Raw genomic sequence first — 57,075 nt, forward strand, 5'->3', positions numbered from 1 at the left:
GGAGCAGGCCCTTGGAGGGGATGCCGTTGATCGCGTTGATGTCCCACAGGTTGATCGCCTGGGGGTTACCGGTCGACTCACGCATGATGTTGCGGTGGATGCCCTCGTAGGTGCCGGGGATGCCCTTCGCCGCCATGATGTCGAGCGCCTCACGGATCCAGCCGTCGAGGTTGTTCTCGTAGGCGCGGGGGGCCGGTGCGGGCTCTGGCATCGGGGCCGGAGCGGCCTCGGGGGCCGGTGCCGGTGCGGGGGCGGCTTCCGGCGCGGGCGCCGGGGCAGGGATGGCCTGGATGGCGGGTGCGGCGGCAGCGGGGATGTTCTCCGCCTGCTCGACGACCATGGCGGCACGCTCGGGAACGCTGTCGTCGGCGAACGAGACGGCGGAGGACGCGGCTACGGCGACCAGACCGACCGCGGCGACTGCCACGGTGAACGCCTCACGGCGCGAGCGACGGCCGATAACGGTGCTGAGCTTGTCTTTGTTGAGCATTGCTTTTCTGTTCCTTCATCTCTGTCTGGCGACGCAGGCCCTGAAGTAGGGCGCGATGGATCGCGCAGCGCGCACGGGAGTACACGCCGGTCAGGCGATGCGTTGTTTCTGTCTGTATGGGAAGGTGCGACACTGTCGGGGGACGAACGCTCGATGGCAGTTCATCGCTGGCGCCGCACGGTGCTCCACAGCTGGCTGCGGGGAGACCACGCGCTGTTCGGTGCTATCGGAGGTTGGATACTCCCGGGCTAACCAAACCGCAGGTCCGTTTGTGACCTGATGACAGAATGGTCACGACGGGTTAACGCAAGGTAAACGAAACCTGAACGGCAAACGTTGCCGATCTTGGTTCATTGCCGGGCAGTTGCAGAATCGTTATGTATGCAGGAGGTTTGCGACCCTGATCTGCGTGGCGGCCGTCACAGAAAAAGTTTGCCCGAATCAGGTTTCGCGGGGGTTTGCGCAGCTCGGGGGAGTTCGAATCGGGGCCTGAGCGCACTAGCACGGGTTCATCGATGGCGGTTCGATAACGAGACCGTGACCGTTGTCCGGCAGGCAGTTGGAGGGGAAGATCGGCCTGAGCACGCTCCGTACGCATGCGTATGGTTGCTGGGAAGTCGAATCATGATCGAGAACATCCACGAGCGAACGATCAGCCTGCCCGCCGCGCAGGAGCTGCTGCACAACGCGGAGACGACAAACGAGGCCCTTGACCGTATTACCTGGTCAAGGGCCTCGTTGTGGTGCGCCATCAGGGACTTGAACCCCGAACCCGCTGATTAAGAGTCAGCTGCTCTGCCAATTGAGCTAATGGCGCATGTCTTTGTTCTTTGCCCCGTCTCCGGTGCGGAACAAACATTAGCAGGCCGTGGGGCGGAAAGTGAAATCGGGCGCTGACCAGCAACAATGCCGCATACTGAGCGTTGTTAACGCCGACGGCCTCCGCACGTATCTAACGATTGTGACTTGGTCGTGTCGCGGGGGCTTTCCCGTTGGAACCGGCCGGACTAGCTGGCAGAATGGGCGAGACGTCGAGTTCGTAACGCCCCCCGCTTACACGGATGGCTCTAGCGATTCGGTCGGTGGGATCTGCGGCGCACTGTAATCGCGTCGGTACGGAAACGGGGTTGACATGGGTAAGAAGCGGGGGCGACCTCGGTCGCTACGGACGATCGTTCCGGTGGTGCTGTTGGCGGTGTTCGCGCTCGGCGCGTCGGCGTGCTCGGCCGCGGAGGGCACCGGGGTGGAGGTGGCGATCGATCGCAACCCCCTCGCCGAGCTCATCAAGCCGAAGCTGGTCTCGACCATCAAGGACGGGCAGGTCGGCGTCTCGCCCGGTATGCCGATGGCCTTCCAGGTCGAGGACGGCAAGTTCACCGACGTCAAACTCACCAATCAGCAGGGCACCGCGGTCGCGGGTCAGCTGGCAGCGGACGGGCGTTCCTGGTCGACCGCCGAGGTGCTCGGCTACGGCAAGACCTACAAGCTCACCGCCGCGGCCATCGGGCTCGGTGGCGCGAACTCCTCGACGTTGAGCTTCACCACCAGCTCGCCGAAGAGTCAGACCAAGCCGTACCTGCTGCCCGGTGAGGGTGAGGTGGTCGGTATCGGTCAGCCGGTGGCGATCCAGTTCGACGAGAACATCCCCGACCGTCGTGCCGCGCAAGAGGCCATCAAGATCACCACCGAGCCCGCTGTCGAGGGCGCCTTCTACTGGGTGAACAATCGCGAAGTGCGGTGGCGCCCAGAGCATTACTGGACACCGGGTACCAAGGTGACCATCGATGTGAACGTCTACGGCAAAGATCTGGGCAAGGGCCTGTACGGCCAGGACAACATCCATTCGTTCTTCACCATCGGTGACGCGGTGGTCTTCACCGCCGACGACAACACCAAGCAGGTGGTGGTGGAGAAGAACGGTCAGGTGATCATGACCATGCCCACCTCGATGGGTAAGGACAGCACGCCTACCGACAACGGCGTCTACATCGTCAGCGACCGGCACGAGAAGATCATCATGGACTCCTCGACCTACGGTGTGGCGGTGAACTCGTCCGACGGGTATCGCACGCCGGTCGACTACGCGACGCGAATCTCCTACAGCGGCATCTTCTTCCACTCGGCACCGTGGTCGGTGGGGCAGCAGGGCTACTCCAACTCCAGCCACGGCTGCCTGAATCTGAGCCCGGCGAACGCGCGCTGGGTGTACGAGAACGCCAAGCGTGGTGACATCACGGTGATCAAGAACACGGTCGGCGGCACCCTGTCCGGTGTCGACGGGCTGGGTGACTGGAACATCGCGTGGCCGGAATGGAAGGCGGGCAACGCCGACGCTCCGTAGTCGCGCAACGCACGAAAAACGAAGGGGCACCGGAAGTTTCCGGTGCCCCTTCGTTGTGTCCGTGACTGTTTCAGTGCGGGGTGGGGAGCTGGCTGCAGTCCATCATCGCCTCGCCCGCGACGGCGAGCGCGCTGCCGAGGGCGCCGCACAGGATGCGTCCGCCGAACAGCATTCGGTCGAGGTTGGGTAGGCCGGCCGAGCCGGTGCCGGAAGACCCGGTGGTCTCGAGGCCGGTGGTGGAGCCGCTCTGTGCCGAACCGGATTCGGGCTGATCACTCGGCAGGCCGAAGTCGCCGATGGGGGTCTCCGCCGCGAAGTCGGTGAGGGGCAGGCCGGGCGATGCCGTTGCGGTACCCGCGACGGGGCCGAGCACGGTGGCGGCGAGGATGGCGACGACGGTGGAACGCTTCATCAAGGGGTCTTTCCGGTCGAGCGCTGACGCGATGGCGAGATCTGCCCCACATCTGGGCAGCGGTCCAAAGTGTAGCGGTCAAACGTGACCTTCGTCATGGTGGTGTGAGTTATCCGGCCTCGGCGAGGTCGGGTTCGTCGCGATGGATCTCCGACGCGACGCTCAGGTGGTCGACGACCACCCGGCGGGCGCCGCAGCGGCAGCGCTGATAGGCCACGAGGCCCTCGCTGGTCCGGTGGCGCGACTCGATCTGCCAGGTGTGTGCGGGGTGGCTGCTCATGGTTCGAGTCTGATGTAATGGCATTGTGCATTACAACCATTACGGACGGGAGCCGGTGCTGCTCGGCGTCGACCTGCTCAACGATCCGTGTTCGAGCGCCGCGGAGTTGGCGCGGCGCTGTGTGGGCGCCGGTTTGGTGCTGAGTGCGCCGGTGTCCGAGGGTGATCTCGTGGCGGTGACGGCCTTTCTGGGGCGTTGGCGCGGGGTGGTGGAGTGCGCGGACCGCGCCGAGCGAGCTGCGCTGCTCAATGTGTTGCTGGCCGAGTACGCGTCTCCACCCCGCCTGACCGACCATGTGGGCGACGGTTGGCATCTGCACTTCCGTGACCCCGGGGTGGCGACGGATCGTCAGATCGCCGCGTTGATCACCGTCGGTACCGCTTTGCACCTGACCGGCCTCGGGATGGACCGCCTCGGTGCCTGCGCGGCGGACGGGTGCTCGCAGGTGTACGCCGACACCTCGCGCAACGGCAGGCAACGGTTCTGCAGCCCGGCCTGTGCGAACCGGTCGGCCGTCCGACGGCACCGGGCGAGCCGCACAGGCGCCGGATAGCAAAGAAGGCCCGGTCCTGGGGACCGGGCCTTCTCTTCGGGGTGACCGACGGGACTCGAACCCGCGACATCCAGGATCACAACCTGGTGCTCTACCAACTGAACTACGGTCACCATCACCGGTGAATCACCGGCGCCGTCGATATTAGCGTGTGTGTAGTGTCAACCCCTAATCCGCTGGTAGATGGCTCGAACCGGTGACATCCACGGCATCGGTGGCGGCCTGTGCGGCGGCGGCGATCTCGGTGGTGGTCGGTCCGGGCAGCGGCACGAACGCGGTACGACGGTAGTACTCGAGCTCGCGGATGGATTCCTTGATGTCGGCCAGCGCGCGGTGGGCCAGGCCCTTCTCCGGCTGACCGAAGTAGATGCGCGGGTACCAGCGCCTGCACAGTTCCTTGATCGAGCTCACGTCGACCATCCGATAGTGCAGGTGCGCGTCGAGTTCCGGCATGTCGCGAGCGATGAAGCCGCGATCGGTGCCGATGGAGTTGCCGCACAGCGGCACCGTGCGCGCGGTGGGCGCGTACTCGCGGATGTAGTCGAGTACCTGCTGCTGGGCCTGCTCGAGGGTGACGGTGGAACGCCGAACCTCTTCGGTCAGACCGGATTTCGCGTGCATGGTGGCGACGACCGGTGGCATGCAGGCCAGGGCGGCGTCGTCGGCGTGGATGACGATGTCGACACCGTCACCGAGAATGTTGAGGTCGCTGTCGGTTACGAGCGCGGCGATCTCGATCAGCTTGTCGCTGTCGAGACGGAGCCCCGTCATTTCGCAATCCATCCAGACCAGGAGTTTGTCTGACACGGGAGTCACCCTAATGGTGGGTCCGTGAACCAGGTCGGCAGGTGTGTCGCGTTGGCGAGGCGGACGAGGTTTGCCGACGACATCAACGGATGTTCGCCACCCTGGTGACCGGCCCGGATACAGTTTGCCTGGAATTGACCGCAGACGTTTCGAGCATTTCTTGCGTACGTGCCAGTGAGCAGACGGAGGACGCGCGAATGACCACCCCACAGGAGAAGGCGGCAGCGGCACGCAAGGCGGCCGAAGACGCGGCACGGGTCGCCGCCGAGGCGATGGCAGCAGCGGAGGCCGCCGAGCGGGAAGCCGCGGCGGCGAGCACGGAATCCGCCTCGAAGCCACCGTCATCCGGCGAGCCGAGCGCATCCGGCGCGGCCGCGGCGATCGCCGCGGGCTACGCCTTCAGCGGACCTGCGTTGGAACTCGGCACGGTGATGGTCGACGACGTCGCCGATCCTGGTGCGCGCGTGCGTATTCCGCTGCGGATGATGAACCGGCACGGCCTCGTCGCGGGTGCGACCGGCACCGGCAAGACCAAGACCCTGCAGGGCATCGCCGAACATCTGTCCCGCGCGGGCGTTCCCGTGGTGATGGCCGACGTCAAGGGCGATCTGTCGGGCCTGAGTGAGCCCGGCGCCGACACCGAGAAGATCCGGGCGCGCGCGGCGGAGACCGGCGCGACCGACTGGGCACCTAGTACGTTCCCCACCGAGTTCGTCTCGCTCGGGACCGGGGGCATCGGGGTGCCGATACGGGCGACGATCACCTCCTTCGGCCCGATCCTGCTCAGCAAAGTGCTCGGCCTCAACGACACTCAGGAATCCACGCTGGGCCTGATCTTCCACTGGGCCGATCAGCGCGGCCTCGCCCTGCTGGATCTGAAGGACCTGCGCGCGGTCATCACCCACCTGACCAGCCCCGAAGGCAAGGAAGACCTCAAGGGCATCGGTGGTGTGTCCTCGCAGACGGCCGGGGTGATCCTGCGGTCGCTGGTGAATCTGGAAGCAGAAGGAGGCGATACCTTCTTCGGCGAACCCGAACTCGACCCGGCCGATCTGCTGCGCACCGCGGGCGGGCTCGGCGTGATCACGCTGTTCGAGCTCGGTCAGCAGGCGGCGCGACCCGCGCTGTTCTCCACGTTCTTGATGTGGGTGCTGGCCGATCTGTTCCAGACGCTGCCCGAGGTGGGTGACGTCGACAAGCCGAAGCTCGTGTTCATCTTCGACGAGGCGCATCTGCTGTTCGCCGAGGCGTCCAAGGCGTTCCTGCAACAGGTCGAGCAGACGGTGAAGCTGATCCGCTCCAAGGGCGTCGGCGTGTTCTTCTGCACCCAGTTGCCCACCGACATCCCCAACCCCGTGCTCTCCCAGCTCGGCGCCCGTGTCCAGCACGCCTTGCGCGCCTTCACCCCCGACGATCAGAAGGCGCTGTCCAAGACGGTGCGCACCTACCCGAAGTCGTCGGTGTACGACCTGGAAGAGGCGCTGACCTCGCTCGGCACGGGCGAGGCGATCGTCACCGTGCTCTCCGAAACCGGTGCGCCCACACCCGTCGCCTGGACCAAGATCGCGCCGCCGCTCTCGCTGATGGACACCGTCGGCGACGAGGTGATCAAGTCCAAGGCGCTGTCGAGCGCGCTGCAGGGCAAGTACGGGCAGAGCGTCGACCGGGAATCGGCCTACGAGATGCTGCTGGCCAGCGTGGCGGCCGCGCCGTCCGCACCCGAATCCGCGCCCGCACCGGGGCGTTCGGCGTCCCAGCAGGAAGAGGACTCGGCCGCCGAGCGGATCATGGCCAACCCGGCGGTCAAGAGCTTCCTGCGTTCGGCGGCGAGTGCGGCCGGGCGTGAGATCAGCCGCAGTATTTTCGGCACCCGTCGCAGGTGACAGCGGGCTCGGCGGTAAGTCAGTCCACGAGCTCGCGCATCAGCAGGTCGGCGGTCGTCTCGCGGCGTAGCAACTGTCTGGTGCGGCCGTCGGCGACGGCGACGAGCGGTGGCCTGCCCACGGTGCTGTAGGTCGTCGCCAGACCGTGGTGGTAAGCGCCGGTGCACGGTAGCGCGAGAACTTCGCCGGGGCGCAGATCGGCCGGTAGCCGCACCTCGGTGGCGATGAGCGCCCCGGACTCGCTGTGTTTGCCCGCGATGGACGCGGTCAGCTGCGGGCCGGTCGGGTGTCGGTTGACCACCAGCGCGCCGCCGGGTCCGCGGCCCTGTCCGCCGCAGCCGCCGCCGTCGACGATCACGCGGGTGCCGCCGTCGGCGGTCTCGTCGACGGCGAGCACCCGATACAGGGTGACGCCCGCCCTCGCGACGATCGCGCGCCCGGGTTCCATCGCGAGCACGGGACGCGGGAAGCGGTGGCGTGCGCACCCGGCGTCCAGCGCATCGTCGAGGATGTCGGCGAGTTCGCGCAGGTTCAGTTCCGCGTCGCCGCTCCGCAGTGCCACCGCGTGGCCGCCGCCGATGTCGAGGTGCGAGAGCAGGAGACCGTATTCGCGTTCGATCCAGGACATCTCGCCGATCATCCGGCGGATCGCCTCGCCGTAGTGGTCGGGGTTGTGGATCTGCGGGCCGAGGTGGCAGTGCAGGCCGACGAGCTGCAGGTTGCACCGGCCCGCGATGCGGGCGACCGCGGTCTCGAACGACCGACTGCCGAGTGGGAAGCCGAACTGGTCGGCACCGGGAACGTCGATGCCGGTGGCGACGCGGAGCAGCACCTGCTGCGGGTGGGTCGCCACGGCGGTGAGGAGCGTGATCTCGGTGAGCGAGCCGACCACGATCCGGCCGACGCCGCAGCGCACGGCGGTCTTCAGTTCGTCGAGGGTCTTGCCGTTGCCGTGCAACACGATCCGGCGCGGATCGATGCCGGCGGCGAGCGCGATCGACAACTCACCGCTCGACCCGACCTGCACCGACAGACCCTCGTCGGCGACCCAGTGCGCCACCGCGCCGACCATCAACGCGGTGCCCGCGTAGACGATCTCGGCCTCGGGGAAATACTTGCGGTAGGCGCGGCAGCGCTCGCGCACCTCGGCTTCGTCCACCACCTGGACCGGAGTGCCGAACTGGTCGGCGACATCGGCGAGCGCCACCGCGCCGAGGGCGATCCGGCCGTCGTGGTCGTAGTGGGTATTGGTCGGCCAGACCGCGGGATCGAGCCGCGGCACGGTGGTCGCGCGCAACGACGGGAAGATCTCGAGCAACGTCACTGTGGTCTCCTGAGGACGCCCCCGCATTCGGACCGGCGGGGCATACTCCAGGATTACGCCCCGCGCGGGCCGCTGAGCTCGGTGTTTACGGGTCCTTGACCACCTGCGAGCCCATCCTGACGGGTTGCTGACACCAGCGAGCTGTCAGGCCGTGCTCAGCTACCCAGCTTCTTGTAGAACGCGCCCGCGATCGGCGCGGTGAACGAGCGCGGGCCGTAGTTGCCCGCGACGCTCATGCCCTTGCTGATCAGGCCGGGGACGACGCGCATCTTGTTGCGGGCCAGCGCGTCGATGGAGACCTTGGCGGTGTATTCGGAGGAGACCCAGAGGAAATCGGGGACCATCTTGTCGACGATCGACTGGTCCTCGGGGGCAGGGGTCTCGGTGCGGACCGGGCCGGGGGCCAGCAGGGTGACGTGCACGCCGGTGCCCTTGAGCTCGCCGCGCAGCGACTCCGAGAAGGTGTTCGCGAACGCCTTGGACGCCGCGTAGGTCGCGTTGTTCGGGATCGGCATATTGCCCGCGGCCGAACCGCTGATCAGGATCCCACCCGCCTTGCGCTCGATCATGCCGGGCAGCACGGCCAGGGACAGGTCGTGCACGGCGGTGGCGTTGAGCTCCATCTGCATGCGCTCGTAGGCGAAGTCGAGCTCGGCGACCGGGCCGAAGGTCGCGATGCCCGCGTTGTTGCAGAGGACGGCGATATCGCGGGCCGCGAGCTCGCTGACGAGGCCGGCCCGCTGGGTGCGATCGGCCAGGTCGACGGCGCGGACCTCGGCGGTGATGCCGTGGGCCAGGGTCAGCCGCTGGGCCAGCTCGGTGAGGATCTCACCGCGGCGCGCGACCAGGATCAGCGAATAGCCGCGCCCGGCCAGTTCGGCGGCCAGCGCGGTGCCGATGCCGGAGGACGCGCCGGTGACGACGGCACGATTGTCTGCAGTGGGGGAGGGCAAGCTCACGAGGGGGAGCTTAAGGGATCGGGTCAGGCCGCGCGGTGCCCGCGGTGGCAGCGCGGCACGGGGGGTTCGACGACGACGTGCCCGGCGCCGTCGATACTGGGCCGATGGCTGACGCGCAGGTGTTCGGGATGGGCGATGACCCGCTGGCCGAGCCGACGTGGCCCGCGCTCACCGACGACGAGATCGCTCGCGCGGTCGCCACGACCTGGGGTGGACCGGCGCTCGCGGCGATCGAATGGCGTGGTGCGCGGCCACTGTCGTCGACGGTGGGGGTGCGGTTGGACAGTGGGGAGCGGCTCGTGGTGAAGCGGATGCCGCTGCGACTGCGCGATGAGGTGGCGTTGAGCGAGGAACACCGCTTCATGGCGCATCTGCGGGATCGGGGTGTGCCGGTGCCCGAAGTGCTTGCCGCCGTGGGTGATCGGGCGACGACCCCGCCAGACCACGACCACGACGAGCGAGACCACGACCGCGCCGTCGGTCGTGGCGCCGGAGCGACCGGCGAGTTCCGTCGTGACGGTGATGGTGCGAAGGCCGCTGTCGGCGAGTTCGTCTACGAGGTGCATCGGAAGGGGATGGGTGAGGATCGGTATCGCGCGGACTTCTCCTGGTCGCCGTATCGCGACAGCGACGATGCGGCGAGCGCGGGGGCGATGCTAGGTCGATTACATTCGGCCGCAGCAGATTTCGATGCACCCGCTCGACCTGCTCGACCGTTGCTGGCGAGCATGCACGGTGACGTGGTGAGCGCGTTCGAGTGGCATATCGCCCGCCGACCGGCCGTCGCTCGGCTTCTAGGGGAAAAGGACTGGCGCGCTGAGGTTCCCCAGTTCCGGGCCGAGCTCGCCGATGTCGAACCGCTGTGGACGCATGGGGATTGGCACGGAACCAACTTGCTGTGGGACGACCATGATGTGACCTCGGTGATCGATTTCGGGCTGGCGGATCGGACGACGGCCGTCTTCGACCTCGCCACCGCCATCGAACGCAGCGCGGTCGACTGGGTTTCGCTGCGCGAGGGCGGACCCGCGCACGTCCGCGCGGACCAGATCGCCGCGCTGATCCAGGGATATCGATCGGTACGGCCCTTGACCGCCGCCGAACAGAACCTGCTTCCGGACCTGCTCCCGCTGGTTCACATCGGCTACGAACTCTCCGAAATCGACTACTTCCTCACCGTTGCCCACGACCCGCGCAACGCCGAAATCGCCTATCACGACTGGCTTCTCGGACATCTTCGCTGGTACGAAGCAGGCGAAGGCCGCGAACTACGCGATGCGATACGCGACCTCTCCCTGCGCTGACCGCACTCCCGGCCCCGCACGACCCGACCTCGAGGAGGGTCCGCCGCGCAGCGGCGTAGCGGCCCGGCCGCGAGTTAGCCGCCGTTGCGTCCGCGGCGCAGCCGCCAGCAACGGTGGCTAACTCGCGGCCTTCAGGGGCCGCGCTCGAGCGCGCCAGCGCTCCAAATTTACAAGCGCGCGGCCAGGCGGGTGCCTTGGTCGATCGCGCGCTTGGCGTCGAGCTCGGCGGCCAGGTCGGCGCCGCCGATGAGGTGCAGGTCGACGCCCGCTGCCCGCAGGGGCTCTTCGAGTTCGCGGACGGATTCCTGTCCGGCACAGACGATCACATTGTCGACCTCGATCACGCGGGGGTTCTCGTGCTTCTCGCCGAAGCTGATGTGCAGGCCCGCGTCGTCGATGCGGTCGTAGTTCACGCCGCCGACCTGCTCGACGCCTTTCGCCTTGAGAGCCGCGCGGTGTACCCACCCGGAGGTCTTGCCGAGGTCCTTGCCGAACGGGGTCGACTTACGTTGCAGCAGAACCACATCGCGCGCCGCGGGGGAGGGATTGGGCTTGCGGAGCTGTCCGGGAACCTGCTCGTTCTCGGAATCGACGCCCCATTCCTCTTTCCACTCGTCGAGCTTGAGCGTGGGATGCCCTTCGACCGTGAGGTATTCGCTCACGTCGTAGCCGATACCGCCCGCGCCGATCACCGCGACCTTCTTGCCGACCGGCTTCTCCTCCTTCACCAGTTCGGCGTAGGACAGCACCATCGGGTGGTCGATACCGGGGATGTTGGGGATGCGCGGGCGCACGCCAGTGGCCAGGATCACCGAGTCGTACTTGCCCGCGATCAATTCCTCGGCGCTGACCCGCTTTTCGAGATGCAGGGTGACGCCGGTGAGGTCGATCTTGCGGCGGAAGTAGCGGATCGACTCGTCGAACTCCTCCTTGCCGGGGATGCGGCGGGCGATGTCGAACTGGCCGCCGATCTTGTCGTCGGACTCGAACAGGTCGACGTGGTGGCCACGCTCGGCCAGACTCACCGCCGCCGACAGACCGGCCGGGCCCGCGCCGACGACAGCGACCCGCTTGGCCCGGCGAGTCGGCAGCAGGTTGAGGGTGGTCTCGCTACCCGCACGCGGGTTGACCAGGCACGACACCTTCTTGTTGCCGAAGGCGTGGTCGAGGCAGGCCTGGTTGCAGGCGATGCAGGTGTTGATCTCGTCGGCCCGATCCTGCTCGGCCTTGTTGGCCCATTCGGCGTCGGCCAGCAGCGGGCGGGCCATGGAGATCAGCGCCGCGTCGCCGCGGGTGAGGATCTCCTCGGCGATCTCGGGCATGTTGATCCGGTTCGAGGCGCAGACCGGGATGTTCACCTTGCGCGCGATCTTCGCGGTGAACTCCACGAAGGCCGCGCGCGGCACCGAGGTGACGATGGTGGGCACCCGCGCCTCGTGCCAGCCGATGTCGGTGTTGAGGATATCGACGCCGACGGCCTCCAATTCCTGTGCCAGAGCGACGATTTCGTCGAACGTCTGCCCCTTCTCGACGAGTTCGGCCATCGACAGCCGGAACACGATGATGAAATCGGGACCCACCTCGGCCCGGATGCGCCGGGCGATCTCGACGGGCAGCCGACGCCGGTTCTCCGGTGAGCCGCCCCACTTGTCGGTGCGCTTGTTCACCCGCGGCGCCAGGAACTGGTTGAGGAAATAGCCTTCACCGCCCATGATCTCGCAGCCGTCGTACCCGGCGAATTTGGCCAGGCCCGCGCAACGCGCGTAGTCGTCGATGGTGCGTTCGACACCCTTCGACGACAGCGCTCGGGGCTTGAACGGGTTGATCGCGGACTTGATCGCCGACGCCGAAACGCTGGTCGGCATGTAGGAGTAACGCCCCGCGTGCAGGATCTGGATGGCGATCTTGCCGCCCTCGGCGTGCACCGCCTTGGTGATCGTGCGATGCCGGTACGCCTCGGTCTTGCTGGTGAGTTTGCCGCCGAGCGGCAGCAGCCACCCGGTGCGGTTGGGGGCGTAGCCGCCGGTGATGATCAGGCCGACGCCGCCGCGGGCGCGTTCGGCGAAGTAGGCGGCGAGCTTGTTGGTGTCCCAGGCGCGGTCTTCCAGACCGGTGTGCATGGAGCCCATGACCACGCGGTTGCGCAGCGTGGTGTGGCCGAGATCGAGTGGCTCGAACAGATGGGGATAGGCAGTCATGGGCGGTCGTCACCTTTTCGCGGTCGCAGGGCCTGCAGTACTTCGTCGCACCATTCGAGGTAGCCGGACTCCGCGCGGATGCCCGCGCGAAGCACCAGATACTGGTGCAGAGCGGTGCCGGAGAGCTGGTCCGGCACCGGGAAGAATTTCTTTTCGCTGAGGCGGTACTCGTCGAGGCGCTGGGCGTGCTGGCCGCGATGGCGCTCCACCTCGGCGCAGATGGCATCGATGTCGCCGTATGCGGCCGCGCGGATCTTCACGCCCAGTTCGTCGCGAGCGGGGGTGGCGTCGGTGGGCTCGGCGAGCCAGCGGGCTATCTCGGCCTGACCGGCCGGAGCCACCGAGTACACCTTCTTGTCGGGTTTTCCCTGCTGGTTCACCGATTCGACGGTGACCCAGCCGGAGGACTCCATCCGCTTGAGAACCCGGTAGATCTGCTGGTGGGTGGCACTCCAGAAGTAGCCGATCGACTTGTCGAACCGGCGTGCGAGCTCATACCCCGAGCCGGCCCGCTCGGTGAGCGAAACCAGTAGCGCGTGCTCCAGTGCCATGGGACGAGAGTATCCGGAACGCTGGGTACTATGCAACCAGGTTCATATGAGTTGACGGCGCCGATGCGGTAGACGGCGTGGGGCGGTGACCGCATCGGCGGAAACACGGGTGCACGCGTTATAGGCGGCGTGGATGTTCGTTCGCCGATAGTCTTCGGCCTATGACCGAGGTGAACGCGGCCGAGACCGTCGGCGAGGCGGCCGGACGCGGGCAGGTACTGGCGTGGGGGTTGTGGGACTGGGGGTCGTCGGCGTTCCAGGCCGTGACGCTGACCTTCGTGTTCTCGGTGTATCTCACCGACAAGGTGGGCAAGGATCTGCCGGGCACGACACCGGCGAGTGCGTGGCTGGGCTGGGCGCTGGCGGGGGCCGGGTTGGTCGTCGCGCTGACGGCACCGGTCTGCGGGCAGTACTTCGACGCGGTCGGCTCGCGTAAACGGGCCTTGGCGACCTTGACGGCGCTGACGGTCGGCGCGATGTCGCTGATGTTCTTCGTCCGCGACGACTACAACGATCTCTGGCTCGGTCTGGCGCTGCTCGCGTTCGCCTCGGCCACCTTCGAGCTCGCCGGCGTGCCCTACAACGCGATGATGCGGCAGGTGTCGACACCGGCCACGGTCGGCCGGGTCTCCGGATTGGGTTGGGCGATGGGCTATTTCGGCGGCATCGTGCTGCTGCTGATCTGCTATGTGGGATTCCTCGCCGGTGACGGTGACACCCGCGGACTGCTCGCGATGCCCACCGATCAGGGACTCAATGTCCGCCTCGTCATCGTGCTCGCGGCCGTGTGGTTCACCGTGTTCGCGCTGCCGGTGCTGTTCGCGGTACCCGAGATGCCACGCACCGGCGCCGACCCGGGGGCGGCGAAGGTCGGCTTCCTCGGTTCCTACCGGGTGTTGTGGCGTGACGTGCGGGAACTGTGGGCCCAGGATCGGCACACGGTGTACTTCCTGCTGGCCAGTGCGGTGTTCCGGGACGGTCTGGCGGGCGTGTTCACCTTCGGCGGGGTGCTCGCGGTGACGGTGTACGGGTTCGCCGATGCCGATGTGCTGCTGTTCGGGATCGCCGCGAATGTCGTGGCCGGGCTGGCCGCGGTGGTGGCCGGACGGTTCGACGACCGGATCGGGCCCAAGCGGGTGATCGTGTCGTCGCTGGTCGGGATGCTCGTCTGCGGCGTCGCGCTGCTGCTGGTGTCGGGCTCGACGATGTTCTGGATCTTCGGGCTCGCGCTCACCGTGTTCGTCGGTCCCGCGCAGTCCTCGGCTCGGTCGTTCCTGGCGCGCCTGGCGCCGCCGGGACGGGAGGGTCAGTTGTTCGGCCTGTACACCACGACCGGTCGGGCCGTGTCGTTCCTGGCGCCCGCCCTGTTCGGCGTTTTCGTCTCCGTCTTCCACAGCGACCGCGCCGGAATCGCCGGACTTCTGGTCGTGCTGGCGGTGGGTCTGCTGGTCCTGCTCCCGGTACACGCGCCGTCGCGCACGGTATCCGCCGATATGTGACGTATCACCGGCGGGGTGCCGCCGCGTTGTGTGAACGCCCGTGCTCTGAGTTCAGTCCGCGTTTTTGGGTACCCAGCCCGCGATGCCCAACGCGATCAGGCGCATCTGCATGACGGTGCGCTCCACGATCGCCGATTCCTCACGGGAGGTGGACGCGACGAAAGCGGCAATACCGTCGGTAACAGTGGTAACGAGCAGATCTGCGGCGATCTCCAGCTCGGTGGTGCTCCACGAATCCAGCGCGCGCAGGCGAGAGAGATCGGCGACGATCTCGCGCACGATCAGCTGCATCTCCATCGCGATCGCCTGACGCAGTGGGGCAGGCCCACCGTGACGCTCGCGAATGAGGAAACCGAACAGTGCGCGTTTGACGCGGACCTGCTCGAAGACGAAGCGGACCGTATCGGCCAGATGGGCGTCGGGCTTACGCCTGACCTCTCGCAATGCCAAACGCAATGCGGTGACACCCTCATCGACGATCGTCGCGCCCAGGTCGTCGAGCGAGGCGAAGTGGCGGTAGAAGGCCGTCGGCACGATGCCGGCCGAACGGGCGATCTCACGCAGGCTCAATGCCGCGAATCCGCGCTCCGAGGCCAAGGCCAAGGTGCCGTCGAGGAGGGCTGCCCGGGTATGCGCTTTGCGCTCGTTGCGGGTTCCTGCCTGCTCAGTCACATCGGTGAGCATACATCCGTTCACCATAGCGGCCTTTGTCATTATGTTGTCCGCCTCACATTATTGCCGGTTGACAGTGGCCCGGGGTCATCGGGCACACTGGTGAGTGTACAGACGTGCACTGAAATTTGGAGCCGCACGTCGAAGGACTTCTCGAAGGGGCAACGCGACATGGTGGGACTGATCGACCTGGTGCAGACGTTGACGACGCCGCACCCGCTGGACCGGTACCTGGAACTCGTCAACCCCGGGCTCACCGCCCGGGAGCTGCGCGCCGAAGTCACCCATGTCTCGCACGCGGTGCCGGGCTCGGTGACCCTCACCCTGCGCGCCTCGCGGCAGTGGCGCGGCCATGCCGCCGGTCAGTACGTGCAGATCGGCGTCTCGATCAACGGCGTGCGCCACACCCGCTGCTACTCGCCGATCGACCCCGAGAGCCGGGGCGAGCGCTACCTGCAGCTCACCGTCAAGGCGCACCCGGGCGGGCTGGTGTCGAACTACCTGCACGCCAATGCCAAGCCCGGCATGGTCGTCGATCTGGCGCCCGCATCCGGTGTGTTCCACCTACCGCAGCAGCGGCCCGACAGGGTGCTGCTGGTCAGCGGCGGCAGCGGCATCACGCCGGTACTGTCGATGTTGCGGACCCTCGACGCCGAGGGCTACACCGGGCAGGTCACCTTCCTGCACTACGCCCGTCAGCCCGAGATGGTGCCGCACCGGGCGGAGTTGTCCTCCATCGCGCAGCGTCGCGCCAACTTTCGTATCGAGTACCGCTACCCGGTCGAGCCGGGCACGGTGATCGACGGTGAAACCTCCACCGGCAGTGGTTTCTTCGACTACGAGGAGCTCGAGCGGGTCGCACCCTGGTACGCCGACGCGCAGACCTTCGTGTGCGGGCCGCCGCCGCTGATGCGGGCGGTCAAGACGATCTTCGAAGCCGAGGGTCTCGAAGACCGGGTGCTCAGTGAGGAATTCACGCTCACCACGGTCCCGACCGATCCGTCCGAGGCCACCGGCACCGTCACCTTCTCCGGCAGCGACGTCGCCGCCGACAACACCGGAGCAACGCTGCTCGAGCAGGCCGAAGCATCCGGCCTGACCCCGGAATACGGCTGCCGCATGGGGATCTGCTTCTCCTGCACCGCGACCAAGGTCTCCGGCTGCACCCGCAACGTCCGTACCGGCGAGCTCGACGCCGACCCCGACAAGCCCATCCAGATCTGCATCAACGCCCCTGTCGGCGACGTCGACATCGCGCTCTAGACAACCGATACCCAGAACCAACAAGGGGAGATACAGCCATGACGATCCTCACCGAAGGCAAAGACGGTCCGGTCATCCTGAGCCCGGATCAGGTCGAAGAGCTCGGCGCCGCGCTCGACGCGCTGCGCGCCCGCGTCGTCGACGACCTCGGCGAACGCGACCGTGACTACATCTACAACATCATCAAGACCCAGCGTGGCTTCGAGATCGCCGGCCGCGGTCTGATGTACCTGGGCTTCCTGCCGCCGTTCTGGCTGGCCGGCGTCGCCGCGCTCGGTGTGTCGAAGATCCTCGACAACATGGAGATCGGCCACAACGTCATGCACGGTCAGTACGACTGGATGCGTGAGCGCGGCATCAACTCCCGCGAATTCGACTGGGACACGGTCTGCCCGGCCGACCAGTGGAAGCACTCGCACAACTACATGCACCACACCTACACCAACATCGTCGATATGGACCGCGACATCGGTTACGGCGTCCTGCGCATCGACGAGGCGCAGAAGTGGAACCCCTACTACCTGGGCAACCCGCTCTACGCCTTCCTGCTGATGACGTTCTTCGAGTGGGGCGTGATGCTGCACGATCTCGAGGCCGACAACATCATCAAGGGCAAGCGCAAGTGGTCCGACATCAAGCCGCTGCTCAAGGGGCAGGGTAAGAAGGCCGGCAAGCAGGTCCTCAAGGACTACGTGATGTTCCCGGCGCTGACCGGCCCGCTGTTCGTCTCCACCCTGGCGGGCAACGTGGCGGCCAACCTGGTGCGCAACGTGTGGACCTACTCGATCATCTTCTGCGGTCACTTCCCCTCGGGCGTACAGACGTTCTCCAAGGAGGAGACCGAGGTCGAGACCCGCGGTGAGTGGTACGTGCGCCAGATGCTCGGTTCGGCCAACATCACCGGCTCGCGGCTGTTCCACATCATGTCGGGCAATCTCTCGCACCAGATCGAGCATCACCTGTTCCCCGATATCCCGGCCAACCGGTACCCGGAAATCGCGCCCGAGGTGAAGGCGCTGGCCGAGAAGTACGGGCTGCCTTACAACACCGGTCGTTTCTCCAAGCAGATCGGCTCGGTCTGGGGCAAGATCTTCAAGCTCGCGCTGCCCGATCGTTTCACGAAGAGTGACCCCAAGCCCGGTGTTATCGTTATGCGAAATCAGCCGGAAACCTCCACTGTGAGCGGGTAAATGGTCGGGAAATTCGAAAGCAACAAGGATCTGGTCCAGGACTTGACGGCTTCCGGTGCGCAGCGGGTCGGCAAAATCGCCTCGCTCATCACCGGGACCGTCGCCGAGGTCGCTCGTGAGATCGGTGAGTTCGTCACCGATGTGATCGAGATGCGCGAAGCCGCGGCGGCCGCTCGTCGAGATGCCGAGCGGGATGCGGCTTTCGTCGAAACCGAGACCGAGTTCGTCGACCTCGACGCTCCGGTAGCGGACGACTTCGGCGCGCGGGCCTCGTTCGCGGAGTCGGTCGTGGACGACAAAGCCCCGGCTGACGACGACAAAGCCCCGGCTACAGGCGACAAGGCCCCGGTTACGGGCGAGCAGGCCTGATCCTCACCACACGGGCAACCGCCTGCGGTGCTCGGTGACATCGGTGATCAGATCCCGATAGCCGTCGGTCAGTTCGGCAAGACGACACCATTGCAGATGGGTGCGAGCCTCCCGCTGCCGTGGTGTCGTCTTCGTTGGTGCCGGTCCGGCCATGGCCTGCTGGGCGGCTACCCATTTCGCGGCCATCCGGTCGATCACCGCGCCGAGGGTCTCGGTGTGCAGCGAGGCGCCGACGCGGTGTTCCACATGGGTGGCGACCCACTCGTCGATGTGGGCGATCAGCGCGACGCGGTCGTTGTCGATGTCGTCGACGAGGCGTCCGCACGCCGCGCCGGTGCTGCTCGACGCGGCGGGGTCGCGTGCCTGCTCCAGGGCTCGGCGGCGGCGATCGTGGCAGCTCGCGAGGTCTCGGGCGGCGTCGAGAACGCGGTGTCGCGTCGGGTCGGGGTGGTCGGTTCCGAGGAAAGCCCGCAACAGTGCCGAGGGTGTCGGTAACTGTGCGGCGTCCAGACGGTGGCCGTGATCGATCGGCATGGTGGCCCCTGACAACGCTGTGTACATGGATACGCCAGGGCCGAGGAGGAGGTGTTGGGGTGCGCTCCCCGGCACCGGCGTAGCCCCGCCCGGACGTCGACAAATGTCCGCGACGCTGCGGGTGGAGAAGACGGCCCGGGGAAAATCGGGACCCTCCCAGGAAAGCGCGATCCGGCGGCGACGCGCAATAGTGCGGTGGACAAACCCGGGTGTCGGCAGAAATTGTTATCCACCATTACGGCCGGGTCTCCCCGCGAGTACTCCCCGATAACCCCGGGGCACATTTCCGGCAATCATTTCGGCGCCGAATGCACTAACCTCGATAATTGTGCCCGCCTACGTGTCCTCGCCTGAGCTGACCTTCGGGTTCCTGTTCGCCCTGGAATCCCCGGAGCGCATCGCCGATGTCGTGCGCGGCCTGATGGAACGTCGTGCGGTGTCGGTGTTCCGGCTCGCTCGCCTGTCCGACGACGACGGCCCACCCGAGCGCTACGTCGTGAACTGGGCGGCGATCCCGCAGATTTCGATCACCACCGGAGCCCCCGCCGACGAGGAACTGCGCGCGCAGCGAATCATGCTGGTCAACGCTTTCCTGGGGGAGGGCGGCGAGGTGAGCATGTACGCGGGAAACCCGGACGGGCCGAGCTGAGTTCAGCGGGTCGACTCGTAGATCCGGCGGACAACGTCCTCTATATCGGGTTCCTCGATCGACAGATCGCGCACCTGCGCCCGGTCCGACACCGCCGCCAGTAAATCCGCCGCGGTGGTCTTCTCGGCGTCGAAGGCCAGGCGCTGGCGCATGCCGCCCGCCTCGCTGGACAGCAACTGTGCCCCGCACGGCAGATCGTCGAGATCCGGTGTGGGAGCTGCCAGGTCGACCACCAGTACCCGGCGGGCGCCGACGGTGGCGCCGAGCCCGGTCAGTGAACCGTCGTACACCAACCTGCCGTAATCCACGACGAGCACCCGATCGCAGAGTCGTTCGATATCGCCCATATCGTGGGTGGTGAGCAGCAGCGTGGTGCCGCGCTCGATCCGTTCGGCGCGCAGGAACTCACGTAATCGCTGTTTGGACAGCACATCGAGGCCGATCGTCGGCTCATCCAGGATCACCAACTCGGGCGAATGCAACAGTGCGGCCGCCACTTCCGCGCGCATGCGCTGACCGAGCGAGAGCTGGCGGACCGGGGTGTCGAGGGTGTCGGCCATTTCCAGCTGCTCCACCAGTTCGTGGGTCCGCTTGTCTGCGATATCGGGGTCGAGGCGGTGGATCGCCGCCAGGATCGAAAACGACTCGTGCAGTGGCAGATCCCACCACAGTTGCGAACGCTGCCCGAACACGACCCCGATGCGTGAGGCGAGTTCCTTTCGCTGACGTACCGGCTCGAGGCCGCAGGTGCGCACGGTTCCGGTGGTCGGCACGAGGATGCCGGTGAGCATCTTGATGGTCGTCGACTTGCCCGCGCCGTTGGCGCCGATATAGCCGACCGCGGAGCCGCGTTCGATCCGGAAACTCATGCGGTCGACGGCGGTGATGGTGTCGCGATGTCTGCGCCAGCGTCGGCCGTTCTTGCGGTAGACGGTGAATTGCCGGGTGAGGTCATCGATGTCGATGATCGGTTCCTGGTTCTCGTGCTCGTCCATCATCTATCCCCCTCCTCCCTGATAGTGCCTCGTACCGATCCGCCATGCCGCCGATGCGAGGAGCCACACCCACGCTGCGGCGAGTGGCGTGAGCCACGCCGACCACGCGGGCAGCAGCGGCGGCCCCGGCAGTCCGAGTAGGGCGATGGTCGGCACGTACGCCGTGAACGCGACGGGAATCGCGAACCCGAACAACAGTTTCAGCGGTGTCGGGAACACAGAGGCCGGCTGCATCGCGGCGAACGACCCGCCGTAGGTGAAGCTGTTGGTGAGCTCGGCACCGTCTATCAAGAAGAACTGTAGTCCGGCTGCGCATACGAAAAGGCCACAGAACAGCGCAATTCCACTGAGCAGGGTGATCACGATCAAGGTAACCGGGGCGATGCCCCAGTCGATATCGTTGCGCCACAGCCCGATCCCGAGCACGATCACCGCGACCGCGGCCCGCGCGAGTCTGCGTAACGAGATGTCACTGGTCACCAGCTGCAACAGCAGTGGTTGCGGGCGAAGGTGATACGCGTCGAGGGTGCCCATCCGAATCATCGACGGGAGCGAGTCCAGGTGTCCGACCGCGACCTGGGCCAGCGCGAACGAGGTGTTGGACAACCCGAACAGCAGCAGCGCCGCGTCGACATCGAGGCCGCCGAGGGTGCCGACGTTGTGGAAGATCACCCACACCTCACCGAACTCCACCAGCCCGATCAGGAAGGCACTGAACACCTCGGTGGCGAACGAGAGTCGGTACACCTGCTGGGCTTTCACACGCGAACGCAATACTGCGAGATAGGGAGTCAACCAGGTCCCGGCAACAACGCGCGCGGAATCCGGTTCAGCCACCCTGTACCTCCAGCCTGCGTTGTCCCGCCCGCAGCAACACCCTGCCGAGCAGTCCGATCGCCAGCACCCAGAAGCCTTGTATCGCAACGATGATCAAGGCCTCCGACCCAGCGGCCCGCCCTGACAGCGTATCGATCGGGGCCTGCAGGATGGAGGGAAACGGCGTAGCCATGGCCACGACACGCAGCCAGTCGGGGAACATGTGCACCGGGACGAAAAGCCCGGCCAGGAACGTTCCGACGATCTGGTACAGCACCCGGATGCCGCGGATCTCGACCACCCAGAATCCGATCAGCGCCACCGCGAACAGGCACAGGAACGACAACGCCACCGCCAGCAGCACACTGATCAGGCCGAGTACATAGGCCACCGGCGTGCTCGGCATCGACAGGCCGAAGGTGGCAGCGCCGATGACGATGCTCGGCACCCCACGCGGCAGGATCGTGCAGGCGGCGCGGCCCATATCGGTGGCCAGGTAGCCGAGTTGGACGTCGATCGGGCGCAGGAAATCGATCGCCACGTCACCGGACTTGATCCGGTCGACCAGATCGATCTGCGGCCCCATGAACTGGGTGGCGCCCAACAACGCCTGCGACAACCACACATAGGCGCCGATGGTTCCCTCGTCGTACCCGCCGAAATCACCGGCGGCACGCACCGCCGCGACCATCACGGCCGCACGAACGAACCCGAACACACAGTTGGTGAACAGCCCGGCGAACATCGCCAGCTTGTATTGCGCCTGCCGCTTGAACCCCGCCCGCGCCAACGTCCAATACACCCGGAAAGCCCCAGGCTTGCGACGACGCCGCACTGCGAAAGCAAGCCCACCATCCCCCACCACATTGCCCCGCACAATCAGTCAACTCTATGCCGATCGCCCCGAATCAGGACGGAAACGGCACGTATCGCAGGTGCTCGCCGCGCGCGGGGCTATCGGGACATGCTCAGTCCTTGGGGAAGCCCGTCGCGAACAAGATCGCGATGGCGACCGAGCTGACCACGGAGATGGCAAGGATGATCCACATGGGGCGAAAGATTACCCGGCCCCGGACCCTGTCCCGGCATCGCATCACCGTGGTCAGTATCGGTGCAGGTCACGACGAGATATGCGGGTGGTGGCGACGACCGGTTATTTGTCGACCACCGTGATCGTGGCCTCGTTGGCGTCGACCTCCGGGTCGGAGGGATTCGCGTCGGACTTCACCGTGATGCGCGACTTGTCGACGCCGGCGCCCTCGAGCGCGGCCGCGATGTTGTCACCGCGGGCCTCGGCCAGGGTTTTGGCCTCGGCGACATTCGAATCCTGGGCGTAGGTCGTGATCTGGATCTCGGTGTCGTTGCCCTTCAACGGGAGCGCTACCGCTTGGAGGGTCGCTGCGGCGACGGCGCCGAGGTCGGAACTGCCTTCGTCGAAGGTGATCGGCGCGGCGGACAAGACCGTGTTGATCGCGTCTTGAACCGCTTGTTGCGCGGTGGCGCGCACGGAGCTGACGACCGAGGACGCCGTCGAGGCGACGCTGCTGCGCATGGGGTCGGTGTCGGTCGTCGTCGAGGTGACGGTCGAGGTGACCGCCGGGGCGGATGCGTCATCGTCGGAGCTGCACGCCGCGGTCATCAGCACGACCACCGCGATCGATGCGATCCCACAGATGCTGTTTCTGACGTTCATCGGAGTCTCCTGGTCTGTTGAATGGCGGACAGTGGGCCTTGCGTGCGTGGTGCTTCGATCACTCGCCCGTAGCAGGCGGCTTCGAACTCGTTGGAGCGGATCCGACCTGCGGGTGCCGGGGGATCCGCCCGGTGCCGAACAGTGCCGCGATGGCGAGAAGGGCGGTCAGGGAGAACGCGACTCGCAGTGCATCCAGGCGGGCCTCCTCGTTGACCTCGAGGATTTTGGTGGCCTGCGGCTCGGGGACTGCGTTGTCGCGCAACGCCTCCCGCAGTTGGGTATCGGACAGGAAGGGGACGCCTGCGGCCAATTCGGTGGTGGCTTGTTGTTTCACCGAGGGCGGCACATCGGGGTCGTCGTTGATCCCGGCGACGACCGAGGTACTCAGCGTCGCGATGAGTACCGATCCGACCAACGCCGTTCCCAGGGACGCACCGAGATTGGACGCCGTGTTCTGCAGCCCGCCCACCTCGGCGCTCTGCTCGTTCGGCACGGCCGACACGGTGACCGCGCCGAGCTGGGATGCCAAGGCCCCCAATCCCACTCCCATCAACAACATGGGGATGGCGACCACACCCGCGTCGGCGCCTGGATCCATGCCCGCCACGAGGAAGAGGATGCCGACGATCATGGCGGCCATTCCGGCCCGGACGACGCGGCGAGGGTTGGCGCGCGGCCAGATCTTCGGTATTCCGACGGCGGACAGCAGCAACGCCACCGACAGCGGAACCAGGCGCAGCCCGGTCTGCAGAGCGCTGAGTTCCAGGACAACGGTCAAGAACAGCGGGACGGTGAAGAACACCCCGGCTTGCACTGTGAACTGGCCGAGGAACATCGTGAGCCCGCCGGTGAGCTGCCGATTGCGGAACAGCGCGGGGTCGACCAACGGCTCGCCGCCGGTATCGGCGAGGTGGTTCTGCCAGCGCGCGAAGGCATAGAGCAGCAGCATTCCGCTCAGCAGCAGCCACACGACCGGCGAGAGCCCGACGATAGCGGCGCCGCCGGGTTTGGGTTGGACCCAACCCCACTCACTCGACCGCAGCACGCCGTAGACGATCATGCCGAGACTGAGTACGGAGAGCACGGAACCGATCAGGTCGATCCGGACCTTCGACGGCGCGACGTCGTTGATCCGGCGTAGTGCAAGAAGGATGATCACCACCAGGACCGACTCGCCGGCGAACACATACCGCCACGACGCGAATGTGGTCACCGCGCCACCGATCAGTGGCCCCGCGGCGACTGCCATCGCACCGGCCGCCGCGACCATGCCGTAGGCGGCGCTGCGGCGCTCGGGCGGAAAGTTGGCTGCGACCAGGGCGACGATCGCGGGCATGATCAAGGCGGCGCCGATGCCTTCCAGCAGTGACCAGCCCAGCAGCAACACGGGCAGGCTCGGTGCCAACGAGGTGGTCAGCGAACCCGCCCCGTAGATGACGAGACCGATCGCGAACGCTCGACGTCGGCCGATGATGGTGCCCACCTTGCCACCGGTGATCATCAAGGTCGCCATGACGAGCGTGTACAAGGTCATGGCCGTCTGAATGCCGGTGATGGTGGTGTCGAGGTCCTCGGCGACCTGCGCCATCGACACGTTCATCACCGAGGTGTCCAGCGTCATCAGGAACTGACCGGACGCCAGCACCAGCAGCACCACCCCCGATCCGGCGGCCACCGCTCGCGACGGGCCGCTCGAACTCATGAGCCAGGGCTCTCGGGCATCGGGGCCTCACTTCTGTGACCAGAGGGACGATGCTCAGATTCACACACCGACACCGTGCGCGGCTCACCCGAAAAGGGTGAGTCGGCAGAACCCGACGTCAACGCGTCGCTAATTCACGGCTATTCCGCGGCGGTCCGGCCGGAGGTAGATTCGATGTGCGGCGGAGGCCGAATTTCGAGTGTGTGGTCGGAGCCGCGACGGCATCGAACAGCCGTCACGTGAACGCGTCCGAACCACACTGCGAGGTGCAATGTCCGATGACACCGGATCAACTCATGGAAGAGGCCTGCAGACTGGCCAAAGAGTCTGTCGACAACGATTGGGGCGGACCGTTCGGCGCCGTCATCGCGAAGGATGGAGAGATCGTCGCGCGAGGGCAGAATCGAGTGCTGCTCACTGGTGACGCCACCGCGCATGCCGAGATAGAAACCATCCGAAAGGCTGCCCTGGTACTCAACGGCGAGGCCCCGACCATCGCCAAGGAGCACCAGAACGAGGCGACGCTCGAATTGGTCCCGCGACCCGAGGGATCGGCCGACAAGGTCCCGGAACGCGCGAAAATGTTGATGGGGATGGAGATATTCATCAGCGGCGCCCCCTGTCCCATGTGTATGAGCGCCATCTATTGGGCGCGACTCGATGCCGTGCATTTCGCGAGCGATCTGGCCGACACCAGCGAAATCGGCTTCGACGACGCGTATCAATACGAGGACTTCACGAGGCCGCTGCCCGAACGGTCCGTGAAAATCGAGCAGTTCCGCAGGGATCTGGGCGCCGAAGCGTACAAGACCTGGGCCGAAAAACCCGATAAGCACCCGTACTGACATGGCGGCGTCGACAGCACCGTCGCCGAGGCCAGCCTCGGCGACGGTGGTCATCACGCAGCAGCCTCGAGTCGGCCGCGAGGTCGAGTTCCGACGGTGGCAGGCCGAGGTCAACGACGCTGCGGCGGCTTTCCCGGGATTCCTCGGCGCCGAGGTGACGCCACCGGGTGACGCCCAGTCCGACTGGTCGGTCGTGTATCGGTTCGACAGCATCATCAACCTCGAGCGATGGCTCGCCAGTGATACGCGCGACGAACTCATCGCGAGAGGAACGGCGCTGTTCGAGCAACCGTCGACGCAGCATGTACTGATCGACGAGTCGGACGAAGAAGTCGTGACCGTCGTCGTCTCGCATCCCGTTGCGCCCGAACGTGAGACGGAATTCATCGCCTGGCAGGACCGCGTGACCGAGGTCGAGCGAACCTTTCGAGGCTTTCGCGGATCCGGGCTGCATCGGCCGATTCCCGGTGTCCAGAGTGACTGGACGATCATCTATTCCTTCGCCTCGGCCGAGCACCTCGACCATTGGCTCGAATCGCCCCAGCGCAAGGCGCTGCTCGAAGAAGCGCCGGACTTCAGCGAGTTCGAGGTTCACCGCATCGCCAACCCCTACGGATCGTGGTTTCCGCCGAGCCAGACCGGCGAGGAAGGCGGTCCTGCGGCGTGGAAGACGGCACTGTCGGTCCTGGTAGGGCTGTATCCGACGGTCGTGATCCTGACCGTGGTCATCGCCGAGATCTGGCCGGGCGCGCAGCTGTGGATCAGCCTGTTGGTCGGGAACATCCTGTCGGTCAGCCTGCTGACCTGGGTGGTGATGCCGATCGTCACCCGCGCGCTGGGATTCTGGATGCGATCGGGCCCACGCCCCGACCCCCGCACCGACCTGGTCGGACTCGCCTGTTCGGTGGGTTTCCTGACCTTCGCCGCGCTCTTCTTCTACCTGGTGACAAGGGTGTTCTGGACGCTTCCGTGATGTGTACCCGCTGGTACGAAAGTCCCTGGCTGGTAGAGCGTCGCGCTGGGAACCTGCGGCGGCCCTGACCCATGTTCATGCAGGTCAGGGCCGCTTTGCGCCCCCGGCAGGAATCGAACCTGCGACCTAGGGATTAGAAGGCCCTTGCTCTATCCAACTGAGCTACGGAGGCAGTCGCATCCACCTTGGCCGAAGTCGGCCGTGCTGTCCAGCTCGAAAAGTATAGCGACTGACCGGATCGTCGAGCGGGGGCTCGGGTGTGACGCCCCATGAGGGCGTGGCCGGGCACGCCGAACTACCCTCGTTGTCATGTCGTTATCGCAGGACTCCACCGCGGGACCCGCCGTCGACGGCGGACCACCGGCGGAATCGGGTCCGGCGGCGTCGTTCGGTGTGCTCAGCGTCGTGGCCGGTTGTATCGCCGCGTTGGTCGCGGCCATCGTGGTCGGGTTGTCGGCGGCGCACGCGCTCAGTTTGCTCGGTATACCCGATCCGGGGGCGTTGACAACATATGGATTGCCCGCGTTGCGCGCGGTGGCCGATCTGGCCGCCGCGGTGACCGTCGGGTCCCTGTTGTTCGCGGCGTTTCTGCTGCCCCCTCGGGACGGGGGTCTGCTCGACGTCGGTGGATATCGGGCGGTTCGGCGGGCCTCGGACGCCGCGCTGGTGTGGGCCGCGAGTGCTGCGCTGCTGGTGCCGTTGACGGTGTCGGACACGACCGGTCAGCCGGTGAGCGCCCTCTGGCGACCCGAAGTGTTGTGGCCGGTGATCACGCAGGTCGAGGTGGCTGGGGCCTGGCGGACAACGGTGTTGTTCGCGCTGATCGTGGCGATCGGCTGCCGCTGCGCGCTGCGGTGGGGCTGGACGCCGGTGCTGCTGGCCGGCGCGTTCGTGACCATGATGCCGCTGGCGCTGACCGGGCATTCGTCCTCCGGCGGGTCCCACGATGTGGCGACCAATTCGCTGATCCTGCACATGGTGTCGGCCTCGGTCTGGGTGGGCGGCCTGATCGCGGTCCTGGCGCACGCGATGCGCGGCGGCGCGAATACCGATATCGCCGCCCAGCGATTCTCGGTGGCCGCGACCATCTCGATCGTGGTGATCGGCATCAGCGGCGTGGTCAACGCCTGGGTGCGAGTGCCGGTATCGGACCTCTTCACCACCACCTACGGCAGACTCGTCCTCGCGAAAGCGGCCGCGCTGTTGGTGCTCGGCGCCATCGGCTACCTGCAGCGCCGGGCCTCGCTGCCCGCGCTGGTCGCCGACCCGCGCGACCGCGGCGCGCTCATCCGTTTCGCGGGCGTGGAGATGCTGATCTTCGCCGCGACCATCGGGCTGGCCGTCGGCCTCGGCCGTACTCCGCCGCCGCCACCGACCACGGTGCCGACGCCGGTCGAAGTGGAACTCGGCTACAACCTCGCGGGCCCGCCCACGGTGAGCCGCCTGCTGTTCGACTGGCGCTTCGACCTGATCTTCGGAACCTTGGCGATCGTGCTCGCCGCGCTCTACCTGCTCGGTGTCCATCGACTGCGTAAGCGCGGGGACGCCTGGCCGGTCGGCCGCACCATCGCCTGGTGTAGCGGCTGCCTGGTGCTGTTGCTGGCCACGTCGTCGGGGGTCGGGCGCTACTCACCGGCGATGTTCAGCGTGCACATGGGCGCACATATGGCGCTGTCGATGCTCGGGCCGATCCTGCTCGCCCTCGGTGGCGCGGTGACCTTGGCCTTGCGCGCGCTCCCACCCGCCGGGCGCGGCGGTGTGCCCGGCCCGCGCGAGTGGATTCTGGCGGCCGTGCACAACCCGGTCTCACGCTTCCTCACCCAGCCCGTGGTGGCGTCGGTGATCTTCGTCGCCGGGTTCTACGCGCTGTACCTGGGCGGCATCTTCGACACCTACGTCGACTCGCACGCCGCCCATCTGATGATGAACACACACTTCCTGCTCAGCGGCTACCTGTTCTACTGGGTGGTGATCGGCATCGACCCCAAGCCGCGCGAGGTGGCGCCGCTGACCAAGCTCGCGATGGTGTTCGGCACGCTGCCGTTCCACGCGTTCTTCGGTATCGCGCTGATGAGCATGACGACTGTGCTCGGCGACTGGTTCTATCGCACCCTCGACCTGGGCTGGAACATCGACCTGCTCGCCGATCAGCGCAACGGCGGCAGTTTCGCCTGGGCCAGCGGTGAGGTTCCGCTGGTCGTGGTGATGCTCGCGCTGCTGATCCAGTGGTCACGCAGCGACAGCAAGCTGGCCAAACGCACCGACCGGGCCGCCGACCGCGACAACGACGCCGACCTGACCGCATACAACGCGATGTACGCCGAACTGGCGCGTCGCGACGGCGAGGTCCGCCGGTGAGCCGATCCGGTGTGTCGGCGAGTGAATCGACCGAGCGAGCCGAGCCGGAGCGGGTGCTGCGCACCGATGTGCGAGCGGCGCGACGGCGGCTGGCCGGGCGGGTGCGAAAGACGCCGGTGTTCCACACGAGTGTGGAGGGGCCGAACGGGCCGGTGCCGGTCTCACTGAAAATGGAATTCCTGCAGCACGGCGGCACATTCACGGTGCGTGGCGCGCTCAATGCCCTGCTGACCACCGAGAGCGGCGCCGACCATGTGGTTGTCGCCTCGGCGGGCAATGCGGGCATAGCGGTCGCGTTGGCCGCCGCGCAGCTGGGCAAGGAATGCACGATCGTCGTGCCGGAGTCCGCGCCGCACACCAAGGTGGCCGCGATGTGGGCGCACGGCGCCGAAGTGCTGTGGCACGGAACGAGCTATGCCGAGGCGCAACGTCGGGCCCTCACCCTGGCCACCGAACGCGGGGCCGACCATCTGCACGCCTACGACATGCCTGCTGTGGTGGCCGGCGCCGGTGTCATCGGGCTGGAGCTGGAAGAACAGGTACGCGGCAGGCCACCGGTGCTGGCCGCGGTCGGTGGGGGAGGGCTGATCGCGGGCCTCGGCGCCGCGTTGGGCAAGCGCAGGGAGATCGTCGGCATCGAATCCGAGCACATCCCGGTGCTGTCGGCGGCCCTCGCGGCAGGAAGACCGGTCGATATCGACGTACCGCCGCGGGCTACCGAGCTGCTGTGCGCGACCCGGGTCGGCGATATCGCCTTCGATATCGCCCGGCGACACCAGATGCCCGCTCTCGCGGTCGCCGACGACGCGGTCGGCGCCGCTCGCGAATACCTGTGGCGTGAATTCCGCGTGGTGGTCGAGCTCGAAGGCGCCGCCGCGCTGGCCGCTGTGCAGAGCGGCGTGTACCTGCCGGAGCCCGGCGTACGCCCGATTGTGGTCCTGTGCGGGGCGAATACCGAGCTTCCCGTCCTCTGACACGGTCGATATCCACACACGCCCGATTCATCCACAGATTCACTCGGCGCCTCCCACACCCCCGTTCGCCACGTCATTGTTGGGTGGTCAGAGCAACAACGGTGGATTCGAGCGGGGGCGGACACGATGTACGAGGCACACGCGACGGTGGTCGGGACCGTCATCACCCATCCGATGCGGCGCGATCTCCGGAACGGCGAGCAGATGCTGACGTTCCGGATGGCGAGCAATTCGCGCCGCCTCGACGCCGAAACGGGGGAATGGACAGACAGCGGCACGCTTTATCTCACGGTCTCGTGCTGGCGCAGGCTGGTGGCAGGGGTGGATCGATCGCTGCACCGTGGCGACCCGGTCATCGCCTACGGGCAACTCCGCTCGCACGAGTACCGCGGCAAGGACGGCACCGAGCGGCGGGATCTGGAGATGCGCGCGATCGCGGTCGGGCCGGATCTGGCGCGATGCCACGCGAGTGTTGTTCGCCGGGCCGAAGGCATGCGGTCGCTGCCGCACGCGGCGGTGCGGAATATTTCCGACGCCCGCGGCGCTGCCCTATCGGAGGCCGACGACGCTGCCACCGGGTATGCGTCGACCGAAGCCGTTGCCGTAGCCTGTACGACCGTGGCGGATGCTGTCCCCGCGCGATCGCCGGACGTGGTGTCCAGCACCAACGGTGCCGAGCAGGTCGACGCATGAGGGTCGTTTCCGCGGCACTCGACCCTTCCGTATCCCGTCCCCGTTTCTCCCACCGATAGGCTTCCGCGTATGGCTGAGTTCATTTATCAGATGATCAAGGTTCGCAAAGCACACGGCGACAAAGTCATCCTCGACGACGTGTACTTGAACTTCCTTCCCGGCGCCAAGATCGGTGTGGTGGGGCCCAACGGCGCGGGTAAATCCAGCGTGCTGAAGATCATGGCGGGAATCGACCGGCCGAACAACGGTGAGGCGTTCCTCGGCGCGGGCGCGACGGTCGGCATCCTCATGCAGGAACCGGACCTGAACGAGGAGAAGACCGTCCGCGGCAACGTGGAGGAGGGCCTCGGCGAGGTCAAGGTCAAGCTGGATCGGTTCAACGAGATCGCTGAACTGATGGCCACCGACTACTCCGACGAGCTCATGGACGAGATGGGCAAGCTCCAGGAGTTCCTCGACCACGCCGACGCCTGGGATGTCGACTCCCAGCTCGAGCAGGCCATGGACGCGCTGCGCTGCCCGCCGCCGGACGAGCCGGTCACCAACCTCTCCGGTGGCGAGCGTCGCCGTGTCGCGCTGTGCAAGTTGCTGCTGAGCAAGCCCGATCTGCTGCTGCTCGACGAACCGACCAACCACCTCGACGCCGAGAGTGTGCTCTGGCTCGAGAAGCACCTCGCCGATTACCCGGGCGCCGTGCTGGCCGTCACCCACGACCGGTACTTCCTCGACAATGTCGCCGAGTGGATCCTGGAGCTGGACCGCGGTCGCGCGATCGGCTACGAGGGCAACTACTCCACCTACCTGGAGAAGAAGGCGCAGCGCCTCGAGGTCCAGGGCAAGAAGGACCAGAAGCTGCAGAAGCGCCTCAAGGACGAACTGGCCTGGGTCCGCTCCGGCGCCAAGGCCCGTCAGGCCAAGAACAAGGCTCGACTGGGTCGGTACGAGGAGATGGCGGCCGAGGCCGAGCAGCACCGCAAGTTGGACTTCGAGGAGATCCAGATCCCCGCGGGTCCGCGACTGGGTGACATCGTGGTCAATGTCTCGCACCTGGACAAGGGCTACGGCGATCGTCAGCTCATCAAGGATCTGTCGTTCACGCTGCCGCGCAACGGCATCGTCGGCGTCATCGGACCCAACGGTGTCGGTAAGACGACGTTGTTCAAGACCATCGTCGGTCTCGAATCGCCCGACAGCGGTGAGGTGAAGGTCGGCGAGACGGTCAAGCTGAGCTATGTCGACCAGAACCGCGGAGGCATCGACCCGAAGAAGAACGTCTGGCAGGTCGTCTCCGACGGCCTGGACTTCATCCAGGTCGGCAACCAGGAGATGCCCTCGCGCGCCTACGTCAGCGCGTTCGGCTTCAAGGGGCCGGATCAGCAGAAGCCGGCCGGTGTGCTCTCCGGTGGTGAGCGCAACCGCCTGAACTTGGCGCTGACTCTCAAGGAGGGCGGCAACCTGATCCTGCTCGACGAACCGACCAACGACCTCGACGTCGAAACCCTTGGTTCGCTCGAGAACGCGCTCGACCAGTTCCCCGGCTGCGCCGTCGTGATCTCCCACGACCGGTGGTTCCTCGATCGCACCTGCACCCACATCCTGGCGTGGGAAGGCGACAACGACAACGACGCCAAGTGGTACTGGTTCGAGGGCAACTTCGAAGCGTACGAGGCGAACAAGATCGAGCGTATGGGCGCCGAAGCCGCTCGCCCACACCGTGTTACGCACCGCAAGCTGACGCGCGACTGATTCGCGCGGTCCGCATGACGGCCCGGTGGAACGATCTGTGAACGGTCGCTCCGCCGGGCCGTCGGCGTTGTGCCGATCGGAGCCCTCGGCGTTCACCCAGCATTCCGCAAGTTACCGGCGCGGCAAGCCCGAATTCCCTGAGCAGGTTCGAGTAGCCGGAGCTAGTCTCGAAAATGCGTCACCTGAGTTGCGAAATCGAAGCGAACCACAATCCATGGGAGTGGGCTAAACGATGACGGTCTCGTCGGAAATCTCCAGCGCGGCGTGGGCTGCGGGGATGCCGCAGAGTTTGCGCGGCGATCTCGGCACTCTCGAGGAGGCGTATTTCCGACACGTCGACGCCGGTGACGTGGACTTCCCGATCCCCGGAATCACCCAGATCTTTCGGCACCACATGGAATTGGCCGCCGTTCGTCGTCCCGGCAAGGCCACGGTGCGAGTGCACCACCCCGACGACGGGACCGGGATGGGCGCGGCGGTACAGGTCGTCACCGACGACATGCCCCTGCTGGTGGAGTCGATCACCGCGGCGCTGGGCCGGATGCAGGTGAGTGTCTCCGAGGTGATCCACCCGATCTTCGAGGTCACCCGCGACGAGAACGGCCATCTCACCGGCGCCGCGGCGCACGAGGTGGACGGCCACGGCGCGACCGGGCTGACCGAATCGTGGATGCACCTGCAGCTGCACCCGTCGACGAGCAGGGCCCAGCTCGATCACATCGAACGCACCATGCCCGAGGTGATCGACGATGTCCGCCAGGTGATCGACGACACCGAAGCCATGGCCGCGGTGCAGAGCTCGCTCGCCGACGAGCTCGACCGTGCCGCCGCCGCGGGCTCCACGCCGTTCCCCGGCGTCGATGTGGCCGATTGCGCTCAGCTGCTGCGCTGGCTGGCCGCGGGCAACTTCACCCTGCTCGGTTATGCGCGCTATCAGCGCGGCGTCGAGGCAGGCCACACGGTGTCCACCTCGGTGCCCGGTGCGAGTCTCGGCGTCCTTCGCCCCGATGTCGGTACCGATTTCCAGGTGCCCATCAATGGTGAAGACCGCCCGCTGCTGCTGCTCACCCAGGGCCTGGTGCGCGCGACCGTGCACCGCTCGGTGTACCCGTACTTCGTCGGTGTCGCCGATATCGACGCCGCGGGCGTCGAGGTGGGTGTGCACCTGTTCATCGGGGTGTTCACCGTGAGCGCGGTGCACGAGAACGTACTCGACATCCCAGTGATCAACCGCCGGGTGCGCACGGCGATCGAGGGGGCGGGGTTCGACAAGGATTCGTACTCCGGGCAGGCGATGCTCGAGGTGATCGAGTCCTTCCCGCGCACCGAACTGTTCTCCGCAGACACCGAGACCATGCGCCGCACCGCCGTCGCGGTGCTCGGCGTCGGATTGCGCAGGCAGGTCCGGCTTTTCCTGCGCAGCGACGCCTATGGCCGCTTCGTGGCCTGCATGGTGTACCTGCCGCGTGATCGCTACACCACCGCGGTGCGTCTGGAGATGCAGGAGATCCTGGTCGCCGAGCTCGGCGGTGTCGATATCGACTACTCGGCGCGGGTGAGCGAAAGCGAGCTCGCCAGTGTGTATTTCACGGTGATGCTGCCCGGCGAAGCCACCGGCGAGGCCGCCCCCGACACCTCCGAGGACAACCGGCTGCGCCTGCAGAACCTGCTCAACGCGGCCAGCCACACCTGGGACGACCGAATCGGTGACGCGGTCGCATCCTCCACCGTGCTCGATCCCGCTGTGGTGAAACGGTATTCGGACGCACTGCCCGAAAGCTACAAGGAGGACTTCGAGCCCGCTCGCGCGCTGGCCGACATCGGTCGCCTCGAACAGCTCACCGACGGCGGCATCGACCAGTACCTGTACCGCAGGCCCGAAGCGGAGCCCGGTTCATGGCGGTTCAGCCTCTACATCGCCGGCTCCGGCGTATCGCTGAGCCAGGTGCTCCCGGTGCTGCAGAGCCTGGGCGTCGAGGTGGTCGACGAACGGCCCTACCAGCTCGAATGCGAGGGCGGCACCGAGCGCTGGATCTACGATTTCGGCCTACAAGCCCGTCCCGAACTGGTGCGCAACGCACTCGGCGGCGACCTCGACGCCGCACTGCTCGAAGCGCCGAGTCAGGTCGACGCCTTGCGCACCCGGTTCACCGATGCCTTCGAAGCGGTCTGGTACGACCGGGCCGAAGCCGACGGTCTCAACGAACTCGTGCTGCGTGCGGGCATGCCGTGGCGGTCGGTCGCGATCCTGCGTGCGTACGCGAAGTACCTGCAGCAGGCCGGGTTCCCGTACTCGCAGGTCAATATCGCGCGGGTGCTGCTGGCTCATCCCGAGGTCGCGCGCGATTTCGTCGACCTGTTCGCCGCCCGATTCGACCCGGAAACGGTTTCCGCCGACGCCGCCGTCGAGCTCGAGACACGGGTACGGGCCGGGATCGACGAAGTGGTCAGCATGGACGCCGACCGCATCCTGCGCGCCATGCTCGGGCTGATCAAGGCCACGCTGCGAACCAACAACTACGTCCTCGACGCCGAAGGTCGCCCGCGTGAATACCTGGCGCTGAAGGTCGAGCCGCGCGAGATCGTCGAATTGCCCAAGCCGCGACCGCAATTCGAGATCTTCGTGTACTCGCCCCGCGTCGAGGGCGTGCACCTGCGCTTCGGCTCGGTGGCGCGTGGCGGTCTGCGCTGGTCGGACCGGCTCGAAGACTTCCGCACCGAGATTCTCGGGCTGGTCAAGGCGCAGGCGGTGAAGAACGCGGTGATCGTGCCGGTCGGCGCCAAGGGTGGTTTCGTCGTGAAGCGTCCGCCCGCTCCGGTCGGTGACCCGGCCGTCGACCGCCAGGCGAGCATCGCCGAGGGCGTGGCCTGCTACCGCACCTTCATCTCCGGGCTGCTCGATGTCACCGACAATGTCGACCTGGCCACCGGCGCGGTGCTGCCGCCCGATCGGGTGGTGCGCCGCGACGGCGACGACACCTACCTGGTGGTCGCCGCCGACAAGGGCACCGCCAGCTTCTCCGACATCGCCAACGATGTGGCCATGCGCTACGGCTTCTGGCTCGGCGACGCCTTCGCCTCCGGCGGCTCCGCGGGCTACGACCACAAGGCGATGGGCATCACCGCCAAGGGCGCGTGGGAAGCGGTCAAACGCCACTTCCGTGAGATGGACATCGACACCCAGAGCCAGGAATTCACCGTTGTCGGCGTCGGCGACATGAGCGGTGACGTATTCGGCAACGGCATGCTGCTCTCTCCGCACATCCGGCTGGTCGCCGCGTTCGACCACCGGCACATCTTCCTCGACCCGACCCCCGACGCCGCGAGTTCCTTCGCCGAACGTGAGCGGCTGTTCGCGCTGCCGCGATCCTCGTGGGCCGAGTACGACCGGAGCCTGATCAGCGAGGGCGGCGGCGTCTTCGAGCGGACCGTGAAGTCGGTGCCGATCTCGCCGCAGGCGCGCACCGCGCTCGGCCTGCCCGACTCGGTGCAGACGCTCTCGCCGCCGGAGCTGGTGCGCGCGATTCTGCTCGCGCCGGTGCAGCTGCTGTGGAACGGCGGCATCGGCACCTATGTGAAGGCGAGCACCGAATCCAATGCCGAGGTGGGCGACAAGTCCAACGACGCGGTGCGGGTCAACGGAAACCAGTTGCGGGTCAAGGTGATCGGTGAGGGCGGCAACCTGGGCGCCACCGCGCTCGGCCGAATCGAGTTCTGCCGCAGCGGCGGCAAGATGAACACCGATGCCCTGGACAACTCGGCGGGCGTCGACTGCTCCGACCACGAGGTCAATATCAAGGTCCTGCTCGACGGCGTGGTCAGCGCCGGTGACCTCGCCGCCGCCGACCGCAATCCGCTGCTGGCCTCGATGACCGACGAGGTCGCCCGAATGGTGTTGCAGGACAACGTCGATCAGAACGTGCTGATCGGCATCGCACGCACCGACGCGCCCGGGATGCTCAATGTGCACGGCCGGGTGATCGCCGACCTCGAACAGCGACGCGGCCTGGATCGGGAGCTCGAAGCGTTGCCGTCGAAGGCCGAACTGGCTCGCCGCGTCGAGGAGGGGGCCGGGCTCGCCTCACCCGAACTGGCCAACCTGCTCGCGCACGTGAAGCTCGGACTCAAGGCCGACCTGCTCGATACCGACATGCCCGACAGCACCTATTTCGCGAGCAAGCTGCCGCTGTACTTCCCGACACCGCTGCGTGAACAGTTCGGTGCGGCGATCAAGAAGCACCGGCTGCGTCGCGAGATCATCACCACGATGATCGTCAACGAGGTCGTCGACTACGGCGGCATCACCTACGCCCATCGGCTCAACGAAGAGGTCGGCGCCACCACCTCCGACACGGTGCGCGCGTTCGCCGCGGCCTCCGAGATCTTCCAGCTGCACGACGTGTGGTCGCGCATCCGCAGCGCCGACGCTCCGGCCGGGGTCTGTGACCTGCTGGAACTGGAATCCAAGCGGACGTTGGATCGGGCATCGCGCTGGCTGCTGAGCAACCGGCCACAGCCGATCGCGGTCGGCGCCGAGATCAACCGGTACCACCGCCGGGTGCAGAAGCTGGCGCCGCAGGTACCGGGGTGGTTGCGCGGGCACCACGTCACCTCGCTCACCCAGGGCTCCGCCGAGTTGATCGCCGATGGCGCACCGACCGACCTGGCCACCGAGGTGTTCGGGCTGCTCGGAATGTTCCCATTGCTCGACATCGTCGATATCGCCGATATCACCGATCGCGACGGTGCCGAGGTGGGCGCCCTGTATTACGCGCTCAACGACCATCTCAAGATCGACTGGCTGCTCGAGGCGGTGAGCCACCTCGAACGCGGCGACCGCTGGCATGCGCTGGCCCGGCTCGCTCTGCGCGACGACATGTACGGTTCGTTGCGCTCGCTCACCCTCGATGTGCTGTCCGCGGGTGACCCGGAGGAAACGCCGGACGAGAAAATTGCATACTGGGAGTCGAAGAACCAGTCCCGGCTGGGCCGTGCGCGCGCGGCACTGTCGGAATTGTTCGAGTCCGGGACCCACGACCTCGCCACACTGTCGGTTGCCGCGCGACAGGTGCGGAGCATGGTGAGCGGGGTGGGCGCCCAATCGGAGGTACCACGGTGACGAGTTCGCCGAACGGCAACATCGCCACGTCTGCACCGGATCTGGTGTTGCCGCAGCGTTTTCACGCGAAGGTCGAGATCCGCTGGTCGGATATGGATGTGTTCCAGCACGTCAACCACGCTCGGATGGTGACCCTGCTGGAAGAGGCGCGGATTCCGTGGCTGTTCGGTGACGACAAGCCGACGGCGTCGATGGGGCGGCAGGGCTGTGTGCTGGTCGACCTGCATGTGAAGTACCGCGGGCAGTTGCGTCACGAGGACACCCCGCTCGACATCGCCATGTGGGTCAAGCAATTGCGCGCGGTCGATTTCACCGTCGGCTACGAGGTGCGTGCCAACGGCGCGGCCCCCGATTCGCCGCCCGCGGTCCTCGCGACCACCCAGCTCGCCGCGTTCGACATCGACACCCAGCGGCTGCGTAGGCTCAGCGAGTCCGAACGCGACTACCTGTCACTGTGGCGGGCCTGATTTCGTGAGCTCCGAGCAGCGGGTGCTACACACGCCCGACCCGGCCGAACGCGAGAACCTGGCCACCTTCCTCACCCGCGCCATCCGCCTCGACCCGGCCGCTGTCGTCCGGTTGCGGCGGCGGGGATCCAGCCTCGTGTCAGCCTGGGTGGCAACGGGGTTCGAGACTCTGGCGGTGCGCACGATCACCGCTGAACTCGGCGTCGACGATGTCACTGTCGGTGCGGACGCGGTCCTCGCCGGGCTGGGAACCGGCCACCCGATAGACCTCGGTTACTCGATGGATTCCGCCTGGCGTGGCGCCCTTCCGCCCACCGACGGCTTCACTCATGTCGACGACGTTCCGGCGCGCACCCTGGTCGAGCTGGCCGAGCGCGGCGCGGATGTGGCCCGCGAACACGGCGGTCCCAAGGGGCCGCCCGCCTCCCTGCTCGACCAGTCGGTTCTCACCGTCACCGGCCCCGAAGATATCGAGGTCCAGGTGCCGATGCGCGTCGTCTTCGCGCTCACCGCGATGGATTTCATTCCGCACGCGGGGGAGAAGACGGAGTCGCGACGGATCCAGCCCTCGGAGCTGGTTCGGGTCCGTGCTACCCGCACCTGGTTGCGGTTGGATGCTCGGTACGGGTCCGTCGCGCGACGGCTGGGTGGGGGAATACCGTTGTCGCCCAGCTGAATGCGGCGGTCGGGGTCAGTGCACGCCGACCAGTCGCAGCAGGGCGGTTGTCGTGGCGGCGGCGAGCACCGTGACGAGCAGGGGAGCGCGCCGCCAGGCTAGGACTCCGCCGACGCCGACGCCGGCGGGCAGGGCGATGCCGAGGTGGCCGGAGCCGGTCGGCAGCGTGGCTGTCGCGACCAGGGCGGCGAGCAGGATGAGGGCGCCGGTGTCCAGGAGATGGATTGTCCTGGGGGACAGTCGCAGTCGATGGCGCATCGCGGGGCCGGTCCATCGCAGGGCGTACGTTCCCACGGCCAGCGCCAGCATGGCGGGAAGCAGGTATGGCGCGTTCATGCTGTGACCGGCTCGGCGGAAGGCGTCGGCGGGCGCAGTGCGAAGACCAGCCCGCCCAAGGCGATCAACACCGGAAGTCCGGCCGGTACATAGGGCGCGACCACCACCGCCGATCCCGCACCGGCGAGTACCGGCCGCAACGTGGCTCGATCGCGCAGTGCGGGCAGGATCAACGCCAGCAGAATCACCGGGAACACCGCGTCCAGTCCGAGCGCCGACGTGTCGGGCACCAGTGAACCCAGCGCCGCACCGAGGGTCGCCCCGAGCGGCCAGCACAGCGCGACCCCGATCCCGCACGCCCAGTACGCGGCGCGTTTGCGCTCCTGATCGCCCGGCGCGGCGGCGAAGGCCACCGACTCGTCGTTGAGGACGTGGATGCCGAGCACCCGTTTCCAGCCGCGCCCGAATACCTCCGGCGCCGACAATCCGTACGGCAGGTGCCGCGCGTTGAGCAGGAGTCCGGCCACCACCGCCGCCAGCGGACTGCCGCCGGCCGCGACGATCCCGAAGAACAGCAGCTCCGACCCGCCTGCCAGCACCGTCACCGCCATCACGATCGGCATCCACATCGGGAACCCGGCCGCGATCGTCGACGCGCCGTAGGACACACCGAACAGGCCGACGGCAAAGCACGCCGCGGCTACGGCAGCCACGGTTCCCCGGTCGAGTGTTCGCCAGATCGAACGCATGTTGTTTATATTGAACGCACAGGGTGGGTAAAGTCAACGCGGTATCGCCAGCCCTCAGGAGGCGTAGATGGACCGGCAGGACCCTGTCGTCGGACCGCCCCAGGCGGTGATCGCCGCGGCGCTGCGCCGCGAACGCGCCCGCGCAGGCTTATCGCTGACCGAGGTCGCCAATCGGGCAGGCGTCGCGAAATCCACACTGTCCCAACTGGAATCGGGTACCGGCAATCCCAGCCTGGAAACCCTGTGGGCATTGTGCGTCGCCCTGGAGATGCCGTTCTCCCGGCTGCTCGACCCGCCTCGATCCAACGTCCAGGTGATCCGCGCCGACGAGGGTTCGCCGGTACCGGCAGCCGACGCCGACTATCGGGTGACATTGCTCGCAGCAGGCCAGTCACACACCCGCTGCGACGTGTACCGCATCGCGGCCGAACCGGGACACACCCGGCGCTCGGAGCCGCACACTCCCGGCGTCGTGGAACACGTCGTGCTCGCGGCGGGGCACGCGATGGTCGGCCCGGCCGACGAGCCCGTGGAAATGCGCCCCGGCGACTACATCCGCTACCTGGGTGATCTTCCACACATCTTCGAAGCCCTCGAACCGGGTACCTGGGCGACGATGGTCATCGAGAGCGCCTGAACTGCTCGAGCGCGGTGTGTCAGGCGGCTCCTTCGCCGAGGTACTGCAACCAGATCGGGTCCAGATCGGCGGTGGTGGACAGCAGCCGCCAGTGCGGACCCTTGGGGGAGACCAGCGGGTGGCGCAGGTGCCAGCCCAGGTCGGACAGCATCTTGTCGGCCTTGCGGTGATTGCAGGGGGCGCAGCTGGCGACGCAGTTCTCCCACGAGTGCTCGCCGCCGCGACTGCGGGGGATCACGTGGTCGATGGTCTCGGCTTTGCCGCCGCAATAGCCGCATCGGTAGTGGTCGCGATGCATGAGCGCGGCGCGGGTCATCGGCACGCGGGCGCGGTAGGGCACCCGCACGTAGGTGCGCAGGCGGATGACGGACGGAATCGCCACTTCGGAGCCCGCGGAGTGCAGGACCGGGCCTTCGGGATCGTCGTGGACGGCGTCGGCCTTGGCGCAGATCAGCAGCACGACAGCGCGACGCGCGGACAGCGCGGTGAGCGGCTCGTAGGTGGCGTTGAGGAGGAGGACCCGGCGTTTGCGCCATGCGGCGGCGTCGTGGTCTCCGGCGAGATGCAGCGGCGCGGGGATATGCGGCAGGTCGTGAAGACCGTGTGCGCCCGGATGGTGATCGGACAGGATATGCAGCGGAACAGCCCCCGAGCCACGATTGTGGACGTCGGCGGGCTGGAGTTGTCGGTGCGTTCGCGCCTCGTGTGAACGGGCGCCCGGTCGCTGCTTCATCCTCTTGACCTCAATTTCATGATTGGCAGGATCATGTGGTATCTGGGGCCGATACTGCCCTCAGTTGACCATGGTTCCGGCGGTATTGCACGGCTATTTTTCAAACTTCCGGATGAACTGTGGTTGAAGGGCAGCGCGTTCGTGACCGTGGCGATCGGGGCACAATGGAACGCGTGACTTCCGGTGAGCAGACAACGACCTCCTTCTACGAAGCCGTGGGCGGCGCGGAGACGTTTCGCCGTCTGGTGTCGGTCTTCTATCGCGAGGTCGCGGCCGACGAGATCCTGCGTCCGTTGTACCCGGAGGAGGACCTCGGTCCGGCCGAGCGCCGGTTCCGGATGTTCCTCGAACAGTACTGGGGCGGTCCGCGTACCTACTCCGACGAGCGCGGACACCCGCGCCTGCGCATGCGCCACAACCCGTTCGTCATCGGGCCGCTCGAGCGCGACGCCTGGATGCGGTGCATGCGGATCGCCGTCGGTGAGATCGAACCGTCGATCCTGGACGACGAACACCGCAAGGCCCTGCTGGACTACTTCCAAATGGCCGCAGCTTCCCTGCAAAACGCCCCGATGTGACCCAGGCGTACACCGAGTCTCCCGCAGCTTCCCTGCAAAACGCCCCGATGTGACCAGGCGTACACCGACTTTCCGGCCTCGCCTGAGCCGACGGGTGCCCGCTGTTCGCTGATGACCGGCGGATAGCGGGCCGGTTTCGCGCTCATTCCGCCTTTTACCATGATGTTTCGTCATGGCGTGGCGAACGCTGGTGATTTGCCAGATTCGCAGAAAGTCTCGCCCCACATGAATATTGCGGGCGATCTTTGGCAATATTGCGGGTGTGACACAGACACCTGCCTCGCCGGTGCCGGGGGAAGCAAGCACCGCTCCGTGGTGGAAAACCGCCGTGTTCTATCAGGTCTATCCACGTTCGTTCGCCGACTCCGACGGTGACGGTGTCGGCGATCTGGGTGGTGTACGCGAGAAGATGGGGTACCTGGAGCTATTGGGCGTCGACGCGCTGTGGATCTGTCCGGTGATGCGGTCACCGCAGGCCGACGGCGGCTACGACGTCTCCGATCCGCGCGATATCGACCCGCTCTTCGGCGGACTGGAGGCGCTGGACGAGTTGATCGCCGAGGCGCACGACCGCGAGATCAAAGTGACGATGGATCTGGTGCCCAACCACACCAGCGTCGAGCACGCGTGGTTCGCCGAGGCGCTGGAGGCGGCGCCGGGCAGCCCCGAACGCGCCCGATACATCTTCCGCGACGGTCGCGGCGAGAACGGGGACGAGCCACCCAACAACTGGCCCAGCATCTTCGGCGGCCCGGCTTGGACCAGGATCGTCGAGCCCGACGGCACCCCCGGGCAGTGGTACCTGCACATCTTCGCGCCCGAACAACCCGACCTGAACTGGGACAATCCCGAGGTCGCCGACGATTTCGAGAAGACCCTGCGCTTCTGGCTCGACCGCGGCGTCGACGGTTTCCGCCTCGATGTCGCGCACGGCATGGCCAAACCCGAGGGCTTGCCCGACATGGACAAGGTCGACACCAAGATGCTGGTGCACGACGACGACGATCCCCGTTTCAACAACCCCGGCGTACACGCCATCCATCGCCGCATTCGTACGGTCCTCGACGATTACCCGCACGCGGTGTCGATCGGCGAGGTGTGGGTCGACGACAACGTCCGCTTCGGCGAATACGTCCGCCCCGACGAGCTGCACCTGGCGTTCAACTTCCGCCTCGCCGAGACTCCCTTCACCGCGCAGGGCGTCCACGACGCGATCACGCACTCGCTCGAGGCTGTCGCCGACGCGGGCGCCCCACCCACCTGGACGCTGTCCAATCACGACATCGAACGCGAGGTGACCCGCTACGGCGGCGGCAACACCGGCGTCGCGCGGGCGCGGGCGATGATGATGGTCGAGCTCGCCCTGCCCGGTGCGGTGTTCATCTACAACGGCGCCGAACTGGCGCTGCCCAACGTGGACGATCTGCCCGACGAGGTCTTGCAGGACCCCGTGTGGGAGCGCACGGGCCACCAGGAACGCGGTCGTGACGGTTGCCGGGTCCCGATGCCGTGGGAGGGCTCGGCCGTGCCGTTCGGTTTCACCGAGGGCAAGCCGTGGCTGCCGATCCCCGCCGACTGGGCCGACCGCACCGTCGAAGCGCAACTGGAAACCCTGCACTCGACGCTGTCGCTGTACCGCCTGGCGATCGACCTGCGCGCCACCCGGCCGGAGTTCGCGGGCCAGCGGATCGAGTGGTACGGCAGTCCCGACGGCTGTCTCGCGTTCCGCCGTCCGGGCGGGCTGATCTGCGTGCTCAACGCCTCCGAGGGCCCGATCCAGCTGCCGCCGGGGGAGGTGCTGCTGTCGAGTGCACCGGTTGCCGACGATCGGTTGCCACCGAACGCGGCGGCCTGGTTGGTGTAGTCGCGCCGGACACGCGGTGCGGGAACTGCCAGCCGGAGGATGAACTACTACACAGCATCGTCTACCGTTGGAGCGTGAGCATTCTCGAGACAGTGCTGATCTTCGTCGGCATCCCGGCCGTGATCTACTTCGCGATCGCGGGTTTGTCCTTTCTCGGTAAGCCATTCTCCGGTGAGAAGCCGGCCCACTTCGCACTCGGGCAGAAGTGGACCCACCGGCCGGTGCTGTGGAGTGCTACCGAAGAGGTGACCGCCGCGGCGGGGCACCACACCGCCGAGCCGCATGGCGATCATGCGGCTCTCGAAACCGCGCATGCGGAGCTGATCGGAGGCCGGGCAAGTGGCAAGTTCTAATTGGCCCGCGGTGGTCGAGGCCGACCTGCCGCACGGGTTCGCCCTGACCAGTAGCGGCCGTGTGTCCGGCGTGCACGAGCCGGGCACCGTGTTCGACGAGGTGCCGTTCACCGATCGTGAGCGCATCTCCCTCGACAACGCGCTCACCGAGGCGACCCGCGCCACCAAGGTCCGCTTCAACATCTACCTCGGCGACCTCGGTTCCGATCCGGCGGCCGGTGCCGACGCGATCCTGCCGAACACCCCGGAGTCGGCCGATTCGGTGCTCATCGCCGTGTCCCCGAACCAGGGCGCGATCGAGGTCCGCTCCGGTGCGAACGTGACCGAGCGCGCCAACGACCGCATCTGCCAGCTCGGCGTCACCGCCGCCCTGGCCTCGTTCCGTCAGGGCAACCTGATCGACGGTCTGATCTCGGCCACCCGCGTGATGGCCGCCGCGATCGGCCGCTAGTTCGTTCTCCACCGTCCGGCGCGTTCACCTCCTGGTGAACGCGCCGTTCGTGTCTGCGGCGTAGGAGACCTGCACGCCGCTGAATCCGAGATTGCCCGGCTGCGAACCGTTTTCGCGCCGATGACATTCGTGACGAAGGAATAGGATTCCTGATCGTCGTGTTCTAACCGCTGAAATTGATTTAGCAAGTTAGGACGTGACGGGTATGCGGCGTGAGCATCTCGCGTGGGCAGGACTGACGGCGATGACCGTTTCATTCGGCCTGAACTTCACCATGGGCGTGTTCTTCGCCCCCACCGCCGCCGCGTACGGCGTTTCGGCGACTGCGCTGGCCGTGGCCGCGGCGTTGAGCACCGCGGTCACCGGCCTGGCCCAGCAGAGCATCGGCCGGTTGCTCGACCTGCTCGGTCCCGAACGCGTGCTGATCGGCGGGCTCACCTTGATCTCGAGCAGCTATGTGGTGCTGGCCTCGGTCACCCAGACCTGGCAGTTCGTCGCGGCCTACATGGTGCTCGGCGGATTGGGCTTCGCGGCCTCGTCGACCCTCACCGTGACCACCCTGCTCGGGCGCGCACACGGTGCGCAGGTCGGCCCGGCCATGGCACGGGCCGCGATCGGCATCAACCTCGGCCAGCTGATCACGCCGTGGGCGGCGACCGCGCTGTTCGACCCGATCGGTGTGCGCGCCACCTTCGCGCTGCTCGGCGCGATCGGCCTGGCCGCCACCGTCGTGCTGTGGCTGCTGCTGCCCGCCGGTCAGCGGGTGAGCACCGGCGCGGGCGTCAAAGAATCGCTGGCCGACCGGTGGAAAGTGCTGGTGTCCTTCGGTTTCCACGCGGCGACCATGTACGTGGTCGTCTTGATGCTGCCGAAACACGCGGTGGAACAAGGCTGGTCGGTGGCCGGTGCGGGCAGGCTCGTGGCGTCGGCCGCGCTGGCGGCCGGGCTGACCTCGGCCGCGATGGTGCGGCTGTTGCGGCACTACCCACCGGAATCACTACTGCGGGTGCTGTATTCGGTGCGCCTGGTCGCCTTGCTGCCCGCGGTGTTCGTGCCGGGGCCGCGGGTGCTGGTCGTGGTCGCCGTGCTGTTCGGCATCGCCTCGTTCCCGGTCATCCCGCTGACCATGGCGATCCTGTCGCGTGGTCTCGACCCCGCTCGGATGGGCAGCACACTGGCGCCCGCCTGGGTGATCCACCAGCTCGCCGCCGCCTCGGGGCTCGGCGTGGCCACCGTCGTGCACGCCCTCACCGACAGCTATCGCGGCTATTTCGCCCTCGGCCTGGTGTTCACCGTCGTCGCCGTCGGACTGATCACCCCGGTTCGCCGTCGCGAACCGGTCACCGTCTGAATCCCTCGGCCGAGCGTGCCGGAGATCCCGGGCTCGGCGCGAGTATCACCCCCACAGAAAGAGATCCACGATGAACCAGATCAGCCACCGCACCGTCGAGATCCAGGGCCACTCGGTCTTCTACCGCGAGGCAGGCGACTCGAAAAAGCCGACTCTTCTTCTGCTGCACGGCTTCCCGTCCAGCTCGGCCATGTTCCGCAACCTGATCCCCGCACTGGTCGACGACTATCACGTGATCGCGCCCGATCATCTCGGCTTCGGCCAGTCGGCCATGCCGTCGGTCGACGAATTCGATTACAGCTTCGACGCGCTCACCGCGATCACCCTGGAACTGCTCGACACCCTCGGCGTCGACCGATTCGCGATCTACATCCACGACTACGGTGCCCCCATCGGCCTGCGCATCGCTTCGCGTCACCCCGAGCGGATCGCCGCGATCATCACCCAGAGCGGCAACGCCTACCTCGAAGGGTTCACCCCGTTCTGGGAAGTGCTGTTCGCGCACGCGAACGACCGTGTCACCCACGAGCCCCAGGTGCGCGAGCTGCTCGAGCTCGACGCGACGAAATGGCAGTACACGCACGGTGTTCCGGCCGACCGGCTCGCGCTGGCGAGCCCGGATGCGTGGACCCTCGATCAGGCCTACCTCGACCGCCCGGGCAACAAGGAGATCCAGCTGCAACTGTTCTTCGACTACAAGAACAACCTCGACGGTTACCCCGCCTTCCAGAAGTACTTCGCCGAGCACCGGCCGCCGACGCTCATCGCCTGGGGTTCCCACGACGAGATCTTCGGCGCCGATGGCGCCCGAGCGTATCTGCGCGACCTGCCCGATGCCGAACTGCACCTGCTCGACGCAGGTCACTTCGCGCTGGAGACGCACGGACCCGAGATCGCCGCGCTGATCCGCGACTTCCTCGGCCGGGTTCTGAGCTGAGTCCGGTGGACGGCTGGGCTCCTGGGGCGCCCAGTCGTCCGGATGGCATCGAGTAACCTGGTCGGCGGTTTATCGGCCACGTCATGGGCCGTCGGCGTATCGGGGGAAACTTGCACACACGTATTGCTCGGGTGATCGCGGCGGGGTGCCTCGCGCTGTTCGCATCGGCCTGCGCCCAGGACAGTCGGCCCGCCGAATTCGCCTCGGCCGCACCGCTTTCCGCGTTCTACAACCCCGGTGCGGAATCGATTCCGGGACAGCGCGGTTCGGTGATCCGCGCGCAGTCGCTCACCGGTCCGCAGGCGGTGCCCGGCGCCCGCAACTACCTCACGTTGTACCGGTCGCTGGACGCGCAGGAGAAGCCCGTCGCGGTGTCGGGGACGCTCGCGGTGCCGGAAGGGGCTGCGCCCGAGGGTGGTTGGCCGCTCATTTCCTGGGGGCCCGGTAGTACCGGAGTCGCCGATGTCTGCGCGGCCTCGCGCTCGGAAGGATCGTCCCCGAGCCGGGACGAACAAGCCCGCTGGGTGGCCAAGGGGTACGCGGTCGCCAGGACCGACTACCAGGGCCTGGGGACACCGGGCGGTCACGGGTACATGATCGGCGAAACCGAGCAGCGCGCGATGGCCGATATGGCTACGGCGGCAAGGGACGTCGACAAATCCGTCGGCTCGCGCTGGGTGGCGATGGGGCATTCGCAGGGTGGCCACGCGGCCCTGTTCGCCGCCGTCGACGCCGCGGGGTGGACGCCGAACACACCCCTGCTCGGCGCCATCGCGCTGGCGCCCGCCTCGCACCTCGGCGACCAGGTGCGCATGGCGAAGTGGGCGGCGTCGAATCCGCTGGGCAAGCTCGGTACCGGCGATGTGTCGGTGTACCTGCCGCTGCTGGTGCGCGGCGCCCAGACGGTGACCGATGTGGACCCCGCCCGGTTCCTCACCGGCCGTGCGCAGTCCCTGCTGCCGGTCGCCGACTCCGAATGCACCGGCGGGCTGCGCGACAAGGACAAGTGGGGCGGCCTGTCGCCGAAGGATGTGTTCACCGCCGACGGCGATGTCTCCGGACTGTTGCGAGTACTCGACGACAACGACCCGAGCGGCCTGCGATTCACCGTCCCGGTTCTCGTGCTCCAGGGCCGTTCCGACCTCACTGTCCCGCTGCAGGCGACCGACGCGATGGTCGCCGAGCAACAGGGGCGGGGCGAGTCGGTCGACTACCGCAAATACGACGACGTCGACCACAGCGAGATCGTCTCCGCGTCCTTCGCCGACGCGCTCGGCTGGGCAGACACCCGCTTCGGCATCACCCGCTGAATCTTTGGAGCGCTGGCGCGCTCGAGCGGGGCCCTTCGGGCCCCTGATCTTCCCTCCCTCCGGGTACTCCTTCGTCGCACCCTCCACTCAGTCCAGATCAGGGCGGGCCCCTTGTTCCTTCGGTTACGCCCAGAGCAGAAGAGCCGGGTGTTTCGGTCCGGGCATCCTTACGCTCGGAGTATGGGCGAGCACAGCGGGTTGCGGGTGATTCCAGGCGGACGCGGCGAACAGCAGTCGCGGCCGGAACCACTCTGGCGTGAGGCGCTGGGTGAACGGCTGCGCGCGCTGCGCTTGGAACAGCGCTCCACCCTTGTCGATACGGCGGGGCGCGCGGGCATCTCGCCGCAGTACCTCTCCGAGGTCGAGCGCGGGCGCAAGGAGCCATCGAGCGAGATGATCGCGGCCCTGGCCGGCGCCCTCGGTACCTCGCTGGGGGATCTAGTCGCGCAGGTAGCCGAATCCATGCGCAGGCACGCCCTCGTGCCGACGCGCGCGGTCGTGCTGGGCGGGCAACGCCAGATCGCCCCCTCGAGCTCCGCTCCTATCGCGCTGGCCCCGAACGCCGTCCTGCTCGCGGCCTGATCCACCTGACTCGCCGGCCGATCAACCGGCCTTCGCGCTCGGGCGATGTTCGCGTGACGCCCTGGCGATCAGCTGTCCACCGACGTGCTCGTCCGGGCGGCGGCGATCTGGCTGCGGAGTAGATCGACGATCGCGCTCACGGGGAGCTCGGGGTCGATCGCGCGTTGTACGCCGAGGCCGATACCGAGCGAGAGTAGTTGCAGCGCGGCATCTTCCGCGGCAATCGGGAGTTCGAGGCCGAGCTGGTCGGCCTGTGTCTGGATCACGGACGCGAGCATCGCCGTCAGGGTGCGTCGGCGATCGGCGAGCTCGGTGCGGATCTCGGGCATGTGCCGGGTGCTCGTCGCGAACTCGACTTCCAGCGCGGTCCAGCCGACATCACCGATGTTCTCGTCGGCCCACCGCGCGAAACCTTCGATCCGCTCCGCCATGTTGTCGTGCGGCAGCATCGCGTCCACGAGCGACTGCGCGCGCTCGACGTGGACGACGTCGATCACGGCCAGGCCCAATTCGTGCTTGGTCGCGAAGTTGGAGTACACCGCGCCCTTGGAGAACCCGGCCTCGGTGGCCACCTTCTCCAGCGGGGTCACGTTGTAGCCGTCGGCCATGAACAGTCGCTTGGCGGTCTCGACCAGTCGTTCACGCGTGAGAGCGTGCGACTCCTTGCGCGTCATCCTGGCCATGGGCAGGAGTTTAGCAAGATGGACTACCGCTGGAATTCAAATACCGTTAGTATTCGAAATATGACAACACGACGTGGCTTAGCGATCGGCTGTGGTGGCCTCCTCGGCTTCGCCTGGACCGCCGTAGCCCTCGACGCCGTCGAACGCGCGATGAACTGGGACACCCGCACCGCCGATGTCTTGATCGGCACCTCCGCGGGCGCGGAACTCGTGGCGGCGCTCGGCTCCGGGCGCACCCCCGCCGACCTGCTCGCCGCCCTCGACGCGGCTCCCGACGCCGACCCGATCCTGGCCGCGCACGTCGCCGTCGACCCCGGCAAAATTCCCCCGCTCCCCGGGCTCGGATTCCCCGGCCTCGGTCTGGTCGGCGCCGGTCTGCGCGCTCGCTCGCCCTACACCGCGCTGGCCGGCCTCCTGCCGCGCGGCCGCGGTGACGCCGGATGGTTGCGTTCCTTCGGTCAGGCGCTGAGTGGGCCGAGCGGCTGGGTGAGTCACCCCGCGACCTGGGTGGTCGGCGCCGACGCGGCGACGGGCGCGCGAGTCGCCTTCGGCGCGAACGAAACGGCCGATGGCATCGTGACGGCCGGGACATCGGGCGCTGCCGGTGCGGAGCCGGTCGAACTGGGTGACGCGATCGCCGCGTCCTGGGCCATCCCCGGGTGGTTCCCCCCGGTGCGGATCGGCGGCAACGACTACGTCGACGGTGGTTCGGTGTCGTCGGTGTCGGCCGATCTGCTGGTGCCGCTGGAACTCGACGAGGTGGTGGTGATCGCCCCGATGACGTCCGAGGGCGGCGCACCGGCCACCGGCCTTGACCGGGTCGAACGTCTGCTCCGCACACAGATGACCCGCGGCCTCGACCGAGAAGTGGCCCTGCTGCGCGCCGCGGGCACCCGGGTGATCCGCGTCGAACCCGGCCCGGAAGAACTCGCCGCCATGGGACCGAACTTCATGGATTCGGCCCGCCGCCCGGCCACCCTCGCCGCTGCCCGCCGCGCTATGGCGACCCGAGTCGCCGATGCGCTGCGCGGTCCCGCGGGCAGACTCGCGTGAATCGCCCTTTCGCGAAGCGCCTTCCGAGAGCTCTCGGTAGCGGTCGACGACCACGCAGCGCGTTCCCGACTCGGGGTCGGGTCGGCCGACGCCGTCGCTGCGTCGGCCCTCGTGCCAGGTAGTCGGTTCCGTATCTACTCGCGCCGTGATCGGCGCGCCGCTCGTTTAGTTCGAAGGAGAAATCGTATGAGCCGCCACCACGAGGTCGTTGTGATCGGAGCGGGAGTGTCCGGCATCTGTGCCGCGATCAAGTTGATCGAGGCCGGGGTCGAGGATGTGGTGATCGTCGAGAAAGCCGAAACCTTCGGCGGCACCTGGCGGGCCAACACCTACCCCGGCTGCGCGTGCGATGTTCCGTCCGGCCTGTACTCGTTCTCCTTCGCGCCGAACAGTGAGTGGTCGCGGCTGTTCGCGACCCAACCCGAGATCCTCGACTACGTCGACCGGGTGGCGCGCGAGCACGGGCTGGCCGAGCACACCCGCTTCGGCGTGACGGTCGAGGGTTCGCGGTTCGACGATGCCGCGCAGCTGTGGCGGCTGGAAACCAGCGAAGGCCCGCTGAGCGCCCGTTTCGTCGTCTCGGCCGCCGGTCCGTGGAACGAACCGCGCCTGCCCGAGATTCCGGGTCTGGCCGAATTCCCCGGCGAGGTCTTCCATTCCGCGCGCTGGAACCACGATTACGACCTGCGTGGCAAGCGGGTCGCGGTGGTCGGGTCCGGTGCGTCCGCGGTGCAGTTCGTGCCCGCGATCCAGCCCGAGGTCGCCGAACTGCACCTGTTCCAGCGCACCGCGCAGTGGGTGCTGCCGAAACTCGATCACCGCGTACCCGGCTTCGAGAAGAAGGTGATGCGCCGATTCCCGTTCGCGCACAAGGCCTTGCGCTCGACCGAGTACGCCCTGATGGAAGGTCTCGGGGTGGCGTTCCGGCATCCGCGACCGCTGATGCAGACCGTGCAGGCCGTGGGTTCGGCGTATCTGCGTGCCGTGGTGCGTGATCCGGCACTGCGGGCGAAGCTGCGGCCGGACTACCTGCTCGGCTGCAAGCGAATCCTCTTCTCCAACAGCTATCTCCAGTCGCTGACCAAGAGCAACGTCGACGTGCACGCCACCGGGGTCGCCGAATTCCGTGGCAACACCGTGGTCGGTGTCGACGGCACCACCGCCGAGGTCGACGCCGTCATCCTCGGTACCGGCTTCCACATCCTCGACACCCCCCTGTCCGACATCGTCCGCAGCGCCGACGGCCGCACGCTGGCCGAGCATTGGCAGGGCTCGCCCGAGGCCTACCTCGGCACCGTCACCACCGGTTTCCCCAACGCGTTCACCGTGCTCGGCCCCAGCCTCGGCACCGGCCACTCCTCGGCGTTCGCCATCCTCGAAGCCCAGGTCGCCTTCCTCGTCTCGGCGATCGAGAGCGCCCGGCGCGAAGGCTGGGCGGGGCTGGATGTGCGTCCCGAAGTGCAGGCGCGCTACGTCGACCAGGTGCAAACCGCGCTGGCGAGCACCGTCTACAACGCGGGCGGCTGCCACAGTTATTACATGGATGCCAACGGCCGCAACAGTTTCAGCTGGCCCTGGTCGACCGGTGAGCTCACCACCCGCGTCAGTGCGTTCGACCCCACCGACTTCACCATCACCCACGACGCGACGGTGCCCGCATGAGCGCCCGCGCCGACAACCGACGAGAGGCCACGACATGAGCTACCCCCGGATCGACCTCGAAGGCGCCACCATCGCGATCACCGGCGCCGCGCGCGGCATCGGACTCGCCACGGCCAAAGCCTTTGTCGAGCAAGGCGCGTACGTCGCGCTCGGTGACCTCGACGAAGCGCTGGCCGTGCAGGCCGCCGCCGAGATCGGCGACCACGCGATCGGCCACGCGCTCGACGTCACCGACAAGGCCTCCTACGCGGCGTTTCTCGATGCGACTGCCCAGTGGCGCGGCCCGCTGGACGTGCTGGTGAACAACGCGGGCGTGATGCCGAACGGCCCGTTCCTCGACCAGTCCGACCGCATCGACCAGCTCACCATGGACGTCAACGTCTACGGCGTCATCCACGGCATGCGCCTAGCCCTGCCCGCGATGGTCGCGCGCGGCTACGGCCACGTCGTGAACGTGGCCTCGCTGGCGGGCAAGTTCCCGATCAAGGGGTTGGCCGTGTACAACGCCAGCAAGTACGCGGTGGTCGGCCTGACCGCCGCCACCAGGCTGGAGATGGACGCCACCGGAGTGAGTGTGAGCGCGGTCCTCCCGTCCGCGGTGCGCACCGAACTCAGCTCCGGTATCGACTACGGCATCCTGCCCGCCGTCGACCCCGAAGACATCGCCGCCGCCGTGGTCCGCACGGTCAGGACCCGCGCGGCCGAGACCGCGGTGCCCGGGTATGTCGGCGCGCTGGCCAACGCGTCCGGTCTCGTGCCGGAGCCGGTGATGCGGGCCTTGCGCAAGGCGGCCCACGACGACGCCGCGATCACTCGCGTCGACGACAACGCCCGCCGCGTGTACCTGGACCGCATCGAAAAGCAGTGAGGTAACCACCACTCGGGTGCCCGGCGTGGTCGGCGCAGCGGGCGATCACTCGCGCTCATGCAGGACCTGGTCGACCAAGCCGTATTCGAGCGCGGTCTCGGCGGTGAAGACCCGGTCCCGATCGGTGTCGCGGCGCAGGGTTTCCGGGGTCTGGCCGGTGTGCTTGGACAGGATCGCCTCGATCGCCGCGCGCATCCGGACGATCTCGTCGGCCTGCAGGATCAGGTCGGGAATGGTGCCCTGGCCGCGAGTCGCCGGTTGGTGCAACACGATTCGAGTGTGCGGGAGCATCGCGCGGTGGCCGGGCGCGCCGCCGGCGAGCAGGACGGCACCGACGGCGATTGCCTGGCCGACGCAGGTGGTGTGCACCGGCGCCTTGATGAATCGCATGGTGTCGTACACGGCCAGCATGGCGGACAGGTCGCCGCCTTCGCAGTTGATGTAGAGGCTGATCGCCTGGCCGGGGCTGTCGGATTCCAGATGCAGCAGCTGGGCGATGAGCGCGTTGGCGACGCCGGAGTCGATGGGGGTGCCCAGGTAGACGATGCGTTCGCTGAGCAGGTGCGAGTAGATGTCGGTGATCCGCTCACCGCCGCCGCGATGCTGCGACACGACATTGGGAATGGTGTAGGTCATGAGCTCGCCTTCCTGACGATGGTGTTTCGGGGACCGGCTCTCATGCGGTGATCCCGATGTGGTGACGGTTCGGAACGACCTGGTCGAAGGATTCGACGATGTGGTCGATGAATCCGTACTCGAGTGCCTGGGGCGCGGTGAACCAGCGGTCGTGCAGCGAGTCCTCGTAGATGCGGTCGAAGGGTTGGCCGGTGTCGGCGGCGATGAGGCCGAGCACCGTGTCGACGGTGTGGCGCAGATCGTCGGCCTGCACCTCCACCTCCACCGCGCTGCCGCCGATTCCCGCCGACCCCTGGTGCATGAGGACGCGGGCGTGGGGCAGGGCGTAGCGCTTACCCGGCGTTCCGGAGGAGAGCAGGAATTGTCCTGCGCTGCATGCCAATCCGAGAGCCAGCGTGGAGACCTCGCAGGGAACGAGCCGCATCACATCGCGGATCGCCAGCATCGAGGGAACCGAACCGCCGGGGGAGTGGATCCACAGCGATATTCCGGCTTCCGGGGATTGTGCTGCGAGGGTGAGTAATTGGGTGATGAGCAGGGTGCCGTTGTCGTCGTCGAGGGGGCCGTCGAGGACGAGGATTCGGCGGCCGAACAGTTGTTCGCGGGCTCGCCAGCTGAACATCGGGGTCTTGTCGTCGTGTGCCATGAGTCCACGGTGCCTCGCGCCCACCCCCGCGCGCCGCCGTTGCTGCCCCCAGCAGATCTGCTCACAGCAGCAAGATCGTCCAGCGCAGGGCGCGGGGTTCCGGACAGGGCAAGGGCCCGGTGCGGCGACATCGCGCACCGGGCCCTTCGGTCGAGCTACTTGGCGTCGAATTCCCGTGCGCGCAGGGAACGTTCGATGCCCGCTCGGCCCTCGGAGACGAGGCGGTACAGGGCGGGCGGGTGGTCGCCTGCCAGGAACTCGTCGGCCTTGGTGACCGCTTCCTCGGTGATCGCCCAGTGCGGGTACAGGCCGATCACGACGGTCTGCGCGACCTCGCTCGAGCGGCGGTCCCACACCGCGGGGATCTCGGCGAAGTACTTGTCCACGTACGGCGCGAGCACGTCACCCTGACCGGCGGGGGCGAACCCGCCGACGATGGCGCGGGCGGTGATGTTGGGCACCGAGTCGTCGCCCATCACCGTGTCCCACGCCTGTGCCTTGACCTCGGCGATCGGGCGCGCGGTGGCCGCGGTGGCCGCCTGACGCTTGCCCGCCGCGGTCGGATCGCCCTGCAGTTCGGCGTCGATGGTCGGGGAGGCCGGACCGTCGGCGTCGATCCGACCCGCCGCGGCCAGCGCGGTGATGACGCGCCAGCGCAGGTCGGTGTCGACGGTGAGACCGGGCAGACCGGCCGCCGCCGGGTCGGCGTCGAGCAGCTGGGTCAGCACCTCGGTGTGGCGCGTTTCCAGCTTCGCTCCGGTCAATGCGTTGACGAAGGCGAGCTGGTGATCCGAACCCGCCTCGGCGCCGCGGGCCAGCTCGAGCAGCCGGTCGGCGTATGCCGCCCAGCCCTCCTGGTCGGCCCACGCCGGGTCGGCGTAGCTCGAGATGGCGGTGTTGGCCTGCATGAGCAGCCGCTGCACCACTCCGATCTCGGATTCGGAGCCGATTCCGCGCTGCACGAGGGCGACGAAATCGCGGGCCTTCATCTCGGCCTGACGGGTCATCTCCCAGGCCGCCGACCAAGCCAGCGTGCGCGGCAGCGAATCGGCGATGTCACCGACGCGCTGCACGACCACGTCGAGCGAGTCGGGGTCGAGGCGCAGCGAGCAGTAGGTGAGGTCGTCGTCGTTGACCAGCACCAGCGCACCGCGCGGCACGCCGACGAGCTCGGGCACCTCGGTGCGCCCGGCGGCGTCGAGATCGAGTTCGACTCGCTTGGTACGCACCAGCTTGCCGTCGACATCGTCGTAGATACCCACGGCGATCCGGTGCACGCGGTACTCGCCCGCGCCCGGCGTGGCGCCTTCCTGCACGACCGCGAAGCTCGAGAACGTGCCATCGGCCGCGACGACGAAATCGGGGCGAAGGATGTTGAGCCCGGTGGTCTTGAGCCACTGCGTGCCCCAGTCCGACAGGTCACGCCCCGACGCCTTCTCCAGCGCCGCGAGCAGATCGTCGAAAGTGGCGTTGCCGTAGGCATGATCGGCGAAGTAGTCGCGCAGACCGGCCAGGAACGGCTGCAGCCCCACGTAGGCGACCAGCTGCTTGAGCACCGAAGCGCCCTTGGCATAGGTGATGCCGTCGAAGTTCACCTCCACCGCGTGCAGGTCGGGGATGTCGGCGGCGATCGGGTGGGTCGAGGGCAGTTGGTCCTGGCGGTAGGCCCAGGACTTCTCCACATTCGCGAAAGTGGTCCAGGCGCTGGTGTATTCGGTGGCCTCGGCCTGGCACAGCACCGAGGCGAAGGTCGCGAACGACTCGTTCAACCACAGGTCGTCCCACCACTTCATGGTGACCAGGTCGCCGAACCACATGTGCGCCATCTCGTGCAGCACGGTCTCGGCACGACGCTCGTAGGACGCGCGGGTCACCTTGGACCGGAACACGTAGTCCTCGAGGTAAGTGACGGCGCCCGCGTTCTCCATCGCGCCCGCGTTGAACTCCGGCACGAACAGCTGGTCGTACTTGCCGAAGGCGTACGGCACGCCGAAGTTGTTGTGGTAGAACTCGAAACCCTGCTTGGTCTCGGTGAACAGCCGCTCGGCGTCCATGTGGTCGGCCAGCGAGGCGCGGCAGTACAGGCCGAGCGGAATCTCGCCGCTCGCGTCGGTGAAGGTGTCGGACCACTTCGCGTACGGGCCCGCGATCAGGGCGACCAGGTAGGTGCTCATCCGCGGGGTGGTGGCGAAGGTGTGGCGCACGACCGCGCCGATCTCGTGCTGCTCGATATCGGCACCGTTGGAGATGACGGCCCAGTCCGCGGGCGCGGTGGCGACGATGTCGAAGGTGGCCTTGAGATCGGGCTGATCGAAGCAGGCGAACATCCGCTTGGCATCAGCGGTCTCGAACTGCGAGTACAGGTACACCTTGTCGTCGGTCGGATCGACGAACCGGTGCAGGCCCTCACCGGTATGTGAGTACTCGCAATCGGCCTCGACGACCAGTTCGTTGTTCTCGGCCAGCCCCGGCAACGCGATGCCGGTCGACTCGTCATAGGCGCTCACATCGAGTGAGACCCCGTTGAGCGCCGCCGACCGCACTCGCTGCGCCACCAGATCGATGTAGGTGCTCGCACCAGGGGTGGCGGTGAAACTGACAGTGGTCTTCGATCCGAAGGTGTCCGACACCTCGGACCCCGCTCCGCGCGGCTGATCGGTGAGGTCGAGTTCGATCCGGTAGTTCTGCACGGCCACCACGGCCGCGCGTTCGACCGCCTGGTCGCGGGTGAGATTCGGGGCGGACATTGATCTCCTTCGTCGTCGACGAACACGGCACGGTAGTTCGGCGTCCACAATGCCACTTGCCGTCGGCGCCCGCTCACGAGTTTCCGGCGACGGGTGGGCCGGTAGGCATGAGAGCGGCAACAGGTGGGCCGGTAGAGTTCGGGGAAACCCGCAGGTACCGCACCGGAGATTCGGAGGCTCGACGTTGAAGCATGTGCACGCCGGGAAAGTTCGCGACCTCTACGAGGACGGCGACACCCTGCTGCTCGTCGCGTCGGACCGGGTTTCGGTCTACGACGTGGTGCTGCCGACGCCGATTCCGGACAAGGGCGCGTTGCTGACGCAGCTGTCGAACTGGTGGTTCGAGTACTTCACGGGGATTCCGAATCATGTGATCTCGGCGACCGATGTGCCCGCGGAGTTCGCGGGGCGTGGGATTCGGGTGAAGCCGCTGAAGATGCTGGCTGTCGAGTGCATCGCGCGCGGGTATCTGACCGGGTCGGGGCTCAAGGAGTACGAGCGGTCGGGGACGGTGTCGGGGATCGCGCTGCCCGCGGGTCTGCGCGACGGCGACAAGCTGCCCGAGCCGATCTTCACGCCGTCGACCAAGGCTTCCGAGGGGCACGACGAGGCGATCAGCTTCGC

At 67.2% G+C, this 57,075-nt stretch carries 53 protein-coding genes and 3 tRNA genes (2 of these 56 only partly in view); 31 read left to right on the top strand and 25 right to left on the bottom strand.

All coding sequences use genetic code 11. The features are described from left to right. Nucleotides 1-490, bottom strand: the 5' portion of a protein-coding gene (locus NS1_RS14920) for a transglycosylase SLT domain-containing protein (protein ID WP_062985144.1). 143 nt of this gene lie to the left of the window's left edge; the window shows 490 of its 633 coding nt (coding positions 1-490); its start codon is at nt 488-490; the stop codon falls past the left edge of the window. Between the two features lie 741 nt (nt 491-1,231). Further along, a tRNA-Lys gene (locus NS1_RS14925) sits at nt 1,232-1,307 on the bottom strand. A 315-nt stretch (nt 1,308-1,622) separates the two neighbouring features. On the opposite strand from NS1_RS14925, the gene NS1_RS14930 reads away from it, so the two are divergent. Further along, nucleotides 1,623-2,831, top strand: coding sequence for a L,D-transpeptidase (locus NS1_RS14930; protein ID WP_062985146.1), 1,209 nt, complete (start codon nt 1,623-1,625; stop codon nt 2,829-2,831). Between the two features lie 70 nt (nt 2,832-2,901). Here NS1_RS14930 and NS1_RS14935 read toward each other — a convergent pair whose 3' ends face one another. Both NS1_RS14935 and NS1_RS40800 read right to left on the bottom strand, forming a co-directional pair. Next, entirely contained in the window at nt 2,902-3,243 is a 342-nt protein-coding gene (locus NS1_RS14935; protein WP_062985148.1) for a hypothetical protein, read from the bottom strand. A 109-nt stretch (nt 3,244-3,352) separates the two neighbouring features. Continuing rightward, on the bottom strand, nt 3,353-3,523 hold the full coding sequence (locus tag NS1_RS40800; protein ID WP_165610186.1) for a hypothetical protein: 171 nt from the start codon (nt 3,521-3,523) through the stop codon (nt 3,353-3,355). Between the two features lie 25 nt (nt 3,524-3,548). Between NS1_RS40800 and NS1_RS14945 the strand changes: the two genes are divergently transcribed. Continuing rightward, nucleotides 3,549-4,076, top strand: coding sequence for a CGNR zinc finger domain-containing protein (locus NS1_RS14945; protein ID WP_062985150.1), 528 nt, complete (start codon nt 3,549-3,551; stop codon nt 4,074-4,076). A gap of 40 nt (nt 4,077-4,116) precedes the next feature. Here the strand turns inward: NS1_RS14945 and NS1_RS14950 are convergent. Together NS1_RS14950 and orn are read right to left on the bottom strand one after the other, a co-directional pair. Then, nucleotides 4,117-4,189 (bottom strand) — tRNA-His (locus NS1_RS14950). A 55-nt stretch (nt 4,190-4,244) separates the two neighbouring features. After that, nucleotides 4,245-4,883, bottom strand: a complete 639-nt coding sequence (gene orn / locus NS1_RS14955) for an oligoribonuclease (RefSeq protein WP_062985152.1) — start codon at nt 4,881-4,883, stop codon at nt 4,245-4,247. A 197-nt stretch (nt 4,884-5,080) separates the two neighbouring features. On the opposite strand from orn, the gene NS1_RS14960 reads away from it, so the two are divergent. Further along, a complete protein-coding gene (locus NS1_RS14960; RefSeq protein ID WP_062985335.1) occupies nt 5,081-6,766 on the top strand; it encodes a helicase HerA-like domain-containing protein in 1,686 nt (561 codons plus the stop codon). Nucleotides 6,767-6,785: 19 nt separating this feature from the next. Here the strand turns inward: NS1_RS14960 and NS1_RS14965 are convergent, their stop codons facing one another. Both NS1_RS14965 and cmrA read right to left on the bottom strand, forming a co-directional pair. Further along, complete coding sequence (locus tag NS1_RS14965; protein ID WP_062985154.1) at nt 6,786-8,090, bottom strand: diaminopimelate decarboxylase family protein; 1,305 nt, start codon at nt 8,088-8,090, stop codon at nt 6,786-6,788. A gap of 155 nt (nt 8,091-8,245) precedes the next feature. Next, nucleotides 8,246-9,049: a mycolate reductase gene (cmrA, locus tag NS1_RS14970; RefSeq protein ID WP_062985156.1), complete on the bottom strand. Its 804-nt coding sequence runs from the start codon at nt 9,047-9,049 to the stop codon at nt 8,246-8,248. A gap of 104 nt (nt 9,050-9,153) precedes the next feature. On the opposite strand from cmrA, the gene NS1_RS14975 reads away from it, so the two are divergent. Further along, nucleotides 9,154-10,353 (top strand): phosphotransferase enzyme family protein, encoded by a 1,200-nt coding sequence (locus NS1_RS14975; protein WP_063816155.1) that lies wholly within the window; start codon nt 9,154-9,156, stop codon nt 10,351-10,353. Between the two features lie 167 nt (nt 10,354-10,520). Here NS1_RS14975 and NS1_RS14980 read toward each other — a convergent pair whose 3' ends face one another. Both NS1_RS14980 and NS1_RS14985 read right to left on the bottom strand, forming a co-directional pair. Then, entirely contained in the window at nt 10,521-12,551 is a 2,031-nt protein-coding gene (locus tag NS1_RS14980; protein WP_062985160.1) for an NADPH-dependent 2,4-dienoyl-CoA reductase, read from the bottom strand. After that, entirely contained in the window at nt 12,548-13,102 is a 555-nt protein-coding gene (locus NS1_RS14985; protein WP_056821580.1) for a PadR family transcriptional regulator, read from the bottom strand. The genes NS1_RS14980 and NS1_RS14985 overlap by 4 nt, the downstream gene beginning before the upstream one ends. Before the next feature lie 161 nt (nt 13,103-13,263). On the opposite strand from NS1_RS14985, the gene NS1_RS14990 reads away from it, so the two are divergent. Next, nucleotides 13,264-14,601, top strand: coding sequence for an MFS transporter (locus NS1_RS14990; protein WP_062985161.1), 1,338 nt, complete (start codon nt 13,264-13,266; stop codon nt 14,599-14,601). 51 nt (nt 14,602-14,652) lie between these two features. Here NS1_RS14990 and NS1_RS14995 read toward each other — a convergent pair whose 3' ends face one another. Beyond that, nucleotides 14,653-15,300, bottom strand: coding sequence for a TetR family transcriptional regulator (locus NS1_RS14995; protein WP_056821578.1), 648 nt, complete (start codon nt 15,298-15,300; stop codon nt 14,653-14,655). Nucleotides 15,301-15,444: 144 nt separating this feature from the next. Between NS1_RS14995 and NS1_RS15000 the strand changes: the two genes are divergently transcribed. Genes NS1_RS15000 through NS1_RS15010 form a run of 3 tightly spaced genes read left to right on the top strand, consistent with a single transcriptional unit; the run spans nt 15,445 to nt 18,095 of the window. Next, complete coding sequence (locus tag NS1_RS15000) at nt 15,445-16,536, top strand: ferredoxin reductase (protein WP_062985163.1); 1,092 nt, start codon at nt 15,445-15,447, stop codon at nt 16,534-16,536. 38 nt (nt 16,537-16,574) lie between these two features. Beyond that, the gene (locus NS1_RS15005; protein ID WP_062985165.1) at nt 16,575-17,726 is read left to right on the top strand and encodes a fatty acid desaturase family protein; all 1,152 of its coding nucleotides are present in this window, start codon (nt 16,575-16,577) and stop codon (nt 17,724-17,726) included. Beyond that, nucleotides 17,727-18,095 carry a hypothetical protein gene (locus tag NS1_RS15010; RefSeq protein WP_062985167.1) on the top strand — a complete coding sequence of 123 codons (369 nt, stop codon included), beginning with the start codon at nt 17,727-17,729 and terminating at the stop codon, nt 18,093-18,095. A gap of 3 nt (nt 18,096-18,098) precedes the next feature. On the opposite strand, the gene NS1_RS15015 is transcribed toward NS1_RS15010, so the two are convergent. Beyond that, entirely contained in the window at nt 18,099-18,629 is a 531-nt protein-coding gene (locus NS1_RS15015) for a DUF4254 domain-containing protein (RefSeq protein ID WP_056821874.1), read from the bottom strand. 328 nt (nt 18,630-18,957) lie between these two features. Here NS1_RS15015 and NS1_RS15020 point away from each other — a divergent pair, with 328 nt between their 5' ends. Next, the gene (locus tag NS1_RS15020; RefSeq protein WP_062985169.1) at nt 18,958-19,278 is read left to right on the top strand and encodes a hypothetical protein; all 321 of its coding nucleotides are present in this window, start codon (nt 18,958-18,960) and stop codon (nt 19,276-19,278) included. A 2-nt stretch (nt 19,279-19,280) separates the two neighbouring features. Here NS1_RS15020 and NS1_RS15025 read toward each other — a convergent pair whose 3' ends face one another. The 5 genes from NS1_RS15025 to NS1_RS15045 form a co-directional block, all read right to left on the bottom strand. Further along, nucleotides 19,281-20,273, bottom strand: a complete 993-nt coding sequence (locus NS1_RS15025) for an ABC transporter ATP-binding protein (protein WP_062985337.1) — start codon at nt 20,271-20,273, stop codon at nt 19,281-19,283. Between the two features lie 3 nt (nt 20,274-20,276). Next, the gene (locus NS1_RS15030) at nt 20,277-21,110 is read right to left on the bottom strand and encodes an ABC transporter permease (RefSeq protein WP_056821572.1); all 834 of its coding nucleotides are present in this window, start codon (nt 21,108-21,110) and stop codon (nt 20,277-20,279) included. Then, the gene (locus NS1_RS15035) at nt 21,103-21,891 is read right to left on the bottom strand and encodes an ABC transporter permease (protein WP_063816149.1); all 789 of its coding nucleotides are present in this window, start codon (nt 21,889-21,891) and stop codon (nt 21,103-21,105) included. The genes NS1_RS15030 and NS1_RS15035 overlap by 8 nt, the downstream gene beginning before the upstream one ends. Before the next feature lie 351 nt (nt 21,892-22,242). Continuing rightward, complete coding sequence (locus NS1_RS15040) at nt 22,243-22,782, bottom strand: OmpA family protein (RefSeq protein ID WP_062985173.1); 540 nt, start codon at nt 22,780-22,782, stop codon at nt 22,243-22,245. A 58-nt stretch (nt 22,783-22,840) separates the two neighbouring features. Next, nucleotides 22,841-24,484 carry an MFS transporter gene (locus tag NS1_RS15045; protein ID WP_062985175.1) on the bottom strand — a complete coding sequence of 548 codons (1,644 nt, stop codon included), beginning with the start codon at nt 24,482-24,484 and terminating at the stop codon, nt 22,841-22,843. Between the two features lie 278 nt (nt 24,485-24,762). Here NS1_RS15045 and NS1_RS15050 point away from each other — a divergent pair, with 278 nt between their 5' ends. Together NS1_RS15050 and NS1_RS15055 are read left to right on the top strand one after the other, a co-directional pair. Then, a complete protein-coding gene (locus tag NS1_RS15050; protein WP_062985340.1) occupies nt 24,763-25,329 on the top strand; it encodes a nucleoside deaminase in 567 nt (188 codons plus the stop codon). Between the two features lie 46 nt (nt 25,330-25,375). Next, a complete protein-coding gene (locus NS1_RS15055; protein WP_255284537.1) occupies nt 25,376-26,302 on the top strand; it encodes an antibiotic biosynthesis monooxygenase in 927 nt (308 codons plus the stop codon). Between the two features lie 98 nt (nt 26,303-26,400). Here NS1_RS15055 and NS1_RS15060 read toward each other — a convergent pair. Further along, nucleotides 26,401-26,474, bottom strand: a tRNA-Arg gene (locus NS1_RS15060). A 137-nt stretch (nt 26,475-26,611) separates the two neighbouring features. Here NS1_RS15060 and NS1_RS15065 point away from each other — a divergent pair. The 7 genes from NS1_RS15065 (at nt 26,612) to NS1_RS15095 (ending at nt 38,335) form a co-directional block, all read left to right on the top strand. Then, nucleotides 26,612-28,660: a bifunctional copper resistance protein CopD/cytochrome c oxidase assembly protein gene (locus NS1_RS15065; RefSeq protein WP_062985179.1), complete on the top strand. Its 2,049-nt coding sequence runs from the start codon at nt 26,612-26,614 to the stop codon at nt 28,658-28,660. Beyond that, nucleotides 28,657-29,634 carry a serine/threonine dehydratase gene (locus NS1_RS15070; RefSeq protein ID WP_255284538.1) on the top strand — a complete coding sequence of 326 codons (978 nt, stop codon included), beginning with the start codon at nt 28,657-28,659 and terminating at the stop codon, nt 29,632-29,634. The genes NS1_RS15065 and NS1_RS15070 overlap by 4 nt, the downstream gene beginning before the upstream one ends. Nucleotides 29,635-29,760: 126 nt before the next feature. Beyond that, on the top strand, nt 29,761-30,327 hold the full coding sequence (locus NS1_RS39040; protein WP_084503738.1) for a single-stranded DNA-binding protein: 567 nt from the start codon (nt 29,761-29,763) through the stop codon (nt 30,325-30,327). A gap of 69 nt (nt 30,328-30,396) precedes the next feature. Then, nucleotides 30,397-32,073: an energy-dependent translational throttle protein EttA gene (gene ettA / locus NS1_RS15080; RefSeq protein WP_056821564.1), complete on the top strand. Its 1,677-nt coding sequence runs from the start codon at nt 30,397-30,399 to the stop codon at nt 32,071-32,073. A gap of 232 nt (nt 32,074-32,305) precedes the next feature. Further along, the gene (locus NS1_RS15085; RefSeq protein ID WP_062985181.1) at nt 32,306-37,192 is read left to right on the top strand and encodes an NAD-glutamate dehydrogenase; all 4,887 of its coding nucleotides are present in this window, start codon (nt 32,306-32,308) and stop codon (nt 37,190-37,192) included. Between the two features lie 92 nt (nt 37,193-37,284). Next, complete coding sequence (locus NS1_RS15090; RefSeq protein ID WP_235569853.1) at nt 37,285-37,659, top strand: acyl-CoA thioesterase; 375 nt, start codon at nt 37,285-37,287, stop codon at nt 37,657-37,659. 4 nt (nt 37,660-37,663) lie between these two features. Next, a complete protein-coding gene (locus tag NS1_RS15095; RefSeq protein WP_056821561.1) occupies nt 37,664-38,335 on the top strand; it encodes a DUF8185 domain-containing protein in 672 nt (223 codons plus the stop codon). 15 nt (nt 38,336-38,350) lie between these two features. Here NS1_RS15095 and NS1_RS15100 read toward each other — a convergent pair whose 3' ends face one another. Together NS1_RS15100 and NS1_RS15105 are read right to left on the bottom strand one after the other, a co-directional pair. Beyond that, nucleotides 38,351-38,671, bottom strand: a complete 321-nt coding sequence (locus tag NS1_RS15100; RefSeq protein WP_056821560.1) for an AzlD domain-containing protein — start codon at nt 38,669-38,671, stop codon at nt 38,351-38,353. Next, nucleotides 38,668-39,360: an AzlC family ABC transporter permease gene (locus tag NS1_RS15105; protein WP_062985183.1), complete on the bottom strand. Its 693-nt coding sequence runs from the start codon at nt 39,358-39,360 to the stop codon at nt 38,668-38,670. Before NS1_RS15105 ends, NS1_RS15100 begins: the two co-directional genes overlap by 4 nt. A 67-nt stretch (nt 39,361-39,427) precedes the next feature. Between NS1_RS15105 and NS1_RS15110 the strand changes: the two genes are divergently transcribed. Continuing rightward, nucleotides 39,428-39,997: a helix-turn-helix domain-containing protein gene (locus NS1_RS15110; protein ID WP_062985185.1), complete on the top strand. Its 570-nt coding sequence runs from the start codon at nt 39,428-39,430 to the stop codon at nt 39,995-39,997. A 19-nt stretch (nt 39,998-40,016) separates the two neighbouring features. Here the strand turns inward: NS1_RS15110 and NS1_RS15115 are convergent, their stop codons facing one another. Beyond that, nucleotides 40,017-40,730, bottom strand: a complete 714-nt coding sequence (locus NS1_RS15115) for an HNH endonuclease (protein WP_255284539.1) — start codon at nt 40,728-40,730, stop codon at nt 40,017-40,019. Between the two features lie 164 nt (nt 40,731-40,894). Here NS1_RS15115 and NS1_RS15120 point away from each other — a divergent pair, with 164 nt between their 5' ends. The 8 genes from NS1_RS15120 (at nt 40,895) to NS1_RS15155 (ending at nt 48,156) form a co-directional block, all read left to right on the top strand. Then, the gene (locus NS1_RS15120; protein WP_056821556.1) at nt 40,895-41,308 is read left to right on the top strand and encodes a globin; all 414 of its coding nucleotides are present in this window, start codon (nt 40,895-40,897) and stop codon (nt 41,306-41,308) included. 262 nt (nt 41,309-41,570) lie between these two features. Beyond that, on the top strand, nt 41,571-43,172 hold the full coding sequence (locus NS1_RS15125) for a glycoside hydrolase family 13 protein (protein WP_062985191.1): 1,602 nt from the start codon (nt 41,571-41,573) through the stop codon (nt 43,170-43,172). A 74-nt stretch (nt 43,173-43,246) separates the two neighbouring features. Further along, nucleotides 43,247-43,525 (top strand): aa3-type cytochrome oxidase subunit CtaJ, encoded by a 279-nt coding sequence (gene ctaJ / locus NS1_RS15130; RefSeq protein ID WP_062985193.1) that lies wholly within the window; start codon nt 43,247-43,249, stop codon nt 43,523-43,525. Then, nucleotides 43,512-43,976, top strand: coding sequence for a DUF5130 domain-containing protein (locus NS1_RS15135; protein WP_056821553.1), 465 nt, complete (start codon nt 43,512-43,514; stop codon nt 43,974-43,976). Before ctaJ ends, NS1_RS15135 begins: the two co-directional genes overlap by 14 nt. 244 nt (nt 43,977-44,220) lie before the next feature. After that, a complete protein-coding gene (locus NS1_RS15140; protein ID WP_169812781.1) occupies nt 44,221-45,327 on the top strand; it encodes an MFS transporter in 1,107 nt (368 codons plus the stop codon). Between the two features lie 70 nt (nt 45,328-45,397). Continuing rightward, nucleotides 45,398-46,264 carry an alpha/beta fold hydrolase gene (locus NS1_RS15145; protein WP_062985197.1) on the top strand — a complete coding sequence of 289 codons (867 nt, stop codon included), beginning with the start codon at nt 45,398-45,400 and terminating at the stop codon, nt 46,262-46,264. Between the two features lie 110 nt (nt 46,265-46,374). Continuing rightward, nucleotides 46,375-47,574 carry an alpha/beta hydrolase family protein gene (locus tag NS1_RS15150; RefSeq protein WP_169812782.1) on the top strand — a complete coding sequence of 400 codons (1,200 nt, stop codon included), beginning with the start codon at nt 46,375-46,377 and terminating at the stop codon, nt 47,572-47,574. A 180-nt stretch (nt 47,575-47,754) separates the two neighbouring features. Beyond that, nucleotides 47,755-48,156, top strand: coding sequence for a helix-turn-helix domain-containing protein (locus tag NS1_RS15155; RefSeq protein WP_063816150.1), 402 nt, complete (start codon nt 47,755-47,757; stop codon nt 48,154-48,156). Nucleotides 48,157-48,224: 68 nt separating this feature from the next. Here the strand turns inward: NS1_RS15155 and NS1_RS15160 are convergent, their stop codons facing one another. Next, nucleotides 48,225-48,839 (bottom strand): TetR/AcrR family transcriptional regulator, encoded by a 615-nt coding sequence (locus NS1_RS15160; protein ID WP_062985208.1) that lies wholly within the window; start codon nt 48,837-48,839, stop codon nt 48,225-48,227. 60 nt (nt 48,840-48,899) lie between these two features. Between NS1_RS15160 and NS1_RS15165 the strand changes: the two genes are divergently transcribed. The 3 genes from NS1_RS15165 to NS1_RS15175 all read left to right on the top strand — a co-directional run bounded on the left by NS1_RS15165 (nt 48,900) and on the right by NS1_RS15175 (nt 52,422). After that, on the top strand, nt 48,900-49,892 hold the full coding sequence (locus tag NS1_RS15165) for a patatin-like phospholipase family protein (protein ID WP_062985210.1): 993 nt from the start codon (nt 48,900-48,902) through the stop codon (nt 49,890-49,892). A 186-nt stretch (nt 49,893-50,078) separates the two neighbouring features. After that, nucleotides 50,079-51,554, top strand: a complete 1,476-nt coding sequence (locus NS1_RS15170; RefSeq protein ID WP_062985212.1) for a flavin-containing monooxygenase — start codon at nt 50,079-50,081, stop codon at nt 51,552-51,554. A gap of 34 nt (nt 51,555-51,588) precedes the next feature. Further along, nucleotides 51,589-52,422, top strand: a complete 834-nt coding sequence (locus tag NS1_RS15175) for an SDR family oxidoreductase (protein WP_062985213.1) — start codon at nt 51,589-51,591, stop codon at nt 52,420-52,422. A 45-nt stretch (nt 52,423-52,467) separates the two neighbouring features. Here NS1_RS15175 and NS1_RS15180 read toward each other — a convergent pair whose 3' ends face one another. From NS1_RS15180 to pepN, 3 genes are all read right to left on the bottom strand, one after another. After that, nucleotides 52,468-53,058, bottom strand: a complete 591-nt coding sequence (locus NS1_RS15180) for a ClpP family protease (RefSeq protein ID WP_056821542.1) — start codon at nt 53,056-53,058, stop codon at nt 52,468-52,470. A gap of 40 nt (nt 53,059-53,098) precedes the next feature. Then, nucleotides 53,099-53,704, bottom strand: a complete 606-nt coding sequence (locus NS1_RS15185; RefSeq protein WP_062985215.1) for a ClpP family protease — start codon at nt 53,702-53,704, stop codon at nt 53,099-53,101. Between the two features lie 155 nt (nt 53,705-53,859). Beyond that, nucleotides 53,860-56,451 carry an aminopeptidase N gene (gene pepN, locus NS1_RS15190; protein ID WP_062985216.1) on the bottom strand — a complete coding sequence of 864 codons (2,592 nt, stop codon included), beginning with the start codon at nt 56,449-56,451 and terminating at the stop codon, nt 53,860-53,862. A gap of 184 nt (nt 56,452-56,635) precedes the next feature. On the opposite strand from pepN, the gene NS1_RS15195 reads away from it, so the two are divergent. Continuing rightward, a protein-coding gene (locus NS1_RS15195; RefSeq protein WP_062985217.1) for a phosphoribosylaminoimidazolesuccinocarboxamide synthase crosses the window boundary here: on the top strand, nt 56,636-57,075 show its 5' portion. Its footprint extends 397 nt past the window's final position; only the first 440 of its 837 coding nucleotides appear in the window; its start codon is at nt 56,636-56,638; its stop codon lies beyond the right edge, outside the window.

The sequence above is a fragment of the Nocardia salmonicida NBRC 13393 genome (genome assembly GCF_001613085.1).
In the GTDB taxonomy this organism is placed as follows: Bacteria; Actinomycetota; Actinomycetes; order Mycobacteriales; family Mycobacteriaceae; genus Nocardia; species Nocardia salmonicida.

Bases quoted from the DNA above. Each gene is read 5' to 3' on its own strand.
- NS1_RS14930 (WP_062985146.1), top strand. From the start codon at position 1,623: ATGGGTAAGAAGCGGGGGCGACCTCGGTCGCTACGGACGATCGTTCCG.
- NS1_RS14935 (WP_062985148.1), bottom strand. From the start codon at position 3,243: ATGAAGCGTTCCACCGTCGTCGCCATCCTCGCCGCCACCGTGCTCGGC.
- NS1_RS40800 (WP_165610186.1), bottom strand. From the start codon at position 3,523: ATGAGCAGCCACCCCGCACACACCTGGCAGATCGAGTCGCGCCACCGG.
- NS1_RS14960 (WP_062985335.1), top strand. From the start codon at position 5,081: ATGACCACCCCACAGGAGAAGGCGGCAGCGGCACGCAAGGCGGCCGAA.
- NS1_RS14975 (WP_063816155.1), top strand. From the start codon at position 9,154: ATGGCTGACGCGCAGGTGTTCGGGATGGGCGATGACCCGCTGGCCGAG.
- NS1_RS14980 (WP_062985160.1), bottom strand. From the start codon at position 12,551: ATGACTGCCTATCCCCATCTGTTCGAGCCACTCGATCTCGGCCACACC.
- NS1_RS14985 (WP_056821580.1), bottom strand. From the start codon at position 13,102: ATGGCACTGGAGCACGCGCTACTGGTTTCGCTCACCGAGCGGGCCGGC.
- NS1_RS14990 (WP_062985161.1), top strand. From the start codon at position 13,264: ATGACCGAGGTGAACGCGGCCGAGACCGTCGGCGAGGCGGCCGGACGC.
- NS1_RS14995 (WP_056821578.1), bottom strand. From the start codon at position 15,300: ATGGTGAACGGATGTATGCTCACCGATGTGACTGAGCAGGCAGGAACC.
- NS1_RS15000 (WP_062985163.1), top strand. From the start codon at position 15,445: ATGGTGGGACTGATCGACCTGGTGCAGACGTTGACGACGCCGCACCCG.
- NS1_RS15005 (WP_062985165.1), top strand. From the start codon at position 16,575: ATGACGATCCTCACCGAAGGCAAAGACGGTCCGGTCATCCTGAGCCCG.
- NS1_RS15010 (WP_062985167.1), top strand. From the start codon at position 17,727: ATGGTCGGGAAATTCGAAAGCAACAAGGATCTGGTCCAGGACTTGACG.
- NS1_RS15015 (WP_056821874.1), bottom strand. From the start codon at position 18,629: ATGCCGATCGATCACGGCCACCGTCTGGACGCCGCACAGTTACCGACA.
- NS1_RS15025 (WP_062985337.1), bottom strand. From the start codon at position 20,273: ATGGACGAGCACGAGAACCAGGAACCGATCATCGACATCGATGACCTC.
- NS1_RS15040 (WP_062985173.1), bottom strand. From the start codon at position 22,782: ATGAACGTCAGAAACAGCATCTGTGGGATCGCATCGATCGCGGTGGTC.
- NS1_RS15045 (WP_062985175.1), bottom strand. From the start codon at position 24,484: ATGAGTTCGAGCGGCCCGTCGCGAGCGGTGGCCGCCGGATCGGGGGTG.
- NS1_RS15050 (WP_062985340.1), top strand. From the start codon at position 24,763: ATGACACCGGATCAACTCATGGAAGAGGCCTGCAGACTGGCCAAAGAG.
- NS1_RS15065 (WP_062985179.1), top strand. From the start codon at position 26,612: ATGTCGTTATCGCAGGACTCCACCGCGGGACCCGCCGTCGACGGCGGA.
- NS1_RS39040 (WP_084503738.1), top strand. From the start codon at position 29,761: ATGTACGAGGCACACGCGACGGTGGTCGGGACCGTCATCACCCATCCG.
- ettA (WP_056821564.1), top strand. From the start codon at position 30,397: ATGGCTGAGTTCATTTATCAGATGATCAAGGTTCGCAAAGCACACGGC.
- NS1_RS15085 (WP_062985181.1), top strand. From the start codon at position 32,306: ATGACGGTCTCGTCGGAAATCTCCAGCGCGGCGTGGGCTGCGGGGATG.
- NS1_RS15090 (WP_235569853.1), top strand. From the start codon at position 37,285: ATGGATGTGTTCCAGCACGTCAACCACGCTCGGATGGTGACCCTGCTG.
- NS1_RS15100 (WP_056821560.1), bottom strand. From the start codon at position 38,671: ATGAACGCGCCATACCTGCTTCCCGCCATGCTGGCGCTGGCCGTGGGA.
- NS1_RS15105 (WP_062985183.1), bottom strand. From the start codon at position 39,360: ATGCGTTCGATCTGGCGAACACTCGACCGGGGAACCGTGGCTGCCGTA.
- NS1_RS15110 (WP_062985185.1), top strand. From the start codon at position 39,428: ATGGACCGGCAGGACCCTGTCGTCGGACCGCCCCAGGCGGTGATCGCC.
- NS1_RS15115 (WP_255284539.1), bottom strand. From the start codon at position 40,730: ATGAAGCAGCGACCGGGCGCCCGTTCACACGAGGCGCGAACGCACCGA.
- NS1_RS15120 (WP_056821556.1), top strand. From the start codon at position 40,895: ATGGAACGCGTGACTTCCGGTGAGCAGACAACGACCTCCTTCTACGAA.
- NS1_RS15140 (WP_169812781.1), top strand. From the start codon at position 44,221: ATGACCGTTTCATTCGGCCTGAACTTCACCATGGGCGTGTTCTTCGCC.
- NS1_RS15145 (WP_062985197.1), top strand. From the start codon at position 45,398: ATGAACCAGATCAGCCACCGCACCGTCGAGATCCAGGGCCACTCGGTC.
- NS1_RS15155 (WP_063816150.1), top strand. From the start codon at position 47,755: ATGGGCGAGCACAGCGGGTTGCGGGTGATTCCAGGCGGACGCGGCGAA.
- NS1_RS15160 (WP_062985208.1), bottom strand. From the start codon at position 48,839: ATGGCCAGGATGACGCGCAAGGAGTCGCACGCTCTCACGCGTGAACGA.
- NS1_RS15165 (WP_062985210.1), top strand. From the start codon at position 48,900: ATGACAACACGACGTGGCTTAGCGATCGGCTGTGGTGGCCTCCTCGGC.
- NS1_RS15170 (WP_062985212.1), top strand. From the start codon at position 50,079: ATGAGCCGCCACCACGAGGTCGTTGTGATCGGAGCGGGAGTGTCCGGC.
- NS1_RS15175 (WP_062985213.1), top strand. From the start codon at position 51,589: ATGAGCTACCCCCGGATCGACCTCGAAGGCGCCACCATCGCGATCACC.
- NS1_RS15180 (WP_056821542.1), bottom strand. From the start codon at position 53,058: ATGACCTACACCATTCCCAATGTCGTGTCGCAGCATCGCGGCGGCGGT.
- NS1_RS15185 (WP_062985215.1), bottom strand. From the start codon at position 53,704: ATGGCACACGACGACAAGACCCCGATGTTCAGCTGGCGAGCCCGCGAA.
- pepN (WP_062985216.1), bottom strand. From the start codon at position 56,451: ATGTCCGCCCCGAATCTCACCCGCGACCAGGCGGTCGAACGCGCGGCC.